Source organism: Roseinatronobacter domitianus, from assembly GCF_023336755.1.
Taxonomy (GTDB): domain Bacteria; phylum Pseudomonadota; class Alphaproteobacteria; order Rhodobacterales; family Rhodobacteraceae; genus Roseinatronobacter; species Roseinatronobacter domitianus.
Genome location: NZ_JALZWP010000001.1, coordinates 352,858 through 410,528, shown reverse-complemented (window position 1 = coordinate 410,528; position 57,671 = coordinate 352,858). Strand labels below are relative to the sequence as shown.

General features: G+C 60.9%; 52 protein-coding genes and 1 riboswitch (2 of these 53 only partly in view). Of the genes, 7 read left to right on the top strand and 45 right to left on the bottom strand.

What is annotated here, in order from left to right; all coding sequences use genetic code 11:
- The 6 genes from M3N55_RS02050 to M3N55_RS02025 all read right to left on the bottom strand — a co-directional run.
- Positions 1-142, bottom strand: partial view of an aminotransferase family protein gene (locus M3N55_RS02050; RefSeq protein ID WP_428982578.1) — the 5' portion only. It extends 1,193 nt beyond the left edge of the window; only the first 142 of its 1,335 coding nucleotides appear in the window; it begins with the start codon at positions 140-142; its stop codon lies beyond the left edge, outside the window.
- Positions 139-852, bottom strand: a complete 714-nt coding sequence (locus M3N55_RS02045; RefSeq protein WP_249055872.1) for a branched-chain amino acid ABC transporter ATP-binding protein — start codon at positions 850-852, stop codon at positions 139-141. Before M3N55_RS02045 ends, M3N55_RS02050 begins: the two co-directional genes overlap by 4 nt.
- On the bottom strand, positions 849-1,583 hold the full coding sequence (locus M3N55_RS02040) for an ABC transporter ATP-binding protein (protein ID WP_249055871.1): 735 nt from the start codon (positions 1,581-1,583) through the stop codon (positions 849-851). The genes M3N55_RS02045 and M3N55_RS02040 overlap by 4 nt, the downstream gene beginning before the upstream one ends.
- Positions 1,580-2,779, bottom strand: a complete 1,200-nt coding sequence (locus M3N55_RS02035) for a branched-chain amino acid ABC transporter permease (protein WP_249055869.1) — start codon at positions 2,777-2,779, stop codon at positions 1,580-1,582. The genes M3N55_RS02040 and M3N55_RS02035 overlap by 4 nt, the downstream gene beginning before the upstream one ends.
- A 1-nt stretch (position 2,780) precedes the next feature.
- Complete coding sequence (locus M3N55_RS02030; RefSeq protein ID WP_249055868.1) at positions 2,781-4,052, bottom strand: branched-chain amino acid ABC transporter permease; 1,272 nt, start codon at positions 4,050-4,052, stop codon at positions 2,781-2,783.
- A 91-nt stretch (positions 4,053-4,143) separates the two neighbouring features.
- Positions 4,144-5,388, bottom strand: coding sequence for an ABC transporter substrate-binding protein (locus M3N55_RS02025; RefSeq protein ID WP_249055866.1), 1,245 nt, complete (start codon positions 5,386-5,388; stop codon positions 4,144-4,146).
- 178 nt (positions 5,389-5,566) lie between these two features.
- On the opposite strand from M3N55_RS02025, the gene M3N55_RS02020 reads away from it, so the two are divergent.
- Complete coding sequence (locus M3N55_RS02020) at positions 5,567-6,598, top strand: GlxA family transcriptional regulator (RefSeq protein ID WP_249055864.1); 1,032 nt, start codon at positions 5,567-5,569, stop codon at positions 6,596-6,598.
- Here M3N55_RS02020 and M3N55_RS02015 read toward each other — a convergent pair.
- From M3N55_RS02015 to M3N55_RS01920, 20 genes are all read right to left on the bottom strand, one after another.
- Positions 6,595-8,040: a cobyric acid synthase gene (locus M3N55_RS02015; protein ID WP_249055916.1), complete on the bottom strand. Its 1,446-nt coding sequence runs from the start codon at positions 8,038-8,040 to the stop codon at positions 6,595-6,597. The genes M3N55_RS02020 and M3N55_RS02015 overlap by 4 nt on opposite strands.
- 275 nt (positions 8,041-8,315) lie before the next feature.
- On the bottom strand, positions 8,316-8,924 hold the full coding sequence (cobO, locus tag M3N55_RS02010) for a cob(I)yrinic acid a,c-diamide adenosyltransferase (RefSeq protein ID WP_249055861.1): 609 nt from the start codon (positions 8,922-8,924) through the stop codon (positions 8,316-8,318).
- Between the two features lie 61 nt (positions 8,925-8,985).
- Positions 8,986-11,709: a methionine synthase gene (gene metH, locus M3N55_RS02005; protein WP_249055860.1), complete on the bottom strand. Its 2,724-nt coding sequence runs from the start codon at positions 11,707-11,709 to the stop codon at positions 8,986-8,988.
- Positions 11,706-12,752, bottom strand: coding sequence for a homocysteine S-methyltransferase family protein (locus M3N55_RS02000; protein ID WP_249055858.1), 1,047 nt, complete (start codon positions 12,750-12,752; stop codon positions 11,706-11,708). Before M3N55_RS02000 ends, metH begins: the two co-directional genes overlap by 4 nt.
- A gap of 114 nt (positions 12,753-12,866) precedes the next feature.
- Complete coding sequence (locus M3N55_RS01995) at positions 12,867-13,169, bottom strand: hypothetical protein (RefSeq protein WP_249055856.1); 303 nt, start codon at positions 13,167-13,169, stop codon at positions 12,867-12,869.
- 107 nt (positions 13,170-13,276) lie between these two features.
- Positions 13,277-13,476, bottom strand: a riboswitch (cobalamin riboswitch).
- Positions 13,477-13,494: 18 nt separating this feature from the next.
- Complete coding sequence (locus M3N55_RS01990; protein ID WP_249055855.1) at positions 13,495-13,905, bottom strand: RidA family protein; 411 nt, start codon at positions 13,903-13,905, stop codon at positions 13,495-13,497.
- Complete coding sequence (locus M3N55_RS01985) at positions 13,902-14,303, bottom strand: acyl-CoA thioesterase (protein WP_249055852.1); 402 nt, start codon at positions 14,301-14,303, stop codon at positions 13,902-13,904. The genes M3N55_RS01990 and M3N55_RS01985 overlap by 4 nt, the downstream gene beginning before the upstream one ends.
- Positions 14,304-14,305: 2 nt before the next feature.
- Positions 14,306-14,992, bottom strand: coding sequence for an ABC transporter ATP-binding protein (locus M3N55_RS01980; protein ID WP_249055850.1), 687 nt, complete (start codon positions 14,990-14,992; stop codon positions 14,306-14,308).
- Entirely contained in the window at positions 14,989-15,738 is a 750-nt protein-coding gene (locus M3N55_RS01975) for an ABC transporter ATP-binding protein (protein ID WP_249055849.1), read from the bottom strand. Before M3N55_RS01975 ends, M3N55_RS01980 begins: the two co-directional genes overlap by 4 nt.
- Positions 15,735-16,715, bottom strand: a complete 981-nt coding sequence (locus tag M3N55_RS01970) for a branched-chain amino acid ABC transporter permease (protein WP_249055848.1) — start codon at positions 16,713-16,715, stop codon at positions 15,735-15,737. Before M3N55_RS01970 ends, M3N55_RS01975 begins: the two co-directional genes overlap by 4 nt.
- Entirely contained in the window at positions 16,712-17,632 is a 921-nt protein-coding gene (locus tag M3N55_RS01965) for a branched-chain amino acid ABC transporter permease (protein ID WP_249055847.1), read from the bottom strand. The genes M3N55_RS01970 and M3N55_RS01965 overlap by 4 nt, the downstream gene beginning before the upstream one ends.
- Positions 17,633-17,710: 78 nt before the next feature.
- Positions 17,711-18,841 carry an ABC transporter substrate-binding protein gene (locus tag M3N55_RS01960; RefSeq protein ID WP_249055845.1) on the bottom strand — a complete coding sequence of 377 codons (1,131 nt, stop codon included), beginning with the start codon at positions 18,839-18,841 and terminating at the stop codon, positions 17,711-17,713.
- Between the two features lie 54 nt (positions 18,842-18,895).
- On the bottom strand, positions 18,896-20,539 hold the full coding sequence (locus M3N55_RS01955) for an AMP-binding protein (protein WP_249055843.1): 1,644 nt from the start codon (positions 20,537-20,539) through the stop codon (positions 18,896-18,898).
- The gene (locus tag M3N55_RS01950; RefSeq protein ID WP_249055842.1) at positions 20,536-21,369 is read right to left on the bottom strand and encodes a tryptophan 2,3-dioxygenase; all 834 of its coding nucleotides are present in this window, start codon (positions 21,367-21,369) and stop codon (positions 20,536-20,538) included. Before M3N55_RS01950 ends, M3N55_RS01955 begins: the two co-directional genes overlap by 4 nt.
- Entirely contained in the window at positions 21,362-22,513 is a 1,152-nt protein-coding gene (locus M3N55_RS01945; protein WP_249055840.1) for an acyl-CoA dehydrogenase family protein, read from the bottom strand. Before M3N55_RS01945 ends, M3N55_RS01950 begins: the two co-directional genes overlap by 8 nt.
- On the bottom strand, positions 22,513-23,307 hold the full coding sequence (locus tag M3N55_RS01940) for an enoyl-CoA hydratase family protein (protein WP_249055838.1): 795 nt from the start codon (positions 23,305-23,307) through the stop codon (positions 22,513-22,515). Before M3N55_RS01940 ends, M3N55_RS01945 begins: the two co-directional genes overlap by 1 nt.
- Positions 23,304-23,774 carry a MarR family winged helix-turn-helix transcriptional regulator gene (locus M3N55_RS01935; RefSeq protein WP_249055837.1) on the bottom strand — a complete coding sequence of 157 codons (471 nt, stop codon included), beginning with the start codon at positions 23,772-23,774 and terminating at the stop codon, positions 23,304-23,306. Before M3N55_RS01935 ends, M3N55_RS01940 begins: the two co-directional genes overlap by 4 nt.
- Positions 23,771-24,529, bottom strand: a complete 759-nt coding sequence (locus tag M3N55_RS01930; RefSeq protein WP_249055835.1) for an SDR family NAD(P)-dependent oxidoreductase — start codon at positions 24,527-24,529, stop codon at positions 23,771-23,773. Before M3N55_RS01930 ends, M3N55_RS01935 begins: the two co-directional genes overlap by 4 nt.
- Positions 24,526-26,820: a bifunctional salicylyl-CoA 5-hydroxylase/oxidoreductase gene (locus tag M3N55_RS01925; RefSeq protein WP_249055833.1), complete on the bottom strand. Its 2,295-nt coding sequence runs from the start codon at positions 26,818-26,820 to the stop codon at positions 24,526-24,528. The genes M3N55_RS01930 and M3N55_RS01925 overlap by 4 nt, the downstream gene beginning before the upstream one ends.
- An 88-nt stretch (positions 26,821-26,908) precedes the next feature.
- A complete protein-coding gene (locus M3N55_RS01920) occupies positions 26,909-27,997 on the bottom strand; it encodes an anhydro-N-acetylmuramic acid kinase (RefSeq protein WP_249055831.1) in 1,089 nt (362 codons plus the stop codon).
- Between the two features lie 65 nt (positions 27,998-28,062).
- Between M3N55_RS01920 and tyrS the strand changes: the two genes are divergently transcribed.
- Entirely contained in the window at positions 28,063-29,313 is a 1,251-nt protein-coding gene (gene tyrS / locus M3N55_RS01915) for a tyrosine--tRNA ligase (RefSeq protein WP_249055829.1), read from the top strand.
- Positions 29,314-29,561: 248 nt separating this feature from the next.
- Here tyrS and M3N55_RS01910 read toward each other — a convergent pair whose 3' ends face one another.
- From M3N55_RS01910 to M3N55_RS01885, 6 genes are all read right to left on the bottom strand, one after another.
- A complete protein-coding gene (locus tag M3N55_RS01910; protein ID WP_249055828.1) occupies positions 29,562-29,957 on the bottom strand; it encodes a F0F1 ATP synthase subunit epsilon in 396 nt (131 codons plus the stop codon).
- Between the two features lie 60 nt (positions 29,958-30,017).
- Entirely contained in the window at positions 30,018-31,436 is a 1,419-nt protein-coding gene (gene atpD, locus M3N55_RS01905; protein ID WP_249055826.1) for a F0F1 ATP synthase subunit beta, read from the bottom strand.
- A gap of 20 nt (positions 31,437-31,456) precedes the next feature.
- Positions 31,457-32,326 carry a F0F1 ATP synthase subunit gamma gene (locus M3N55_RS01900; protein WP_249055824.1) on the bottom strand — a complete coding sequence of 290 codons (870 nt, stop codon included), beginning with the start codon at positions 32,324-32,326 and terminating at the stop codon, positions 31,457-31,459.
- Between the two features lie 21 nt (positions 32,327-32,347).
- On the bottom strand, positions 32,348-33,886 hold the full coding sequence (gene atpA, locus M3N55_RS01895) for a F0F1 ATP synthase subunit alpha (protein ID WP_249055822.1): 1,539 nt from the start codon (positions 33,884-33,886) through the stop codon (positions 32,348-32,350).
- On the bottom strand, positions 33,887-34,447 hold the full coding sequence (locus M3N55_RS01890) for a F0F1 ATP synthase subunit delta (protein ID WP_249055821.1): 561 nt from the start codon (positions 34,445-34,447) through the stop codon (positions 33,887-33,889). It lies immediately after the preceding gene.
- A gap of 255 nt (positions 34,448-34,702) precedes the next feature.
- Positions 34,703-35,488 (bottom strand): methyltransferase domain-containing protein, encoded by a 786-nt coding sequence (locus M3N55_RS01885; protein WP_249055820.1) that lies wholly within the window; start codon positions 35,486-35,488, stop codon positions 34,703-34,705.
- Positions 35,489-35,562: 74 nt separating this feature from the next.
- Here M3N55_RS01885 and gloB point away from each other — a divergent pair, with 74 nt between their 5' ends.
- From gloB to M3N55_RS01870, 3 genes are all read left to right on the top strand, one after another.
- Positions 35,563-36,330, top strand: a complete 768-nt coding sequence (gene gloB, locus M3N55_RS01880; protein WP_249055817.1) for a hydroxyacylglutathione hydrolase — start codon at positions 35,563-35,565, stop codon at positions 36,328-36,330.
- A 148-nt stretch (positions 36,331-36,478) separates the two neighbouring features.
- Positions 36,479-38,797, top strand: coding sequence for an ATP-dependent Clp protease ATP-binding subunit ClpA (gene clpA / locus M3N55_RS01875; RefSeq protein WP_249055816.1), 2,319 nt, complete (start codon positions 36,479-36,481; stop codon positions 38,795-38,797).
- Between the two features lie 67 nt (positions 38,798-38,864).
- Positions 38,865-39,626: a rhomboid family intramembrane serine protease gene (locus tag M3N55_RS01870; protein WP_249055914.1), complete on the top strand. Its 762-nt coding sequence runs from the start codon at positions 38,865-38,867 to the stop codon at positions 39,624-39,626.
- 3 nt (positions 39,627-39,629) lie between these two features.
- On the opposite strand, the gene M3N55_RS01865 is transcribed toward M3N55_RS01870, so the two are convergent.
- The 9 genes from M3N55_RS01865 to M3N55_RS01825 all read right to left on the bottom strand — a co-directional run bounded on the left by M3N55_RS01865 (position 39,630) and on the right by M3N55_RS01825 (position 52,006).
- Positions 39,630-42,113 (bottom strand): DUF3772 domain-containing protein, encoded by a 2,484-nt coding sequence (locus tag M3N55_RS01865; RefSeq protein ID WP_249055814.1) that lies wholly within the window; start codon positions 42,111-42,113, stop codon positions 39,630-39,632.
- A 3-nt stretch (positions 42,114-42,116) separates the two neighbouring features.
- Positions 42,117-43,151, bottom strand: a complete 1,035-nt coding sequence (locus tag M3N55_RS01860; RefSeq protein WP_249055810.1) for a cysteine synthase A — start codon at positions 43,149-43,151, stop codon at positions 42,117-42,119.
- 78 nt (positions 43,152-43,229) lie between these two features.
- Positions 43,230-43,670 (bottom strand): hypothetical protein, encoded by a 441-nt coding sequence (locus tag M3N55_RS01855; protein ID WP_249055805.1) that lies wholly within the window; start codon positions 43,668-43,670, stop codon positions 43,230-43,232.
- Positions 43,671-43,845: 175 nt separating this feature from the next.
- The gene (locus M3N55_RS01850; protein WP_249055802.1) at positions 43,846-44,925 is read right to left on the bottom strand and encodes a Hint domain-containing protein; all 1,080 of its coding nucleotides are present in this window, start codon (positions 44,923-44,925) and stop codon (positions 43,846-43,848) included.
- Between the two features lie 254 nt (positions 44,926-45,179).
- Positions 45,180-45,956, bottom strand: coding sequence for a DUF2189 domain-containing protein (locus tag M3N55_RS01845; RefSeq protein WP_249055800.1), 777 nt, complete (start codon positions 45,954-45,956; stop codon positions 45,180-45,182).
- Positions 45,957-46,045: 89 nt separating this feature from the next.
- Entirely contained in the window at positions 46,046-46,816 is a 771-nt protein-coding gene (locus tag M3N55_RS01840) for a DUF2189 domain-containing protein (RefSeq protein WP_249055798.1), read from the bottom strand.
- Between the two features lie 51 nt (positions 46,817-46,867).
- Complete coding sequence (gene prfB / locus M3N55_RS01835) at positions 46,868-47,995, bottom strand: peptide chain release factor 2 (protein ID WP_249055797.1); 1,128 nt, start codon at positions 47,993-47,995, stop codon at positions 46,868-46,870.
- 87 nt (positions 47,996-48,082) lie between these two features.
- Positions 48,083-50,602, bottom strand: a complete 2,520-nt coding sequence (locus tag M3N55_RS01830; protein WP_249055794.1) for a penicillin-binding protein 1A — start codon at positions 50,600-50,602, stop codon at positions 48,083-48,085.
- Positions 50,603-50,782: 180 nt separating this feature from the next.
- Positions 50,783-52,006, bottom strand: a complete 1,224-nt coding sequence (locus M3N55_RS01825) for an N-acetylmuramoyl-L-alanine amidase (protein ID WP_249055793.1) — start codon at positions 52,004-52,006, stop codon at positions 50,783-50,785.
- A 209-nt stretch (positions 52,007-52,215) separates the two neighbouring features.
- Here M3N55_RS01825 and M3N55_RS01820 point away from each other — a divergent pair, with 209 nt between their 5' ends.
- Positions 52,216-53,076, top strand: a complete 861-nt coding sequence (locus tag M3N55_RS01820) for a DsbA family protein (protein ID WP_249055791.1) — start codon at positions 52,216-52,218, stop codon at positions 53,074-53,076.
- 62 nt (positions 53,077-53,138) lie between these two features.
- On the opposite strand, the gene M3N55_RS01815 is transcribed toward M3N55_RS01820, so the two are convergent.
- The 4 genes from M3N55_RS01815 to M3N55_RS01800 form a co-directional block, all read right to left on the bottom strand.
- Complete coding sequence (locus M3N55_RS01815) at positions 53,139-53,561, bottom strand: GlcG/HbpS family heme-binding protein (protein WP_249055789.1); 423 nt, start codon at positions 53,559-53,561, stop codon at positions 53,139-53,141.
- A gap of 43 nt (positions 53,562-53,604) precedes the next feature.
- Positions 53,605-54,762, bottom strand: coding sequence for a thiolase family protein (locus tag M3N55_RS01810; RefSeq protein ID WP_249055787.1), 1,158 nt, complete (start codon positions 54,760-54,762; stop codon positions 53,605-53,607).
- An 89-nt stretch (positions 54,763-54,851) separates the two neighbouring features.
- Positions 54,852-55,901 (bottom strand): patatin-like phospholipase family protein, encoded by a 1,050-nt coding sequence (locus M3N55_RS01805; RefSeq protein ID WP_249055785.1) that lies wholly within the window; start codon positions 55,899-55,901, stop codon positions 54,852-54,854.
- Positions 55,902-55,964: 63 nt separating this feature from the next.
- The gene (locus tag M3N55_RS01800; protein ID WP_249055784.1) at positions 55,965-56,738 is read right to left on the bottom strand and encodes a 3-hydroxybutyrate dehydrogenase; all 774 of its coding nucleotides are present in this window, start codon (positions 56,736-56,738) and stop codon (positions 55,965-55,967) included.
- Positions 56,739-57,003: 265 nt separating this feature from the next.
- Between M3N55_RS01800 and M3N55_RS01795 the strand changes: the two genes are divergently transcribed.
- On the top strand, positions 57,004-57,671 hold the 5' portion of the coding sequence (locus M3N55_RS01795; RefSeq protein WP_249055782.1) for an extracellular solute-binding protein. The gene runs 1,150 nt beyond the window's last position; the window shows 668 of its 1,818 coding nt (coding positions 1-668); the start codon lies at positions 57,004-57,006; its stop codon lies off the right edge, out of view.

The following is a 57,671-nucleotide window of genomic DNA, read 5'->3' as shown; positions in this document are numbered from 1 at the left end:
CGATATTGCAGACCATTGCGCCCGATGAGCCGTCCAGCCAGCGCCGCCCGTCCACGTCCCAGATATAAGCCCCTTCGGCACGGGCCAGTTTCGGCCTGCGCCGCCGCGTGCCGTAGAACAGTCGCGTTTGCCCGTCCATCATGCCACCCAGAAGGCTTTTTCCAAATCGGTAAACTCGCTGGCCGGGCCTTCAAACTTGTTGCGTCCCAGTTCCAGAACATAGACGTAATCAGCAATTTTCAGCGCTTGACGAATTTCCTGATCGACCAACAGAATGGTCAGCCCTTCGTCGCGCAAGCCGGTCAGCATGTCATACACTTCCTGCGCCAATATCTTGGACAGGCCCGCCGTGGGTTCATCGACCAGCAACATTTGCGGCTCTGCCATCAGGGTGCGGCCAATTTCGACCATGCGCTGTTGCCCGCCCGACAATTCGCCCGTGGCCTGCTTGCGCTTTTCGCGCAGGATGGGAAAACGCTGGTAATTGGCTTCTATCTTGCGTTTGATCTGGGCCGTATCACGCCGGAAGGTCCATGCGCCAAGTTCAAGGTTTTCCTCGACTGTCATGTCCTTGAAGACGCCCGGTTGTTGCGGGATATAGGCCAGCCCTTCATTGATACGTTTGAACGTGGGAATGTCGATAATGCTTTTGCCGCCCAGCACCACATCGCCCTGAAACGGTCGCAAGAACCCGAAGGCCGCTTTCAGCGCGGTGGATTTGCCCACACCATTTGCGCCCAGAATGGTGGTAATCTGCCCGCGCCGCGCGATCAGGTTCAGGTCGGACAGAATGTTGAGATCGCGGTAATAGCCCACCGACATGTCACGCAATTCCAGAACAGTGTCGGTCATGCTGCATCCTCTTCGTCTTTGCCCAGATAGGCTTCGATCACGGCGGGATCGTTCTTGACCGCATCCGGCGCGCCATCGGCAATGAGCACGCCGAAATTCAGCACGATAAGCCGTTCCGACAGCGCGAAAATCGCATCCATCTGGTGCGAAATCAGGATGATCGCCTTCCCCTCGGCCTTCATGCGGCGGATATACGCATAGATCACTTCCATCAGCTTGGGGTGAACACCTGCAAAGGGTTCATCCAGAATGATGACATCGGGGTTCAGCATTAACAGCCGCCCCAGTTCCAGCAGCTTTTGTTGTCCGCCAGACAGCGCCCGCGCGTATTCGTTGCGTAAATGGTCAATGGTCAGAAACTCCAGCACCTCCATCGCTTTTTCCGTCAGGGCGCGGCCCTGGTTCATATGGCCCATCGCAAGCGCCGGCACATACAGGTTTTCCAGAACCGTCATCCGCCGGAAACTGCGCGTGACCTGAAATGTGCGCCCAAGACCTGCGCGCGCAACTTCATAGGGCGCAAGCTGGTCAATGCGCTGGCCATTCAGATACACCGTGCCGGATGTAGGTTTGATTGCGCCGTCCAGAATATTGGTCAAGGTGGTTTTGCCCGCGCCATTCGGGCCAAGCACGCCAATCAGTTCCGGGCCGTTTACGTCAAGGTTCACCCCTTTCAACACATGATTGCCGCCGAAGCGTTTTTCCAGATTGGTCACTTTCAACTGGATCATGACTGCGCCTCCTGTCGGGCTTTACGTTTGGCGATGGTTTCTTCGGCCACGCCAATGCGCGCGAACCGGTCTATCAACGGCGCAAGCAAACCGTTGCGCGCAAAGCGTAGCACCAGCATGAGCAAGACCCCGAAGAACACCAGCCGCCAGACGGTCATGTCCACCTCTATGCCGCCAATGCTGAACGAGGTGCGCAACAGTTCCAGCATGATCTGCAAAAAGATCGCGCCCAATGCCGCGGCGACGAAGTTTTCGACCCCGCCAATGACCGCCATCGCCACAACAAGCGACATTTGCAGCAAGAACAACATGTTGGGCGTTACAATCTGGACGTAATGCGCCTGCACCGCGCCCGCCGCCGCCGCCATGGCGGTGGTAATGGTGAACACGATCACCTTATAGCGCGTGGTATTCACGCCCAAGGCAGCGGCTGCATCCGCATCCTCGCGCAGGGCGCGCACGAACAGCCCGAAACGTGAGCGCGACAGCCATGTCAGAATGGCAAGGCAGGCCAGCAGCAGCGCGAACATGGTGTAATAGGGTGGTATTTTGTCGGTTTGGCCGAATTGCAATCCGAACAGGTTCAGCCCCTCACCGTATAACGGGGGCAGCACCAAACCCGCCTGCCCGCGCGTGATGTCGATTTCGGCAGAGATGATCGCCTTGATGATCTCCGAAAACCCAAGCGTGAACAGGGCCAGATAGGCCGCGCGCAGGCGCAGCACCAGCAACCCAACCAGCAGCCCGGCAAGCCCGCCTGCCAATGTGCCAAGGATAATCCCCAACAACACCGGCATGCGCCAGACGCGCACCGTGTCGCCCCAGCCGTCAATCGCCTGTTGCAAACAATCCTGCGTCAGGGTGGTAGAGGTGACGCCGATCGCGTTTTTGATGACCAGCCAGTTGCCGAAGAACCCGAATTCCGTGCAGATGCCGGTCGGCGCTTCGGTGATGTAGAAGTAATGACAAAACAACGCCGTGCCATACGCCCCGATCCCCATGAAAGCCATATGACCGAAGCTGAATTGCCCGGCATAGCCCGCCAGCATGGACCAGCTTGAGGCCAGGATCGCATAGAAGAAGCCTGTTATCAGCACATGCATGACATAGTCGTAATTCGCGCCGGTATAGACCAACGGAAAGGCCAGGAAGAACGCGATCAGAAGCAGCCCTGCGATATGTGGAATTCGTGCCATATCAGCCCCCCTGCCCATGCGCGCCAGAGGCGAAGCGCCGCCCGAACAGCCCCGTGGGCCGCAGCAGCAGCGTCAGTGTCAGAACGATCATTCCATAAGCCGGAATGTAGCTGGCGGCCTTTTGCGCGTCGGGTATGCAGCCTGTGCCCGCCGCTTCGACCAGCCCGACCAGTATGCCGCCGATGAACGCGCCGGGTAGTGACCCAAGCCCGCCCAGAACCACGATCACGAAAGACCGCATGGCCGGGATCGCGCCGACCTGCGGCAACCATGAAAACGCCTGCACCAGCAACGCACCCGCCAGCGCCGCGATCATGCCGCCAAGCGCAAAAGCCAGCATATTCATGCGGTTGGGGTCAATGCCTGCAATCGCCGCCGCCTCTCGGTCCTGGCTGACAGCGCGCAGCGCCTTGCCGGTCCAGGTGCGGTGCAGCAGATACAGCAGCGCCAGCAACACAAGAATACAGGTCACGGCCGCAATAAAACGCGGGTTGGAAATAGAGACCGTGTCGAACAGCGTCAGGTTGCCGCGCCGCGTCTCGATGAGCGGCGATTCTGCGCCTGCCGGAAACTCCCAGCGCGGGAAATCAATGTAACGCTGAACCTTGACCGGGCTTGCGCCATGCAGCGCCTGCACGAAATACTGTAACGTGAAGGCCAGTCCGAAGGTGGCGAGAATGCCGTATTCCACAGGCCGGTCGATCTTGCCGGTATACATGGGTGTCAGCATGGCGCGCTCGAACAGCGCTCCGATGCAAAAGGCAAGGCAACACGCCCCCATCACCCCAAGAAGCGGGTTAACACCCGGAAACCAGACCACGGTGATGTAATAAACCAGCATTCCGCCGATCATGTAAAACTCGCCATGGGCAAAACTGACCACGCCAAGGATGGAAAAGATCAGCGTCAGGCCCAGCGCCATGAAGCCGTAGATAATGCCAATAATCAGCCCGTTGGTGAACTGACTGGCCCGAAACGCGCCATTGGCCACGCAGTTGTTTTCCGGGTCTGCAAAGGAAAATGCCGCCGCGATCAGCACCACCGCTGTCAGGCCCAGAAAGGTTGTGATCCGCCCCGACAGTTTCGGCGTGCGCGCCCAAAGCACAGCCACCCCAATCGGGCCAAGGGCTGCGCCAGCCATGGCGCCCGCGAAATTCACGTTCGACGTGTCCAGATCGCGCGAGAAGTAGCGCCGCCGCAGCAACACACTGCCAAGCACGCCCCAGACTGTCATCCAAAGGATGACGCCCCAGAAAATTTCAGGTGTCTGCACGGATGGTCCCCCGTTGCGCTTCGGGTGCATGGCCCGAAGCCTGTGCCGTCAAGCAGGGCGCGGGGAAAACAGCCCGCGCCCTGTCTGGTTGTTACTGGTTTACCCAGATCGGTTCGGCGGTCTTGTAGGCTTCAGGATAGACGATGGCCGCCTCGCTCGAAGCCTGGCCTTCTTCCTGAAACTGGATGATGGTGATCGCCGGGTCGGGCCACTGGTGCCACCATTCATCGCCCTTGCCATCCTCGGACGGGTCGCGCTTCAGGCCGTAATCGAAATAGATCCGGCCCAAAGTGCCCTCATGGCTGATGTTTTCCAGAGCGGTCACGATGGAACTGCCATCGGTGGTGCCCGCTTCGTTGATGGCCTGCGCCAGAACAGCAATCGAATCATACGCTTCCATCGCGTAGCTCTCGACATCGGATTTGCCGGTCTTTTCCTTATAGACCGCCGCAAAAGCGCGGCCCTTCTCGGTGAACTGGCTTTCCGGCACGCCAATACGCTGCACAAACGCATATTGCCCATCCGGCACGTTGGTCCAGTAAGTGCCCGATTCCAGCGCGTCCTGCCCTGTCTGGAACGGCAGGTCCATCGGGCCAATGCCTGCATCGGCGGCCTGCTGGGTAAAGTTGAACGCGGCTTCCCCCGTGACCAGCGTGATAATCATGTCGGGGTCTTCAGCCTTGATCCGTTCGACAATGCCCGCGTAATCCTGCGTGCCGATATCGACCGAGAAAATCGTGCTGGCCACGCCACCAGATTCCAGACCCTTCGCGGTTTCCTGACTGGCGGGAATGCCGTAATCGGTGTTCTCGGTCAGGATCACGACCTTTTCGATCCCCGGCAAGGTCAGCGCAAATTGCCAGTTGACGTTAGAGGTCCAGGACGAGAGCGGCGCGATACGGAAAATATGTTTCTGCTTGTCGCCGGTAATGGTGTCGTTCCACGTCTCGGCAAACACCACCGGGATACCGCGCGCATCGGCCACGTCCTTGGACGCAACACCCACCGAACTGTGATACCCGCCGCCCACCGCAACGACACCGTCTTGTGTAATCAGGCGTTCCATGACCGCAATTGCCCGCTCGGGCAAGCCTTCGGTATCGGCGATCACCACCTCTATGTCGCAGCCCAGAACCCCACCTGCGGCGTTGATGTCGGCTTCCGCGATCATCATCGCGTCGCGCATGGCTTCGCCGCCGACCACGGTGCCGGGGGCTGATAGTGGTGCAAGGCCACCAATCTTTATGGGGCAGTCCTGCGCATTGGCCGCACCTGCCCCAAGGGCAAATGCCGCCGCCGACAACATGAGATGGCGGCGCAAGGTCGAAGTTTTCATAATGAACGCTCCCTGACATTGTGGGGCCAAATCGGCCCCTTTGTTGAATGCTCCCGGTCAGACGCCGGGTTGCCGACCCATCGCAGGCCGATGCAAAATCGTGCGGCAGTTGCCAAAGGGCTGTCTTTCGTGTATCCGCCATATTCATCTGAATTCAGACATTTCTGTAAAGCGCAGCATGAAATCGGGCAGATTAGACCCACTGACGACCAAGAAGCAGGCAGAAAACCCTGCACAGCCGGTCGATGCGCTAAGGGTCGGCATCCTGCTTTGGCCCAGTTTTCCGCTAATGTCTTTTGCGGGGCTGGTGGAAAGCCTGCGTCACGCTGGCGATCACGGCGACGATTCCAACCCGCGCTATGCACGCTGGGATGTGATCGGGCCTGTGAACGTCGCGATGCGCTCCAGTTGCGGGGTGGCTATCTCGCCCAGCTCGGATTATGTCGCACCCAGCAGATTTGACCATCTCTTCGTCATTGGCGGGCTATTGCGCGATCTTGACACCGCACCAAGCCAGCATTCCGCGTTTATCCGTGCCGCGCACCGCGCGGGCGTGCCGGTCCATGGGGTCTGCACCGGCAGTTTCGTTCTGGCGGGGCTTGGCCTGCTCGACGGAAAATCGGTTTGCATTCATCCCTACCACAGAGAGCATTTCGAACTGGCCTATCCCGGCTTCCGCTTCGTGCCCAACCGCGATTTTCACCGCGCCGGGGGGGTATCGACTGTGCTGGGGGGCGTGTCGATCCTGTCGCTGATGCGTCAGGTGATCGCGCAACATCTTGGGCCAGACAAAAGTGCCAAGGTTCATCACCAGATGACCCTTCCCGCCGGCGATGGATCGCCCGACGCCGTTACCCCGACCGACCATTCCGGCATTGATGATCCGCGCATCCAGCGCGCTCTGGTCATTCTGGATGCGCAATCCGGCCAGACGCCCGAAATTGCGGCACTGGCCCGTATGTTAGGGCTGAGCGAACGGCATTTCCTGCGCCTGTTTCGCGCCCATGTCGGCTGTTCGCCAAAGGCTTATGTCATCGAAACAAAGCTGCGCGCAGCGGTCTGGATGCTGCGCAATACGCGGCGCTCGATCACGTCTATCGCCTATGCGACCGGGTTTTCCAGCGGGGCCAATCTGGCCGATCTGTGCCGCCGCAAGCTTTCTGCCACGCCCGGTGACATTCGGCGATGGGCACAGGCGGAAAAAGGTTAACGCGCGGCGGCCAGCAAGCCATCCACGTCCAGCGATGCCTCCAGATGGTCGGCCAGCGCGTCGAGCGTCGCGTCGACCGTTTTGCCAAAACTGGCATCCGAGGCGACCCCACCCAAGCTGGCCAACCATGCCGCGCGAAACGCATCGCCCGCGAACATGCCATGCAGATAGGTTCCGGCAACACGCCCATCCGCGCTGACCGCTCCTTCGGCCACGCCGTCAACCAAGGCAAAAGGCCGGGCCAAATCCGCACCGTGACTGCGCCCCAGATGAATTTCATAGCCGTCCAGCGGCTGCCCGGACGCGACATGCGCGCCTTGCACACGGGTCAGGCGCTTGTCGCCGGTCATGACGGTGTCAATCTCCAACAAACCAAGGCCGGGCGTAAGGCCCGGCGCGCCCTCCAGCCCCTGTGGGTCGGCCACGGACCGCCCCAGCATCTGGTAGCCGCCGCAAATGCCAAGCACATGCCCGCCGCGCCGATAATGCGCCATCAGATCGACATCCCACCCCTGCGCCCGCAAGAAGGCAAGATCAGCACGGGTGGATTTGGTCCCCGGCACGATCACCAAATCCGCATCGCCGGGAATGGCACGACCGGGACCAAGCAAGGTCAGCCGCACGCCCGGTTCCTGCGCCAAAGGGTCCAGATCGTCGAAATTAGCGATTCGGGACAGGGCCAGACACACGATATGCAGTCCCGACGGGCGCGCCGGGGCAAACAGGTCCAGCGCATCCTCGGCCGGCAGTTTCCAGGCATCGGCGAACCACGGACAAACACCGTAACCGCGCCACCCCGTCCGCTCCGCTATCTGGACATAACCATCGTCGAACAGGCGAGGATCGCCGCGAAACCGGTTGATAAGAAAGCCAACGATCTGCGCGGCATCGCCTTGGTCCAGCACCGCCTGCGTGCCCACAATCTGCGCGATCACGCCGCCACGATCAATGTCGCCCGCCAACACCACCGGAACATCGGCGGCGCGCGCAAAGCCCATATTGGCAATGTCATTTGCGCGCAGATTAACCTCTGCGGGGCTGCCCGCGCCTTCAACCAGAACCAGATCATGGGCTTCGCGCAAGCGATTGAAACTATCCATGACATAGCCCAAAAGGCGCGGTCTTAGCGCGGCATAGTCGCCCGCTTGCGTGCTGGTCAGACGGTGTCCCTGCACAATCACTTGTGCGCCAGTCTCGCTTTCCGGCTTCAGCAGCACCGGATTCATATCAACCACAGGCTCCAACCCCGCAGCGCGCGCCTGAAGCGCCTGCGCGCGACCGATCTCCCCCCCATCGGCGGTAACGGCGGCATTGTTCGACATGTTCTGCGGCTTGAAAGGGACCACCGACAGCCCGCGCCGCCGCGCCGCGCGGCACAGTCCCGCCACCAACAAGGATTTGCCCACATTGCTGCCGGTGCCTTGAATCATCAACGCGGTCATCGTCCCAAGCCACCACTTGCGCGGAATGGCTGACATGCGCCTCCGGCGGGGATATTTAAGCAAGGATGAAGAGGGCCGGGGCGGCGGCACCGCGCCCTAAGCTGAAAACCCAAGCCGGACGCGGTGCTTTCACCCTTGGCGGTCATCGGGATCCCTCCCTGTGCCGCAACTCCACCCTGACCCAAAAAAGTAAACAAAGCCTTTTCATCCTTGCAAAAATATCCTGGGGGAGGCGCGCGGCACGCGCGGCGGGGGCAAAGCCCCCATGCGACCTGTCAGAACTCGATACCCTTCTGGGCTTTCACACCATCCTTGAACGGGTGTTTCAAGAGCGTCATTTCGGTCACAAGATCAGCGGCTTCCAACAATTCCGGCTTTGCATTGCGCCCGGTCAGGCAGACATGGGTCATGACCGGCTTGCGGGTTTGCAGAAACCCGACCACTTCATCGATATCCAGATAGTCATAGCGCAGCGCGATATTGATCTCGTCCAACAACACGAACCCTATTGCGGGGTCGAGGATTTGTTCTTGTGCGATCCTCCAGCCGTTTTGGGCCGCCGCCACGTCGCGGTCGCGGTCCTGCGTTTCCCATGTGAAGCCTTCGCCCGATACGAAGAACCGGCACTCGTCGGGGAACCGCTCGCGCAGGAACATCTTTTCGCCGGTCTGCCAACCGCCCTTGATGAACTGCACCACAGAACACGGAATACCGTGCGCGATGCAGCGCATGATCATCCCGAACCCGGACGAGGATTTGCCCTTGCCATTGCCGGTATGGATCATAATCAGACCGCGTTCTTCGGTCTTTGTTTCCATAATCTTGTCGCGCGCTTCCTTGATGCGCTTCATCTTTTCGTTGTGGCGGCGGGCGGTGTCGTCCATGGCGTGTCCTTGCGCTGATTTGCCCCATGGTTAGCAGGGCGTTGCCCCGCGCGCGAGGGGCTTATTCCGCCGCAACTGCCTGCTTTGCCGCCGGATCGTAATTCAGCACCGGAGCCAGCCAGCGCTCTGCCTCTGCCAGGTCCATCCCCTTGCGCGCGGCATAATCGGCCACTTGATCGCGCTCCACCTTGGCCACGCCGAAATAATAGCTGTCGGGGTGCCCCAGATAGAGGCCCGATACCGACGACCCCGGCCACATGGCCATGCTTTCGGTCAGGGTGACACCGGTTGCCGCTTCGGCATCCAGCAATTTGAAGAGCGTGCGTTTTTCGGTGTGGTCGGGCTGGGCGGGGTAGCCCGGTGCGGGACGGATGCCGCCGTAAGGTTCCTTGACAAGCTCTTGCGGGGTAAAGGTTTCCTGTGGCGCATAGCCCCAATAGTCGCGGCGCACGCGGGCATGCAGGGCTTCTGCCATCGCTTCGGCAATGCGGTCGGCCAGCGCCTTGACCATGATCGCGCTGTAATTGTCATTCTCGCGGTCGAAGCGGCCCGAAATCTCAACCTCTTCCGGTCCGGCGGTCACGACAAACCCGCCGATATGGTCGGGCATGCCAATGGGCGCCACGAAATCTGACAAGGCCAGATTGGGCCGCCCTGCCCGCTTGCTGTGTTGCTGGCGCAGCGTGTGGAACGTGGCGAGTTCCGTTTCGCGCCCGCCATCGGTGAACAGGCGAATATCATCACCCACCGTGTTGGCAGGCCAGAATCCGACCACGGCACGGGGCGTGAACCACTTCTCGGCAATGATCCGTTTCAGCATATCCTGCGCGTCTTGGAACAACGCGCGCGCGGCCTCGCCCTGTTTCGGGTCGTCAAGGATCTTGGGGTAGACGCCTTTCAGCTCCCATGTCTGGAAAAACGGCGTCCAGTCGATATATTCCGCCAGATCGGCCAGGTCCCAGTCGTCGATCACGCGCGGCCCGGTGAATTTCGGCGCGGTCGGGCTGTAGCTGTCCCAATCCAGCCGCAACGGGTTGGCGCGCGCCTTGGCCAGCGGCAGGCGGTCCTTCGCAGCTTCGGCGCGTTCGTGGCGCGCGGTCACTTCGGCATATTCGGTGCGAATGCCGTCCACGAATCCCGCTTTGTTGGTGGGGGATAGCAGGTTACTGACCACGCCCACCGCGCGGCTGGCATCGAGCACATAGACCGCAGGCCCGGAATAGCGCGGCGCGATTTTGACCGCCGTGTGCACCTTCGATGTGGTCGCCCCCCCGATCAGCAGCGGCAGGTTCAGCCCCTCGCGCTCCATCTCTGACGCCAGATGCACCATTTCGTCCAAGGATGGCGTAATCAGCCCCGACAGGCCGATGATATCCACGTTTTCGTCACGTGCGACCTGCAAAATCTTTTGCGGCGGGACCATCACGCCCAAGTCGATCACATCGTAATTGTTGCAGGCCAGCACGACGCCGACAATGTTCTTGCCAATGTCATGCACATCGCCTTTGACCGTGGCCATCAAAACCTTGCCTGCCGATTGCCGCCCCGTGCCGCCATTCAGGCGCTTTTCTTCTTCCATATAGGGCAGCAACACGGCCACGGCCTGTTTCATGACGCGGGCGGATTTCACCACTTGCGGCAGGAACATCTTGCCCGCGCCGAACAGGTCGCCAACCACGTTCATGCCTGCCATCAACGGCCCTTCGATCACATCAAGGGGTTTTTCGGCGGCTTGGCGCGCCTCTTCGGTATCGGCGTCGATGAATTCGGTAATGCCATTGACCAGCGCGTGCTCCAACCGCTTGTCAATCGCCCAGTCACGCCATGCCAGATCGCGCACACGCTCTTCGCGTTTTCCGCCCTTGAAGCGGTCGGCAAGGTCCAGCAGGTTTTCGGTCGCGGTGCCGCCCGCCTTGGGCTTGCGGTTCAGAACCACATCTTCGCAAGCCTCGCGCAGCGCCGGGTCGATCTGGTCATAGACCACCAATTGGCCCGCGTTCACAATGCCCATATCCATGCCTGCCTTGATGGCATGATACAGGAACACCGCGTGCATCGCCTCGCGCACCGTGTCGTTGCCGCGGAACGAAAAGGACAGGTTGGACACCCCGCCAGAAACATGCGCATGGGGCAGGTTCTGGCGTATCCAAGCCGTCGCTTCGATGAAATCGACACCGTAATTGTCGTGTTCCTCGATCCCGGTGGCGACGGCAAAGATGTTCGGGTCAAAGATGATGTCTTCGGGCGGGAAGCCCACTTCCTCGGTCAAAATGCGGTAGGCGCGCGCGCAGATCTCTGTCTTGCGCGCAAACGTGTCGGCTTGGCCCTGCTCATCAAAGGCCATGACCACGACCGCCGCACCGTAAGCCAGACACAAGCGCGCCTGTTCGCGGAACTGGTCTTCGCCTTCCTTCATCGAAATCGAATTGACGACCGATTTGCCCTGAACGCATTGCAGGCCCGCCTCGATCACCTCCCATTTAGAACTGTCGATCATGATCGGCACGCGGGCGATATCGGGTTCTGCCGCGACAAGGTTCAGGAACTCGACCATCGCCTTTTGCGAATCGATCAGCCCTTCATCCATGTTCACATCGATGATCTGCGCGCCGTTCTCGACCTGCTCGCGCGCGACATCCAAAGCCGTGGCATAATCGCGATTCACGATCAATTTGCGGAACTTGGCCGATCCCGTAACATTGGTGCGCTCGCCCACATTCACAAACGGAATATCGGGCGTCAGCACGAAGGGTTCCAGACCGGACAGACGAAGATAACGGGTCATGCGGGAACCTTTCGCGGGGCATAGGGGGCAACGGCGTCGGCAATGGCGCGGATGTGGTCGGGCGTGGTGCCGCAGCAGCCGCCCACCACATTGACCAAGCCGTCGCGGGCAAAGCCGCCCACAAGGGCTGCGGTTTGCTCTGGCGTCTCATCATAGCCGCCGAACGCGTTGGGCAGGCCCGCATTGGGGTAGGCGCAGATCAACGTGTCAGCCACGCCCGCCAGTTCGGCCAGATGCGGGCGCATCAGGTCCGCGCCAAGTGCGCAATTCAAGCCCACGGTGAAGGGGCGCGCATGGGCGACCGAATGCCAGAAGGCGGTCGGCGTCTGGCCCGACAGCGTGCGCCCAGAGGCATCGGTGATCGTGCCCGATATCATCAGCGGCAGGCGCTGGCCGATTTTCTGGAACACTTCAAAGGCGGCAAAAATTGCGGCCTTGGCGTTGAGTGTGTCGAAGATGGTTTCAATCAGGATAAGATCGGCACCACCTTCGATCAGCCCTTCCATCTGCTGGCCATAGGCGCGGCGCAGCTCGTCAAAACTGACCGCGCGAAAGCCGGGATCATTCACATCGGGGCTGATGCTGGCGGTGCGGTTGGTCGGCCCAACGGCACCGGCCACAAAACGGCGCTTGCCGTCAGTGGCCTGCGCCCGGTCGGCGGCACGGCGGGCCACTTGCGCGCCCGCCACGCTCAGATCATGGATAGCCCCTTCCAGCCCATAATCGGCCTGCGCGATGGTGGTGCCGGAAAACGTGTTGGTTTCCAGAATATCCGCGCCCGCCATCGCGAATTGATAATGGATCTCCTCGATCGCATCGGGCTTGGTCAGGACCAACAGATCGTTATTGCCCTTTTGCGGGTGGTCGGTGTGATGACGGCAACCGGGGCCGTGGATATGCCCATGCGCCGAATAATCCTCTTCCGACAGACCCAGCGTCTGGATCATTGTCCCCATCGCACCATCAAGGATCAGGATGCGCTCGGCGGCCAGCGCGCGCAACTCGTCCAACACGGGCGCGTCGTGCAAAGCAAAGTCTTTCATCGGATCGGTTCTTCCATGCAAGCAGGTTTGCGCAGGATATAGCCCTGCGCAAACCAAGAAGAAACCGAATGATTTTCACCCTGAACATGAATTCAATTCATATTCAGGGCTGTGTCACATCACGGTGCGCCGCCCTTTCGCCCCACCTCGCCGCTGTTTGGGCGGCAAGATCAGCGTCAGCGGGCGCAAGGGCGTGCGGGTGCTTTCCACCAAAAGCCCGCAAAACACCGCCAGCGCGGGGGCTTGGCGCAGATAGGGTGCAGCGCGGGTATAGGCGCGCATCGCTTCGGCAGGATAACTTGCAAAGCCGGGTAAGCTGCCCAGCCATTGCAGATAACCCAGATGGCCCAATTCGCGCGCCCGCTCTGGCGACAGCCCCGGCGTTCGCAGTTGTAAAATCGTATGGTCCAGCAGCATAGCGCCCTCCGCGCATGTGGACGATTTGCCAAGGGGTCGGGCGCGCGCGCCGGTGTCTGACCCCCGAGGCACCCCGCCCGGTTCCAACAAACGCCCGTGTCGCGGCATGCAACAGGGCGGTGATGGCAGGTCTCCTGACTTGCGGATCAACGCCCCCCCGACCCTTCCCGGCGCAAGGCCAGTGGTCATCTCGGGGGTGCTAACCGCTTACAGTTGCGGGGGCAGTCATGGACTTGGGCAGGCCCGCACCATGTTCCCTTTTCAGCCAACCCCAAAGGGGCTGAACACCATCGGAGGTTAGCTTGACGGTGAGAGCGGCGTTTGTCTAGCCTGTTTCTGCGGGTGGGATATGGGCGGTTGCCTCTATCTCGACCAGGGCCGCATCCTCTATCAACCCGGCCACGACGACCATCGACATGGCGGGAAAATGCTTGCCCATAACATCACGATAGGCGCGGCCCACTTCGGCTTGACGCGCGATATACGCGCGTTTGTCGGTCACGAACCATGTCAGCCGCGTGATGTCTTGCACCTGCCCGCCTGCCGTTTCGACAATCGCCACGATATTGGCCAAAGCCTGCCGCATCTGGCCCACGAAATCATCCGCCACGAAACGCTGATCGCCATCCCAGCCAATCTGCCCCCCGATGTGAAGCACACCGTCGCGGGTCAGCATGCCGTTGGCGTAACCTTTGGCGGGCAGCCAGCTTTCGGGGTGAATGGTCTTATGAGTCATGTCGGGTCTTTCACTTGCTCTAGCGTTGCCGCAACGCGCGGCGGCCATGCGCAGGGGCGGCCATTCGTGGTCACGTTTACCAGTGTCGCGCTATGGGTGAACCTTGTCTGATCGCCACAGCGCGCGATTATGGTGTAACCGCAAGACGTTCGGCCAAGCGCCGCGATCCGCAATTCCAGCACCAGCGCATCGCCATGGCGCGAGGGCGCAAGGAATTCGGTTTCGATTGCGCGGGTGGGCACGGCTCCTGCCCCGTGCATCGCCTCGAAGGGCCAGTCCAGCACATCGGCAAAGAAGGCCTCGACGCAATCATTCACCATCTCATAATAGCGCGGGAAAAAGACGATCCCCGCCGGGTCGCAATGCTTGAACAGAACCTTCTGGTGAAATTCATACATGCCTACACCCCCACATATTGCTCTGTCACATCGGCGCTCAGATCATCCATCGCGCCCGACCAGACGGTCTGCCCCCGCGCAATGATCGCGGCGCTGTCGGCCACCTGCGCCAGTTCCGAGAGCGTCTTGTCGATGACAAGGATCGACATGGCGCTGTCACGTTTCAGCGCGGCAATCGTGGCCCATATCTCTGCGCGGATCAGCGGGGCCAGCCCTTCGGTGGCCTCATCCAGGATCAACAGGCGTGGATTGGTCATCAGCGCACGACCAATGGCCAGCATCTGTTGCTCCCCGCCCGAAAGCGATGCCGCGCGCTGCCCCAGACGCTCACCCAGACGCGGGAAGAATTCGGTCACGCGCGCAATGCTCCAATGGCCGGGGCGCGCGGCGGCGATCAGGTTTTCGGCCACGGTCAGACCAGCGAAACAGCGCCGCCCTTCGGGCACCAGCCCCAGCCCCAACCGTGCGGCGCGAAAACTGGGCAGGCGGTGCAGGTCATGCCCGGCAAAGTCCAGCCTGCCCGCCGATGGGATCATCCGGCAGATGGCCTTGACGGTCGTGGTCTTGCCCATGCCGTTGCGCCCCATCAGGGCCAGAACCTCGCCCTCTGCCAATGTGAAATTCACCCCGAACAAAGCCTGAGAGGCACCGTAACTGGCGGTCAGGTTCTCGACATGCAACAGGCTCATGCCGGGTCTCCCAGATAGGCTTCGCGCACGGCCGGGTCGCGGCGAATTTCATCCACCGTTCCCGTGGCGATAATGCGCCCGTAAACCAGCACGCTGATGCGGTCGGCAAGTGCGAAAACCGCGTCCATGTCATGTTCCACCAGCAGGATCGGGGCTTGGTCGCGCAGCCCGTCCAGAAAGCCGGTCAAGGTCTTGGACCCTTCGGCGCCAAGCCCGGCCATGGGTTCGTCCATGACGAAAGCGCGCGGGTCGAGCGTCAGCGCGACGGCCACTTCCAACTGGCGTCTTTGCCCATGACTAAGTGCTGCGGTGCGGCTGTGCAGGGCGTCTTGCAGGCCAACGCGCTCCAACGCGGCGGTGGCCCGGTCGCGCAAGGTCCGGTCGCCCATAACCGGCACGAAGAACCGCCATGGCCGCCCGCTGGCCCCCAGCGCCCCAAGCATGACGTTTTCCAAAACGCTGTCTTCCATTGCCAGCGCGGAAATCTGGAAGGTGCGCCCCAAGCCTTTGCGCGCGCGGGCCGCCGTTGGCAGCGCGGTCACGTCTTGCCCTTGCAGCAGCACCTGCCCCGCATCGGGCCGCAGCCCGCCGCAGATTTGATGGATAAGCGTCGATTTACCCGCGCCATTGGGGCCGATCACAGCATGAATTTCGCCCGCTTGCAGGTCTATGGAGATGCCGTCGCTGGCACATAAGCTGCCAAAGGATTTGGTAATTCCGCGGGTCTCCAGAACGGTATCGGTCATGATTGCCCCTTCGGTCCACATAGCAGCCCGATCACGCCGCCGCGCGCGAACAACACCACCCCCAGCAGGATCGCCCCCAGCGCGATATGCCAATGGGTCGTCAGGCCGCCCAGAAAATGCTCCAGCGCGACGAACAGGACTGCGCCCAAAACCGGGCCCATCAAGCGGCCCACACCGCCCAAGATAATCAGCACGATCAACTCGCCCGACAGGTGCCACGAAAACATTGACGGGCTGACAAAACGGTTAAGGTCCGCAAAAAGCGCCCCCGCAAGCCCGGTGATTGCGCCGGATATGACGAAAGCCACCAGCTTCAGGCGCGTCGGGTCCAGCCCCACGGTTTGAACCCGCACCGGCACTTGCCGCGCAGCGTTCAGCGCCAGCCCGAAAGGCGACGCGACCAGCCGCGCGTTCAGCCACAGCGCCAGCACAAGTGCCGCAAAACAGATGCCGAAGAACTGGATGGGCACAAGCGTATTCAGGCCCGGAAAATCGTTGCGGATATAAATAGATATCCCGTCCTCGCCGCCATAGCGCGACCATGAGATTGCGAAATAGTAAAACATCTGCGCGAAAGCGAGCGTGATCATGATGAAATACACCCCGCTTGTGCGCAGGCTGAGCAGCCCGATCAAGAACGCCGCAAGGGCCGAGGTTATGATCGCCACCAGCCAGATGACCGGCATGGATTTGGTGCCGTCAAACACCATGAAGCCCAGGTCAAGCGGCATGAAATTCTGCGCATGAAAGGCCAGAATGCCCATGCTGTAGCCGCCGATCCCGAAAAATGCAGCATGGCCGAAGCTGACCAACCCACCCCAGCCAAGCGCGATGTTCAGCCCCACGGCGGCAAGCGCCAGAATGACCGCGCGGGTGGCAAGCGTGATGGTAAACGGCTCGTCCACCAGCAGCGCGTAGAGCGGCACCGCCAATAGCCCGGCCAGAAGCGCCGCGTTAACGTAGCGTTCACGGATCATGCGCGCGCTCCCATCAGGCCGGTGGGACGGAAGATCAGCACAAGGCTCATCAGGATATAGACCGCCATATTGGCCAGCGACGCGCCCAGCGACATGGCCGTGGCCGGGTCCAAAAACAGCCGGAACAGCACGGGCAGGAACACGCTGCCCAGCGTTTGGGTCAGTCCCACCAATATAGCGCCCACAAACGCCCCCTTGATCGACCCGATACCGCCGATCACGATGGTCACGAAAGCGAGGATCAACACCGGCTCTCCCATGCCCACCTGCACCGACTGGATCGCGCCGACCAGCGCGCCCGCCAGTCCGGCCAGAGCCGCACCAAGCGCGAAAACCAGCGTGTATAGCTTTGATATATCGACACCAAGGGCGGCGATCATCTCTCGGTCATTTTCGCCCGCGCGGATCTGGATGCCGATGCGCGTGCGTTCAATCAGCGCCCAAAGCAACATCGCCACCACAAGCCCGACCCCAATCAGCGCCAAACGGTAAAGCGGGTATTGAATGCCGCCGGGCAAGGTGACAGGGCCGGACAGCCAGCTTGGAATGTCCAGATACAGCGGGAAAGACCCGAAAATCAGCCGTGTGCCTTCCGAAAAGATCAGGATCAGCGCGAATGTCGCAAGAACCTGGTCCAGATGATCTGCGGCATAAAGCCTGCGGATCACCAGCGTTTCGACCAGAACACCCGCCGCCGCCGCCGCGGCAAGCGCGGCCAGCACGGCCAGCAGGAACGACCCTGTCACGCCCGCGACCGCTGCTGCTGCAAAGGCGCCCACCATGTAAAGCGAACCATGCGCGAGGTTGATAAGCCCCATCACGCCAAAGATCAGCGTCAGCCCGGCCGCCATAAGAAACAGCATGACCCCCGATTGCAGGCCATTGAGAACCTGCTCGATGATGAGAATAGTGGACATGACGGCACCCCCGTCCCGGACCTGATCCGGGACCTCTTGGACCACGAGGCCCCGGGTCAAGCCCGGGGCGCGCGCAGCTTACGGCATCTGGCACTCTGCCGCATAGGCGTCGGCATGGTCTTCAAGGGCCACGCCAATGATGCGGTTGGTGAACACATCGCCCTCTTGCACGACTTCGCGGGCATAGATGGTCTGGATCGGGTGCTGATTATTCCCAAACCGGAATTCCCCGCGCGTGCTGTCGAAATCAGCCTCGCGGAGTGCAGCGCGGAAGGCGTCATTATCCGACGGATCGGCCTTTTCCAGCGCCGAGATCAGCAGGTTCGCGGTGTCGAACCCCTGGCTGGCATAGAGCGATGGCAAGCGGCCAAACTCGGCCTGAAAGCTCTCGACAAAAGCCTGGTTGACCGGAATGTCGATATCCTTGGACCATTGCGCGGTATTGACCACGCCAAGGGCTGCCGCACCCACCGCCTGCAAGATGCCCTGATCGAAGCTGAACGCGGGGCCAACCACCGGAATATCCACGCCGCTATCGGCATATTGTTTCAGGAACGAAATCCCCATGCCGCCGGGCAGGAAGAAGAACACGCTATCGGCACCGCTAGCGCGGATCTGCGCGATTTCGGCAGCGTAGTCGGTCTGGCCAAGCTGGGTGTAAATCTCGCCCGCCAATTCGCCTTCATACATGCGCTTGTAGCCGGTCAGGGCGTCCTGACCTGCCGGGTAGTTCGGCGCAAGGATAAAGCTGTTGCTATAGCCTGCCGTATTGGCATAAGCCCCCGCGGCTTCGTGCAGGTTGTCATTCTGCCACGCGACGTTGAAGTAATTCGGATGGCAGCCCCGCCCGGCCAGTTGCGACGGGCCTGCATTGGGCGACAAGTAAACGACACCCTGATTGACCGCCGACGGGATCACCGCCATCGCAAGGTTGGAAAAGATGATGCCGGTCATCACATCGACACGCTCGGACTGGATCATCTTGTCGGCGACCTGAACCGCGATATCGGGCTTTTGCTGGTCATCCTCGACCACCAGTTCGATATCATCGCGGCCCGATTGCGCCAAAGCCAGCAGGAACCCATCGCGCACATCAAGGCCCAGACCCGCGCCCCCGCCGGATAGCGTGGTAATCATGCCGACCTTGACTTCGGCCTGTGCGCCTGTGGCGAGGGCCGCGAGCGCGGTTGTCAGAAGCAGCTTTTTCATTTTTTCGTCTCCCTGTTATGATTGGTGCAGATTGCGGCTTATGCCGCGCGGTGGTCAATCCTTGATCGTCGCGCCATGCACAGGCGCAATGCGAAAGCGTTGAATCTTGCCCGTTGGCGTTTTGGGCAGGCTATCGGCAAACACCACGCTGCGCGGGTATTTGAAGGGCGCGATCGTGGCTTTGACATGCTCTTGCAGCGCGCGGGCCATGTCGGGGCCGGGGCTGTGGCCCTCGGCCAGCACGACATGCGCTTCAACCACCGCGCCGCGCTCCGGGTCCGGCGCGCTGATAACGGCGCATTCGGCCACGGCGGCATGGGCCAGCAGCGCGGCCTCGACCTCTGGCCCGGCAATGTTATAGCCTGCCGACAGGATGATATCGTCATTGCGCGCGGCGAAGTGGAAATAGCCGTCCTCATCCATCACGAATGTATCGCCGGTAATGTTCCAGCCATCCTGCACATAGTTGCCCTGCCGCGCATCATTCAGGTAGCGGCATCCGGTCGGGCCGCGCACCGCCAGCCGCCCCATCGTGCCGGGGGGCGCGGGCGCGCCCGTGTCATCCACCACGCGGGCCTCATACCCGTCCACGGGCTTGCCAGTGCAGGCCGGGCGGTGGTCGTCCAGCCGGTTCGACAGGAAAATATGCAGCATTTCCGTGGCGCCGATCCCGTCCAGCATGGGTTTGCCGGTCGCGCGCAACCAGTCGTCATAGACCGGCGCAGGCAGGGTTTCGCCTGCCGACACCGCAATGCGCAAGCTGGACAGGTCCGCCCCGTCGGCCATCGCCCGCAGCATGACGCGGTAGGCGGTGGGCGCGGTAAAGCAGATCGTGGCGCGGTAACGGGTGATGATCTCTATCAGGTTCGGGGGCGACGCGTTTTCCAACAGCACCGCAGATGCCCCGAACCGCAGCGGAAATACCGCCAAGCCGCCCAGCCCGAAGGTAAACGCCAAAGGGGGCGATCCGACGAACACATCCGCTGGCGTGACCTGCAACACCTCTTGCGCATAGGCATCCGCGATTATCAGAATATCGCGGTGAAAATGCATCGTGGCCTTGGGCTCTCCGGTAGAGCCAGAGGTAAACCCCAACAGCGCCACATCATCCTGCGCCGTATCAACAGCGGCAAAGCGCACCGGCTTTTCCAAGGCCATGCGGTCAAGTTCGGCATCGTGGTTCGAGGTGCCGTCAAACCCGACCACCGTTTTCAAAAACCGGCTTTGCGCAGCGCAGGTGGTCATCTCATCCATCAATCGCGTGTCGCACAGCGCGAATTCAATCTCGGCCTTGTCGACATATTTGGCCAATTCGCCCGCGCGCAACATGGGCATGGTGTTGACGACCACAGCGCCTGCCTTGGTCGCGGCCAGCCAGCAGGCGACCATCGCGGGGTTGTTGGCCGAGCGGATCAGCACACGGCTGCCGGGTTTCACGCCCAGATCCTCGACCAGCACATGCGCAAGGCGGTTGGTCCAGTCGGTCAATTCCTTGTAGGTGCGATGGCGTCCGTTGCCCACCAGCGCGGTATGATCGCCAAAACCGCGCGCGACCATGGCATCGGTCAGCTCGACAGCGGCATTCAGCCGGTCGGGGTAGTCGAACCCGTCCAGCACCAGGTCGGGCCATTGGTCGCACGGTGGCAAGGCATCGCGCGCAAAGCTGTCCAGATGGGCAGAGGGACGCAGATCGCTCATAGCTCTGTCCTCACGTTCCACAATTCGGGAAACAGCACCACCTCAAGCATCCGGCGCAGGTAGCTTGTCCCGCCGGTCCCGCCGGTGCCCGTTTTCAGCCCGATGACACGTTCAACCGTGGTGACATGGTTGAACCGCCAGCGGCGGAAGTAATCTTCCAGATCGACCAGTTTCTCAGCCAATTCGTAAAGCGCCCAATGCGCGGCAGGATCGCGGTAGACTTGCGCCCAAAGCGCCTGCACTTCCGGAATGGACGGCGCGGGTGTCTGGCGCGGCGCAAGGGCCGCATCGGGCAGCGCGTGGCCCATCCGCACGGCTACCCCCAACACGGTCTGGTATAGGCACGGCTGCGCAAGCTCCGCTTGCAACGCCGCATGCACGGCGGGGACATGGGCATGCGGGCGCATCATCGCCGGGTTACGGTTGCCCAGCCGGTATTCGATCATCCGGTATTGCCAAGACTGAAAGCCGCTCGATTGCCCCAGTTTTTCCCGGAACGTGGTGTAGTCCGAGGGCGTCATGGTGCGCAGAACATCCCATGCGGAATTAAGCTGCTCCATGATCCGTGCCACCCGCGCCAACAGCTTCAACGCCGGGGCCAGTCGGTCGGCGGCCAAGTCCTTGCGGGCAGCGTCCAACTCGGCCAGCATCAGCTTCATCCACAATTCCGATGTCTGGTGCTGGATGATGAACAACATCTCGTCATGCGCGTCAGAGATGGGGGCTTGCGCCGACAGAACCTTGTCCAGCCCAAGATAATCAGCATAGGACATGCGCCCGTCGAATGCCATTTGCGCCCCTTCGCGGGCGGGATTGTAAGCGTCAGCCATGATGCCCCTCCACCGCTTGGCGGGCAATAATCACACGCTGCACGTCGCTTGCGCCCTCATAGATGCGCAGCGCCCGGATTTCGCGGTATAGCCGCTCGACCATCTGCCCGCTGCGCACCCCATCGCCGCCATGCAGTTGCACGGCGCGGTCGATGATCTTTTGCGCGGCCTCGGTTGCGTATAGCTTGGCCATCGCCGCCTCGCGCGTGACACGCGGCGCGCCCATGTCCTTGGTCCATGCCGCGCGGTAGGTCAGAAGCGCGCTTGCGTCCGCCTCCAGCGCCATATCGGCAATGTGACCTTGCACCATTTGCCGCTCGATCAAGGGCGCGCCTTGCACATGGCGGGTGGTCACGCGGCTCAATGCCTCATCCAGCGCGCGGCGGGCAAAGCCAAGCGCGGCAGCGGCAACCGTGGTGCGGAACACGTCCAGCACCGACATGGCTATCTTGAACCCCTGCCCCGGCGCGCCGATCATGGCGCCGGCAGGCACGCGGCAATCGCTGAACCGCAGGGTCGCCAATGGGTGTGGGGCGATGGTGTCAATCCGCCCAAGCACTGCAAATCCGGGCATGTCGGGCGTCACGATAAAGGCCGAGAGGCCACGCGCGCCCGGTGCTTCCCCCGTCCGCGCAAACAGCGTGTAGAGATCGGCAATCCCGCCATTCGAGATCCATGTCTTCTCGCCATTCAGGATATAGTCGTCCCCGTCGCGCATGGCCGAAAGCGTGCCATTGGCAACGTCAGACCCCGACCCCGGTTCGGTCAGCGCGAAAGCCGCAATCGCCGCACCCGCGCGGGTGCGCGGTAGCCATTCGGATTTCTGCGCATCGGTCCCGAAAAGCGTGATCGCCCCGGTGCCAAGCCCCTGCATGGCAAAGGCGAAATCGGCCAAGCCATCATGGCGCGCCAGTATCTCGCGCGTCAGGCACAGAGCGCGCAGGTCCAGCGTGCCATCCTCTGACGCGCTGTGCTGCAACCAACCGTCCCGCCCCAGCGCAGTGACCAAGGCGCGGCACGCGGCGTCGGTATCGGCGTGGTCGATACCCGCCAGCGCGCCCTTGGCCCAAGCCTCCAACCGCGCGGCGAATTCGCGGTGATGCGGGTCGAAAAACGGCCAGTCAAGGAAGGTTTGATCCGCCATCAATCCCCCTCGAACACGGGTTTGCGCTTGGCGGCGAAGGCCTCATAGGCGCGGGTGAAATCATTGCCCTGCATACAGATCGCCTGCGCCTGCGCTTCCGACTCAATCGCTTGCTCCAAAGACATCGACCATTCCTGGGCCAGCATCGTCTTGGTCATGGCATTGGCAAAGGTGGGACCGCTGGCAATGCGCGCGGCCCAATCGATGCAATCGGCTTCAAGATCGTCGCTCAACCTGTTGAAAAAGCCCCAATTCAGCCCTTCTTCGGCAGACATTGACCGCCCCAGATACAGCAATTCGGCGGCGCGCCCCTGCCCGATCAGGCGCGGCAGCATGGCACACGCGCCCATATCGCAGCCCGCCAGCCCCACGCGGTTGAACAGGAACGCCACTTTGGCGGCAGGCGTGCCGATGCGCAGATCGCTTGCCATGGCCATGATCGCGCCCGCGCCGGCGCAAACGCCATCGACCCCGGCAATGATGGGTTTTTGACAGGCCAGCATGGCCTTGACCAGATCACCGGTCATGCGGGTGAAGGCCAAAAGGTCTTTCATCCCCATGCGGGTGAGCGGGCCTATAATGTCATGCACATCACCGCCGGAACTGAAATTCCCGCCATTGGGCAGGATCACCACAGCATGCACATCATCGCGGTAGGGCAAATTGCGGAACCAATCGCGCAATTCGGCGTAGCTTTCAAAGGTTAGCGGGTTCTTGCGGTCGGGGCGGTTCAGGCGCAGCCGGGCAATGCCGTCCTTTACCTCGCATAGGAAATGGTCGGGCGTGTCGGTCATGGGCGCTCCGTCTCGCGGGGTTCTATCCGGGTGAGCAGGTCGAACGCCTGCTCGATCATCGGCGCGTCAAGCGTGCCTAAAAGGTCATTCACCCAAGCCTCATGCGCGGCGGCAAGCTCTGCAAAAACCGCCTCGCCCGCAGGCGTCAGCCGCGCCAGTTGCGCCCGCCGGTCACCTTCGACGGCGACGCGCAATGCCAGCCCTTCTTCGGTCAGACGGTCGACAATACCCGTGACATTCCCGTTCGAGACGCGCAGGAAATCGGACAGGTCACTCATCCGCAGACCTTTGGGGTGGCGCGCGAGGGCGGCCATAACATCAAAACGCGGTAAGGTGGTCGCGTGATCGGCGCGCAAGCGGCGGCGCAATTCGCCTTCGACATGCCCGGTCACTTTCAGCAGCCGCAGCCACAGGCGCAGGCGATCCTTCGAGAGCGACTCAACGGCATGCGGGCGGGTCTGGCTCATATCTCTCCCCCAGACAGGGCCAGAGCATGCCCGTTGACCGACGCCGCCGCGTCAGAGCACAGCCACAGCGCCGCCCCGGCCACTTCATCGGGCTGGATAAAGCGCTTTTGCGGGTTGGCAGCGACCAGGCTGGCGCGGGCGTTGGTTTCGCTCATCCCAGTCTTGGCGGTGATGGTTTCTATCGACCGCTCCAGCATTGGGGTTTCAATAAAACCGGGGCAGATTGCATTCGCCGTTAAGCCGCTTTGCCCCAGTTCCAGCGCGAGCGATCGGGTCAGACCCACCACGGCGTGTTTCGCCGCTGCATAGGCGCTGGCATAGGCATAGCCTTTCAACCCCGCAGTCGAGGCAATGGCGATGCAGCGCCCCCAGCCGTCGGATTTCATGCCGTCAAGCGCGGCTTGCCATGTGTTGACCACGCCCCCCAGATTGACCGCCAGCATGGCTTGCAGATGGTCGGGTGTAACACGCGAAAACGGCAGGCTGTCGGCCGCGCCCGCATTGGCCACAGCGACCGTGACCGCACCATTCAGGCCGCGCGCCTGAGTGAATGCCGCGCTTACCGAAGCGCTGTCGGTCACATCACATAGCGCGTAGCCAATCTCGCGGTGTTGGCGGGCGACCTCGCGCAGGGGCGCTTCACGCCGGCCCATGATGGTCACGCGGGCACCCGCATGGGCAAACCCCAACGCCAAAGCGCGGCCCACCCCGGTGCCGCCGCCGGTGACAACGACATGACGACCCGCCACACTCATGCGCGCACCGTCTCTGTCTCGCGGTCGGCCAGCCGCCACATCTGGTCGCGCCCTGCCAGATAGGGCAAAGGCCAGTCAGGGGCCGCGCGGTCGCCAATGCGGGCGGCCTCATGCAAGGTCCAGGCCGGGTTGGCCAGATGCGGGCGGCCCACCGCCACCAGATCGGCGCGGCCAGCAAGCAGAATGGAATTGGCGTGGTCGGCCTCATAGATATTGCCAACAGCCATGGTCGCCATACCGCCCTCGTTGCGGATACGGTCGGAAAACGGCGTCTGGAACATGCGACCATAGACAGGCTTCGCCTTTGGCGTGGTTTGCCCGGCAGAGACGTCGATCAGGTCCGCCCCGGCAGCGTGAAAGGCTTGAGCGATCGCCACGGCCTCGTCCGGGGTCACACCCTCGTCGCCCATCCAATCAGTGGCCGATATCCGCACCGACAGTGGCTTTTCTGCGGGCCAGACCGCGCGCACAGCCACCAGCACTTCCAGCGGATAGCGCAGACGATTGGTCAGACAGCCGCCATAGGCATCGGTTCGGATATTCGATACCGGAGACAGAAAACTGGACAGAAGGTAGCCATGCGCGGCGTGCAGCTCCAGCATGTCAAAGCCCGCGCGCGCAGCCATTTTGGCGGAGGCCACGAATTGATCGCGCACCCTGTCCATATCGGCGCGGGACATCTCGCGCGGGGTCTGATTGGCCTTGGCCCACGGGATGGGCGACGCGCTCATCACCGGCCAGTTGCCTGTCGCCAAGGGCGCGTCCATCTGGTCCCAGCCCAACTGGGTAGACCCTTTGCGCCCCGAATGGCCAATCTGGGCGCAGATCTTGGCATCGCTTTCAGCATGCACGAAATCGACAATCCGGCGCCACGCCGCTTCATGCGCGGGGTCATAAAGCCCGGTGCAGCCCGGCGTGATCCGCCCTTCGGGCGAGATGCAGGTCATTTCCGTATAGACCAACCCTGCGCCACCGATGGCGCGCGCGCCGTAATGGACCATGTGCCAATCGGTCGGGTTGCCGTGGACGGCCTTGTATTGCGCCATGGGCGACACCGCGATGCGATTCTTGAGCGTCATCTCCCGCAGCTTGAAAGGTGCGAACATCGGCGCGCGCAACGGGGCATCTGCCGGCACGCCTGCACGTGTCTGGAACCAGCGTTCCGCACGTTCCAGCCAGCCCCGGTCCCGCGCGCGCAGGTTTTCATGGCTGATCCTCTGGCTGCGCGTCAGCAGCGAATAGTTCAGTTGCACCGGGTCCATATGCAGGTAGCGTTCGACCTGTTCGAACCATTCCAGAGAATTGCGCGCGGCCGATTGCAGGCGCAGCACTTGCAAGCGCCGCTCGGATTCGTATTTGGCAAAAGCCGATTGCAGGTCAGGCTGCGTGTGAACAAGTTCAGCCAGTGCAATCGCAGATTCCAGCGCCAGTTTTGTCCCCGACCCGATGGAGAAATGCGCCGTTGCCGCCGCGTCGCCCAACAGCACGATATTGTCTTTGCTCCAGCGTTCGCACAGCACGCGGGGAAAGCGTATCCAGGCAGAGCCGCGCACATGGCCCGCATTGCTCATCAGGCTATGCCCGCCCAGATGGTCGCGGAAAATGAGTTCGCAGGTGGCGATGCTGTCTTCCTTGGTCATGTGTTCAAAACCAAAGGCGTCATAGGTCGCTTGCGCACATTCCACGATGAAGGTCGCGGTGCTGTCATCGAATTGATAGGCGTGGGCCCAGACCCAACCGTGTTCGGTTTGCTCGAATATGAAGGTGAAAGCGTCCGAAAAGGTCTGATGCGTGCCAAGCCACACGAAGGGGCATTCGCGCAGGTCGATATCTGGCTGGAAATGATCGGCAAATTGCGTGCGGGTGCGCGAATTCAGCCCGTCACAGGCGACGACCAGATCATGCGTGGCAGCCAGATCCTCTGCACTGGCGACCTCTGTCTGAAACACCAGCTTTACGCCCAAATCGCGCGCGCGGTGCTGCAACAAAAGCAGCAATTGCTTGCGCCCGATCCCGCAAAACCCGTGGCCAGAGGACACCACCCGCCTGCCCGACTTGACCAGCGCAATGTCGTCCCAATAGGCGAAATGGGCACGGATCGCTTCTGCGCTTACCGGGTCATTTGCGGCAAGGTTGCCCAGGGTTTCGTCGGATAAAACCACGCCCCAGCCAAAGGTGTCATCGGCGCGGTTGCGCTCATATACGGTGATTTCATGCGCCGGGTTGCGCAGCTTCATCGAGATCGCGAAATACAGCCCTCCCGGTCCGCCGCCCAGACATGCAATCCGCATGATCCCCCCTTGCTTGCATGATACCCAATCGTGATGCTGCGTCAGGTTGATATTTATTTCAAGCCTAAAGTTTTAAGTTTGAAATAAATCAGGGATGGCTGATCTGACCGCCACCCACGGCGGCAGCAACCCCGGTCGTGCCGGGGCAGGACGTCGGCAGACCGCGCGCGACGCGCACGGCCAAATGGGCAAACGCCTGCGCTTCCAGCATATCGCCATTCAGGCCGACATCCTCGACCGGCAGCACGTCAGACGGCACAAGCCCGGCAATGCGCCGCATAAGCTCTGGATTGTGGCGCCCGCCACCGCAGACCAGCAGACGCGCGGGGGGCTCTGGCAGGTGTTCAAAACCCGCGGCCACCGCCCCCGCCGCACAGGCCGCCAACGTGGCCAAAGCATCGGACGTGTCCAGATGGGCAACACGGTCGACCAAGTTGGTCGCGCGATCCAACGACTTTGGCGGGACGCGCCGGAAATAGCTTTCGGCCAGGTATCCCGCGACCAGCGCGTCATCGGCGGTGCCCTTGGCGGCCAATATGCCGCCCGTATCGCGCGGCTGACCCAGCCGCATCTGGCACAGGTCATCCATCGGCGCATTGGCAGGGCCAGTGTCAAAGGCCAGCAACGCGCCAGAGCTTTCGGGGCGGTCATGGCTTGGGTTCACATAGGTCAGGTTGCCGACGCCGCCCAAATTCAGAAATGCCAACGGTTCCTTGGCCTTCAGATATTTGGCCAATGCGAAATGGTAGAACGGGGCCAAGGGCGCGCCCTGCCCGCCCAATTGAATGTCGGAGCTGCGAAAATCCCAGACCACCGGCAAACCCGCGACCATTGCCAGCACCGCGCCAGAGCCTGCTTGATGCGTGCGCCGCCCGGCCGGGTCATGCGCCAGGGTCTGACCATGAAAGCCAACAAGCTCGACCCCGGAAAACCGCGCCATCACTGCGGCATGGGCGGTCTCGATCAACTCGGCCACCGGCTCCACGCCCGGATCGTTTTGCCACAGCCCTTGGGCGGCAAACAACGCGGCGCGTTCTTCGGGTGTATAGGGCCGAAAGGCGTGCGGCCCGAAGCCGATAATTGTCTCGCCATCGGTGTCGAGCATGGCCGCATCAACCCCATCCAGCGATGTGCCCGACATCAGCCCCAAAGCCCGTGTGACCTGTTGTTTCAACATGGGCTTTCCCTTGTCCCGCTGCGCGCGTATAGAAACGCGCAATCTGTTGTCCGGGACAAGCAAAAATGACCTACACGCCGAAATCGGATTTCCTGATCACCCTAGTCGAGCGCGGCTTTCTGGCCGATTGCACCGACCTGCAAGGGCTGGATGAGGCTTTGCTCAAGGGCGTCGTCCCGGCCTATATCGGCTATGACGCCACAGCGAAATCGCTGCATGTGGGGCATTTGCTGAACATCATGCTGCTGCGATGGTTGCAGAAAACCGGCCATAAGCCGATCACGCTGATGGGCGGCGGCACGACCAAGGTGGGCGATCCGTCATTTCGGTCGGACGAGCGCCCCTTGCTGGATGCCGCCGCGATTGACAGCAATATCAACGGGATGCAGGCTGTTTTTGCCAAATACCTGCGCTATGATGACAGCGCGGATGGCGCGATCATGCTGAACAATGCCGAATGGCTGGACGGGTTGAACTACCTGGAATTTCTGCGCGATGTGGGGCGGCATTTCTCGGTCAACCGAATGCTGAGTTTCGAGAGCGTGAAATCCCGGCTGGACCGCGAACAATCGCTGAGCTTCCTTGAATTCAACTACATGATCTTGCAAGCCTATGATTTCGTGGAGATCAACCGCCGTCACGGTTGCCTGTTGCAGATGGGCGGGTCGGACCAATGGGGCAATATCGTCAACGGCATCGACCTTGCACGCCGCATGGCCGATGCGCAGATTTTCGGGCTGACGACCCCGCTTCTGACCACGTCGGACGGGCGCAAGATGGGCAAATCCCAAGGCGGCGCGATCTGGTTGAATGCCGATATGCTGTCGCCCTATGAGTTCTGGCAATTCTGGCGCAACACAACCGATGCCGATGTGGGGCGGTTCCTGAAACTTTACACCGAATTGCCGGTCGCGGAATGTGAGCGCCTTGGCGCTCTGGAAGGGTCCGAGATCAACGCGGGCAAGATTATTCTGGCCAATGAGGTGACGAGTTTGTGCCACGGCGCCGAGGCAGCCGCCGCAGCAGAAGCCACGGCGCGCGAGGTGTTCGAGAAAGGCGGCGCAGGAGATGATTTGCCGACGCTGACGCTCTCCCGCGATGAGTTGCAAGAGGGCATCTCAATCGTGCGCATGTTCGTCCTCGCCTCGCTCGCAAAGTCAGGCAAAGATGTGAAGCGTCTGATCTCTGAAAATGCGGCAAGAGCAAACGATGCGCTCGTCACAGATGCCGCCCAGATCGTTCACGCAAACGACCTGCAAGAGCCAATGAAATTGAGTGTGGGCAAGAAAAAACACGCGCTCGTTGTTTTGAAATGATCTGCGGTATTGGGGCGCGGAACAAGGGCTATAGCCCGCCGCGCCAAGCGTCGTCGCGCCCCAGAGCGGCGGCGCTGTGGTTGCAGTTCGCACAATCGGTCGAGTAATCTACTGATTTGGCTACCATAAACTGCACAGAACCACCGTTGCAGCGCCACCGCGCGCGACGTCACTTGGCGCTCTCTAGCCCATAAAAAAACCCCGCTCCTCTCGGACCGGGGTTCATATTTGCAAAGTATTCCAGAGGCTTACAGCCCCTCGATCGCCTTTGCCAGATCATCGGCGGTCTTGTCGAACGCATCTTTATCCGCACCCGATGCCGCGTTAGCCTTGGCGCGCACATCTTCCAGGATGGCCTGCAATGCAGCGCGGGCTTCTTCGCCGGCCGCAGGGTAAGCACGTTCGGCCAGAACTGTCGTCGCCTCTGGGCTGATTTCTGCAAAACCGCCTGTCACGACGAAACGCTCTTCGCCGGATGCCCCTTCAACCACCAACACGCCGGGGCGCAGGGTGGTGATGGTGGGCGCGTGGTCGGGCATGGCGGTCAAGTCGCCATCAGCACCGGGGATCTGCACAGCCCGCGCCTGACCAGAGGCCAGTTTGCGCTCTGGGCTGACCAGATCGAATTGGAACATATCAGCCATACGGCCCTCCATTTGGCAGGTCCGGGGCGGCATGTGCCGCCCCCGAACGCCGAACCACGTTTAGGCCGCAGCCGCCATCTTTTCTGCCTTGGCGATCACATCGTCGATATCACCGACCATGTAGAACGCACCTTCCGGCAGGTGGTCGTATTCACCGGCAACCACAGCCTTGAAAGAGGCAATGGTTTTTTCCAGCGGCACCTGAATGCCGTCAGACCCGGTAAAGACCTTGGCCACGTCGAAGGGCTGCGACAGGAAGCGCTGGATTTTCCGGGCGCGAGCCACCGTCAGTTTGTCTTCTTCCGACAGTTCGTCCATGCCAAGGATTGCGATAATGTCCTGAAGCGACTTGTAACGCTGCAAGACACCCTGCACATCGCGGGCCACATTGTAATGCTCTTCGCCGATATAGGTCGGGTCCATCAGGCGCGAGTTACTATCAAGTGGGTCCACAGCCGGATAGATGCCCAGTTCCGAAATCGCGCGCGACAACACCGTAGTGGCGTCAAGGTGGGCGAATGACGTTGCAGGCGCAGGGTCGGTTAAGTCATCCGCAGGCACGTAGATAGCCTGCACAGAGGTGATGGACCCCGACTTGGTCGAGGTGATGCGCTCCTGCAACTGACCCATGTCGGTCGCCAGCGTTGGCTGATAGCCCACAGCGGACGGGATACGACCCAGAAGTGCGGACACTTCGGACCCGGCCTGCGTGAAGCGGAAGATGTTGTCCACGAAGAACAACACATCGGTGCCGGACTGGTCGCGGAACTGCTCTGCCAGCGTCAGACCGGTCAGGGCCACACGCGCACGCGCACCGGGAGGCTCGTTCATCTGGCCGTAGACCAGTGCCACTTTCGACTCCGACAGGTTGTCGATGTTGATAACACCCGATTCCATCATCTCGTGATAAAGGTCGTTCCCTTCACGGGTGCGCTCCCCCACACCGGCGAACACGGAATAGCCCGAGTGCACCTTGGCGATGTTGTTGATAAGTTCCATAATCAGAACCGTCTTGCCCACACCGGCACCGCCGAACAGGCCAATCTTGCCGCCCTTGGAATAGGGTGCCAGCAGGTCGATGACCTTGATGCCGGTGACAAGAATTTCCGATTCCGTCGACTGTGCCGCGAAGCCGGGGGCTGGCTGGTGGATCGCACGGCGCTCGGCCTTCTCCAGCGGCGCGCCTTCATCCACGGGCTCGCCAACCACGTTCAGAATGCGACCCAGGGTTGCGTCGCCCACGGGCACCATGATCGGCTCGCCCGTGTCGGTCACGGCCTGACCGCGCACCAGACCTTCGGTTGCGTCCATGGCGATGGTGCGCACGGTGCTTTCGCCCAAATGCTGCGCCACTTCCAGAACCAGTCGCTTGCCGTTATTGTCGGTTTCCAGCGCGTTCAGAATGGGGGGCAATTCGCCGTCGAACTGCACGTCGACGACAGCGCCGATGACCTGCACTATTTTGCCGTTTGAAGCCATTGTCTATTTCTCCGGGTTCGTCAGAGCGCCTCAGCGCCCGAAATGATCTCGATAAGCTCTTTCGTGATCGAGGCCTGACGCGAGCGGTTATACTCGGTCGTCAGACGGTCGATCATGTCGCCAGCGTTGCGGGTCGCGTTGTCCATTGCGGACATCCGCGCGCCCTGTTCAGAGGCGCCGTTTTCCAGAAGAGCGGTGAAGATCTGCGTGGTCACTGCGCGCGGCAGCAGGTCGGCAAGGATCGCTTCTTCCGATGGCTCGTAATCGTAAAGCGTGTTGGCATCGGCACCTTCCGGGATCACGGCAGGAATAACCTGCGTGGCGGTCGGAACCTGGCTGATGACGCTTTCGAACCGATTGAAGAAGATCGTCGCCACGTCGAACTCGTCCGCGTCAAACATGTCGAACACTTTGTTCGCCACATCAGCTGCGTTTTCGTAGCCGACGCGCTTGACCTCGCTCAGGTCGACATGGGCGACCAGATGGGCCCCCAGATCGCGCTTGAGCTGTTCGCGGCCCTTCTTGCCGACGGTCAGGATTTTGACGGTCTTGCCCTCGGCCACCAGCTTGTTGGCGTGTATCCGCGCCAATTTCACGATGGATGAGTTGAAACCACCGCACAGCCCCCGCTCTGCGGTCATGACGACCAGCAGATGGGTTTTGTCGCTGCCGGTTCCCGCCAGCAATTTTGGCGCCATGTCCGATCCTGCAACCGAGGCTGCAAGACCGTTCACGACATCCGCCATCTTGTCGGCATAGGGCCGCGCGGCTTCTGCGGCTTCCTGGGCGCGGCGAAGTTTCGCCGCCGCGACCATCTGCATGGCTTTGGTGATCTTCCGCGTCGACTTGACGCTGGCGATCCTGTTTTTCAGGTCCTTGAGGCTAGGCATACGCTTGTCCTCTCAACGCCCTCAGGCGAAATCTTTCGCGAATTCGTCAAGTGCTGCGCGGATTTTCTCTTCCAACTCGCCCTTCACCTTGCGGTCATTGACGGTCATATCTTCCAGAAGCTCTTTATGGTTCCCACGCAGATGCGCGAGCAGCCCAGCTTCGAAAGCGCCGACTTTCTTGACATCAATCTTGTCCAGATAGCCATGCGTGCCCGCATAGATGACACAGACGATTTCGGCGTTGGTCATGGGCGAATACTGATCCTGCTTCATAAGCTCGGTCAGGCGCGCGCCACGGTTCAGCAGTTTCTGGGTAGATGCATCAAGGTCGGACCCAAACTGCGCGAACGCTGCCATTTCGCGGTATTGTGCCAGTTCCAGCTTGACCGGGCCAGCGACGGATTTCATCGCGTTGGTCTGGGCGGATGACCCCACACGGCTAACACTCAGACCGGTGTTCACAGCCGGGCGGATACCCTGGTAGAACAGTTCGGTTTCGAGGAAGATCTGACCGTCGGTGATCGAGATCACGTTGGTCGGAATAAAGGCCGACACGTCACCGCCCTGCGTCTCGATGATCGGCAGCGCGGTCAGCGACCCTGCACCGTGATCTTCATTCAGCTTGGCCGAACGCTCCAGCAAGCGGGAGTGCAGATAGAACACGTCGCCGGGGTATGCTTCGCGGCCCGGCGGGCGGCGCAGCAAGAGCGACATCTGACGGTAAGCAACAGCCTGCTTGGACAAATCATCATAGATGATGAGCGCATGACGGCCATTGTCGCGGAAATGCTCTGCCATAGCGGTTGCAGCATAGGGTGCAAGGAACTGCATCGGTGCCGGGTCGGACGCGGTTGCGGCCACAACGATCGTGTATTCGATCGCGCCGGTTTCTTCCAGCTTCTTCACAAGCTGCGCAACGGTCGACCGCTTCTGACCGATAGCAACGTAAACGCAGTAGAGCTTCTTGCTCTCATCGTCGCCCGCAGCTTCGTTGTAGGATTTCTGGTTCAGGATCGTATCAAGCGCCACGGCGGTTTTACCCGTCTGACGGTCGCCAATGATAAGTTCGCGCTGGCCACGGCCAACCGGGATCATGGCGTCCACGGATTTCAGGCCGGTTGCCATCGGTTCATGCACCGATTTACGCGGGATGATGCCAGGTGCCTTGACGTCAGCGACCGAACGCTTCGAGGTCTTGATCTCGCCCTTGCCATCGATCGGGTTACCCAGACCATCGACAACGCGGCCCAGCAATTCGTCGCCAACCGGCACGTCCACGATGGACTTGGTGCGCTTGACGGTGTCGCCTTCCTTGATGCCACGGTCATCGCCGAAAATAACGATACCGACATTGTCAGCTTCAAGGTTGAGCGCCATGCCGCGCACACCACCGGGGAATTCGACCATTTCGCCAGCCTGAACATTGTCCAGACCATGCACACGGGCAATACCGTCGCCCACAGAGAGCACGCGGCCCACTTCGGCGACTTCGACATCCTGACCGAAGTTCTTGATCTGCTCTTTCAGGATCGCAGAAATCTCAGCAGCTTGGATACCCATTTATCCGACCTCTTTCATGCTGTTCTTGAGGGCCGCGAGCTGCGCGCGGATCGACGTGTCGATCATTTGCGAGCCCACCTTGATGACAAGACCGCCGATGAGGGACTCATCGACGGATGTTTCGAGTTTGATTTCCTTGCCCACGCGCGCTTTCAGCGTAGACATAAGTTCGGTTTGCTGCGCCTTGGACAAGGGCTTGGCCGACACCACTTCCGCGGTGACTTCGCCTTTTTCATCCGCAATCATGGCGCGCAATGCGACCAGAACCTGCGGCAGCGCAAACATGCGCCGCTTTGTTGCCATCAGCCCAAGACCGCCGGCAACCGGCTGCGACAGCCCCATCTTGGCCGCGATGGCACCGATAGCGGCGGCAACGTCTTCACGACTGTAGACAGGGGAAGAGATCAGGTTGCGCAACTCTGCGCTGTCTGCCAGCGCGTCTTTCAACGCGTCAACATCTTTTTCCAGCGCTTTCAGCGCCTTGGATTCCTTCGACAGCTCGAAAATGGCTGTAGCATAGCGCGCGGCAATGCCGGAGGAGATCGAAGCTGGTTCGGACACGTCCACCCTTCCATCTGGTTGTACCGCGTCCAGCGCCTTGGCATGGTGCCAGGAGGAAACGCTGTCGCGGCATGTGAAATCGGCGCGGGTTTAGCAGAGCCCTTGTGATGCTGCAACCGCCAAGGCCACCTGTTCTGGGCAAACCGGGACGAATTCTGCCCCCATGATGCGACAATGTGCCACGCGCTTGCGCTATCATCCGTCTTGCGCTCGGAAAACGGTCGTTTTCGCGCCCTGACAAGACGATTCCACCGCCTATTCCCTGGACCTGCGGTTCGGGCTGCCGCCGTCACGCCACGCAGGACGCGTGCCCGCGGGTTGCGTGACCCCGTCAAGAATGCGCAGCGGGCGGCGCGCCTTGATTGTCAGCCCATTGCCGGGGCTATCTTCTGTCCGGCGCGCGCGGACCACCAACACGCCCCCTGCCCGCAAGCGCACCATGCGTTGCCCCAGGCTTTCCAGCCACATCGCCCACCGCAGCCACCGCCGGTTGTCGCGCGGCGGGAAGAACAAGGCACCGCCATTATCAAGAACCTGGAACCCATGGTCGCGCAGCAATGCCACGATCTGACCAGAGGAATAGGGCCGCCCCTGCGCGAAAGGCGTGCCATCCAGCCGGGCCCACAACCCCGTGCGGTTGGGCAGGATAAACAGCGCTTCGCCGCCCATGCGCAGCACGCGCGCGGCCTCTTCCAGCAGGGCCGCAGGCCGGTCGCAGGCTTCCAGCCCATGGAGCATGACCAGCCGGTCAATGCTGTCTGTGGCCAGTGGCCAATTGGTTTCCTCTGTCAACACGGAATGGTTCGCGGCCTCTGCGGGCCAATGCATGACCCCCTGCTGCGCCGGCATTAATGCAATGACCCGTCGAGCGGGCGCCAGCCAAGGCCGCAACAGCGGCACAGCAAAGCCGAAACCGGCCACGTCCTTGCCCGTCATATCCGGCCAGCAGGCTTGGCAATGGTCGCGCAACGCCTTTTGCGCCGCACGTCCCAGCGACGTCGTGTAATAAAAATCGCGCAGGGCGATCACGTCATGGTGCATTCCGACCTCGTTGCGCAGGGCGGCGCTGTCGCGCTAACCTGACACCAACCATACTCCAAGCAAAGGAAAACGCCATGCCCCTTACGCTGCTTGCTGTGCCTTGCTTAGCCGATAACTATGCCTATCTGCTGCACGACCCCACCAGCGGCCGCACCGGCGTTGTTGACGTGCCAGAGACCACGCCCATCGTCGATGCCATGACCGCGAACGGCTGGGCGCTGTCGGATATCTTCATCACGCATCACCATCACGACCATATTGGTGGGGTGGCCGAATTGCGCGATGCCACCGGCGCCACGGTCTGGGGGGCTGCGGCAGACGCGCATCGGCTGCCGCCGCTGGACCACGCGCTGGCCGAAGGCGATACAATCGAATTTGGCCGCGAAACCGCCCGCGTGATCGACGTGCCGGGCCACACCATCGGCCATATCGCGTTCCACTTTCCTGACAGCGCCTTGGCGTTTACCGCCGACAGCCTGATGGCGCTGGGATGTGGACGACTGTTCGAGGGCACGCCCGCGCAGATGTGGGACAGCCTGTGCAAACTTGCCGCCCTGCCCGATGCCACGCGCATCTGTTCCGGGCATGACTACCTGTCGGGCAACGCGGCCTTCGCGCAAAGCGTGGATGCCGACACCCCGGCACTTGCCGAACGGATCGCCCGCCTTGACCAAATGCGCCGCGATAATGCCCCGATGGCGATTGCCACCCTTGCAGAAGAACTGGCCACCAACCCGTTTCTGCGCGCGGCTGACCCGGCACTGAAAGCCGCACTCGGCATGGCTGGCGCAAGCGACGTCGAAACCTTCGCGGAATTGCGCGCCCGTAAAGACAGTTTCTGATTATTTTTACCCCGGAACCAGGGCCACATCGACGATTGTCTAAAAAAACACTTGAAGGATGGTGAATAAAACCGAAGTTTAACACTATGAGGCGAACATGGCGAAACGGGTCCAACCCGCAGCCATCCAGGAAACAGGAGCGTCTGACGTGCCATCATTCTCAACTACTCTGGAGCAATCCATCCACGGTGCCTTGGCCTTGGCCAATGCCCGGCGGCACGAATTCGCAACGCTGGAACATCTGCTCTTGTCACTCATTGACGAGCCGGATGCAAAGCGCGTGATGCAGGCTTGCAACGTCGATCTTGACAGCTTGCGCGGCACCTTGCTCGAATTCATCGAGGAAGAGCTTGCGTCGCTTGTGACCGATGTCGAAGGGTCCGAAGCGGTTCCGACCGCGGCCTTCCAGCGCGTCATCCAGCGCGCCGCGATCCATGTGCAAAGCTCTGGCCGCAACGAAGTAACGGGCGCAAACGTGCTGGTTGCCATCTTTGCCGAACGCGAATCCAACGCGGCATATTTCCTGCAAGAGCAGGACATGACGCGCTATGACGCGGTGAATTTCATTGCTCACGGCGTTGCCAAAAATAGCCAGTTCAGCGAAGAGCGGCCCGTGTCGGGCGCCGAAGAAGAGCAGGCCGAACAAGCCAAAAGCGAAGAAAAGACCAAGGAAACCGCGCTTGGCAAATATTGCGTGGACCTGAACAAGAAAGCCCGCGCGGGCGATGTCGACCCGCTGATCGGGCGCGCATCCGAAGTGGAACGCTGCATTCAGGTGCTGTGCCGCCGCCGCAAGAACAACCCGCTTCTGGTGGGCGATCCGGGCGTGGGCAAAACCGCAATTGCCGAAGGTCTTGCCAAGAAGATCGTCGAAGGTGAAACACCGGACGTGCTCTCTGGCTCGACCATTTTCTCGCTCGACATGGGGTCTTTGTTGGCCGGCACCCGTTACCGGGGCGATTTCGAGGAACGGCTGAAAGCCGTTGTGCAAGAGCTGGAAGACCACCCCGACGCGGTGCTGTTCATCGACGAAATCCACACCGTCATCGGTGCGGGTGCCACATCGGGTGGTGCGATGGATGCGTCCAACCTGCTGAAACCTGCGTTGCAGGGCGGCAAACTACGCTGCATGGGCTCCACCACTTACAAGGAATTCCGGCAGCACTTCGAAAAGGACCGCGCACTCTCGCGGCGCTTCCAGAAGATTGACGTGAACGAGCCGACGGTTGAAGACACCATCAAGATCCTGATGGGACTGAAGCCGCATTTCGAATCGCATCATGATATTCGCTACACCAATGACGCGATCAAGACGGCGGTGGAACTGTCGGCGCGCTATATCAATGACCGCAAACTGCCCGACAAGGCGATCGACGTCATCGACGAGGCCGGTGCCGCCCAGCATCTGCTGGCCGAATCCAAACGGCGCAAGACAATCTCTCCAAAAGAGATTGAAGCCGTGGTCGCCAAGATCGCCCGCATCCCACCAAAAAGCGTCTCCAAGGACGATGCAGAGGTGCTGCGCGATCTGGAACGCTCACTCAAGCGGGTGGTGTTCGGCCAAGACCCGGCCATCGACGCGCTGTCCTCGGCTATCAAGCTGTCGCGGGCGGGGCTTCGGGAACCGGAAAAACCCATCGGCAACTACCTGTTCGCGGGGCCGACCGGCGTTGGCAAAACAGAGGTCGCCAAGCAATTGGCAGATATTCTGGGCGTAGAATTGCTGCGCTTCGACATGTCGGAATACATGGAGAAACACGCCGTTTCCCGCCTGATCGGCGCACCTCCGGGGTATGTCGGTTTCGATCAGGGCGGCCTGCTGACCGACGGGGTCGACCAACATCCGCATTGCGTGCTGCTGCTGGATGAGATGGAGAAAGCTCATCCGGATGTCTACAACATCCTGCTTCAGGTCATGGATCATGGGCAGTTGACCGACCATAACGGTCGCACCGTCAATTTCCGCAACGTGATCCTTATCATGACCTCGAACGCGGGTGCTGCGGAACAGGCCAAGGCGGCCATCGGTTTTGGGCGCGACCGGCGCGAGGGCGAGGATACCGCCGCGATCGAGCGGACATTCACGCCCGAATTCCGCAACCGTCTGGATGCGGTTATCAGCTTTGCGCCGCTGGGGCGCAGCATCATCATGCAGGTTGTCGAAAAATTCGTGCTGCAACTGGAAGCACAACTTCTGGACCGCAATGTCACGATTGACCTGTCGGAAGAGGCCGCGCATTGGCTGGGCGAACAGGGGTATGACGACAAGATGGGCGCGCGCCCGCTGGGTCGCGTTATCCAGGAGCATATCAAAAAGCCGCTGGCCGAAGAGTTGTTGTTTGGCAAGCTGTCGAAGGGTGGTGTGGTTCATGTTCGCCTGCGCGATGGCAAGCTGGTGCTTGATATCGGCGGCCCGGATGCCAAGCGTATCACCGGAAACAAGCCGCCCCTTCTGACGGCGGACTGACCTTGTCCCGGCCTGCGTGCAATGCCCGCGCGGGCCGGGGTGTTCTTCACAGACCGGGGTTGCCATGCTGATTCCGGTGCGTGACCATAACCCAAGTGGCAAACGTGCCTATGTTACATACGCCCTGCTTGCCACAAATATCCTGATCTTCATCAGCTATTACGGCCTGTTCGCCAATGAGGCGGCGCTCATGCGCCTGTTCATGGGGTGGGGTATGGTGCCTGCCGTCCTGAGTTCCGGCACGGGTTACGACACGCTGCTGACCCACCAATTTCTGCATGGCGGGATCATGCATCTTGCATTCAACATGCTGTTCCTGTGGATCTACGGCGACAACATGGAAGAAGAATGGGGGCATCTTCCCTTTCTGGCCTTCTACTTGGCTTGCGGCGTTGCGGCTGGGCTGACCCAATACATGTTCGAACCGAATTCCTTTGTCCCCATGGTCGGCGCCTCGGGGGCGATTGCCGGTGTTCTGGGCGGATACTTGTTGTTCTATCCGCGCGCGCGGATCGACATGTTCCTGTTTCTGCTGATTTATTTCCGCATTATTCCAATCCCCGCCTGGCTGGTTCTGGGCGGCTGGTTCGGGATGCAGGTTTTTGCCGGGCTTGGTCCCACCGCGTCCGATGACGGGGTTGCTTACTGGGCGCATATCGGCGGTTTCGTCGCGGGGGTCATTTTTGCGCTACCGTTATGGCTGCGGCGCGGCGGACGGAATTTGTGGGCGCAAAATCACGGCCACCCGCCGCACCCAGAGGCGCAGTATACCCTGATAAAAACCGATATTCCGGCAGCGGGTCGCCGCCGGAATCCGTGGTTGCGCTAGCGCCTAGCGCCCGTCGCCATCCGCCGCCCCGTCATGATCGTCGGTGATAGGCTCGTCGCGCCGCAACATGGCAACCTTCTCGGCACCATCCTCTCGTTGCTTTTCGGGCAAGTCGGGGCGATGATCGGGCCTCAGAACTTCAGGATTGCGCAACCAGATATCGCGCTGTGCAAAAGGTATCTCGATTCCTTCTTGCGCGAAACGCTCGGCAATCTGGTGTCGGATCTCGGTGCGGACAGATAGACCAAGGTTGACATCGCTGAGCACCATGCGCAGTTCGAACATCAGCGCATCTGCCCCGAAATCCGTGAACACCACGCTTGGCGCAGGGTCCAGCAGGGCCAAAGGTTGCGCATCGCCGATCTCTTGCAGAATACGCTCCACCCGCCGCGTGTCGGTGCCGTAAGCCACGCCCACAGGCACGATTATGCGCCCGGTCATGTTGTAGCGTGTCCAGTTCGTGACCGATCCCGCAATCAGGTCGGTGTTGGGCACGATAACATCGGTTCGGTCGAAGGTTTCGATGGTCGTTGAACGGACCGAGATAGAGCGCACCGTGCCCATGGTTGGCCCGACCTCGATCCAGTCGCCCTCTGCAATGGGCCGCTCTATCAGCAAGATCAGCCCAGAGATGAAGTTCGACACGATGGTCTGCAACCCAAAGCCGATACCGACCGACAACGCACCTGCGACAATGGCCAGACCAGAAAGGTCAATCCCGGCGGTCGACACCGCCACCAGCGCGGCCACAAAGATACCAACATAACCGGTGCCCGATATGATCGCCTTTTGCCCGCCCTTGTCGATGCGGGTTTTCGGCAACACCGTTGCGCCAAGCGCCCCTTGCAACAGCCGGGTGATGTAATACCCGATGGCGAAGACCACCAGCAGCACCAAAAGCGCACTGGGCGCGATCCGGGTTTCCCCGATCTGGAAGCCTTGCAACAACAAGCCGAAGAACTCGGTAATCTCGGTGCCGCGCACGCCCCATATCAGCGCAAACAGCGGCAAAGAAGCAATGGTCAAAACAAAGCCCAGAAGTGCCGGCACGAGCGGTTCGGGCGCGTCATCGCGGCGCTTTGTGGCCAGGTCGTAGATATCTTCAATCAGGCGCAGCAGAAGCAGCAACACCGCAAACAGCGCCACCGACTCTATGGTCGGACCAATCAGCGCTTCTGCCGCGTTGCGGTATCCAAGCGCAGCCAGCACAGGGGCGGCCACGGAAATTAGCAAGGTGGCACGCCCAACAAGGCCGATCGCGCGGTCTTTGAACGCGGTATCCTGCTCCGAGGCCGCGTTGGCCTTGGCATGTCGGATGAACAATTGCCCAAGCCGAAACAGCGCAATCGCCGTCAGCACAGTAAGCGGGAACGCAATGACAGAGACCGCCGCCGCAGGCGCGCGGTCGCCCCCGATGGCCGCCAGGGCCACACCATACAGCCCGACAAGCAGCCCCAGAAGGTTAACCAGAACGCGGCCCTGCGTGCGCTGCCCATCGCTTAGAAGAAGCGGCGAATACAGGTTGTCCGAAGACGGGAACAGCCACAGCCCGATCCAACGCGCAACAAAATAGACGATGCCCAGCCGCGCGATGGCCTCTGCCAGCGCCCCGCCGCGTTCGCCCAGCAGCGTGGTGGTTTCGGCGGCAATATACAGCGCCATAACCGCAAGGCTGGGAACGATGACTTGGCTAAAGGACAGAACAAGGCCAAAAAGCCGCTGTCCCTTGGGCGAATTTACCAGCGCCCGTGTGCCGATGACACCGTTACGCATGGCCAGAACAAGCCGTTCGATCCAAGCGCGCCCACGCAACAGGATGAACACACCGAACACCAACAGCCCGATAATCACCGGTAGGTTCTCGCGCAGTTGTCGCATACGCAACTGGCTGTTCACCGTGTTGCTGAACTCTTGCACCAAAATGCTCGAGGCATCGATCACACTCGTTGCCGCCAGTATCCAGTTGGACGGGTTCCAAGGGTAAGGTTCGACCGCAAGCAAAACATCGGCCTGACGTGCGCGCAAAAGCGCGTCAACGCGCCGCACAAGCGCATCCGCCCGGCTGAAGGCTTCTTGCGCCGCTGCGCGCGGAGCTTGCAACGTGGCCATTTCAGCCGCCAGTGCTGCGCGCCGCTCTGCGATTTCCGGTGCCTCGTTAGACGGGTCTTCGGGTGGGGCGCCAAGCGCTTCCATCTGGGCACGCAAGCTATCGATGCGGGGAGCGTTGACATTACGCGCCTCTTGGAAGCGGGTGCGATACGCCACCAACTCGCTGCGCAGGGACTCAATCCGCTCAACAGTCAGATCGGACTGCTCCAGTTCCGCCTCTATTGCATTGGCGCGCGTGTTCCACGCGCTATAATCCGGCGGCCCGATTTCCGTGCTGCCAAGGGACGGAGCTGCGGGCGCCTCGACGGTCTGAGCGGTCGCCCCGAAAGGCAACAGCGCCAGAAGCAGGATGGTCAAAAGGGTTTGCACACAGCGCATGAGTTAGCTGGTTTCCTTCGATGAAACATCGGGCAGAGCGGGCGCAGGCCGGTCAAGCCAGCCTGGCACCGGAAGCTCTTTGGCGCGCAAAAACTCTGGGTTATAGAGCTTCGACTGGTAGCGCGTGCCGTAATCGCACAGGATGGTCACGATGGTGTGACCCGGCCCCATATGGCGGGCCATGCGAACGGCCCCGGCGATATTTACCCCGGAAGACCCACCAAGGCACAGGCCTTCTTCCGCCAGCAGGTCAAACACATATGGCAGGGCTTCGCTATCGGGAACGCGGACGCTGAAATCGGGTGTGAACCCTTCCAGATTGGCGGTGATGCGGCCTTGTCCGATTCCTTCGGTAATCGAATCGCCCGGATTATCCTGCCCGGTATACAGTTTGAACAGCCCCGCGCCTTCCGGATCGGCAAGCCCGACCTTGACCCCCTTGGGCTGAAGCGCGGCGCCAACACCGGCCAGCGTGCCGCCAGACCCAACCGCGCAAATGAACCCATCTGCCGCGCCGCCGGTTTGCTCCCAGACTTCGGGGCCAGTGGTTTCGATATGTGCCTGTCGGTTGGCGATATTGTCGAACTGGTTGGCCCAGATCGCGCCATTGGCTTCGGTCTTGGCAAGCTCTGCCGCCAAACGCCCGGAATATTTTACATAATTGTTCGGGTTTTTGTAGGGAACGGCCGGAACCTCTACCAGTTGTGCGCCCGCCAAGCGCAGCATGTCTTTCTTTTCCTGACTTTGGGTTTCAGGAATGACGATAACGGTGCGAAACCCCATCGACGCGCCAACAAGCGCAAGGCCGATCCCGGTATTGCCCGCCGTCCCTTCAACAATTGTGCCGCCCGGTTTCAGTGCTCCGCGCGCAACCGCATCGCGGATGATGTAAAGGGCCGCGCGGTCCTTTACCGACTGGCCGGGGTTCAGAAATTCTGCCTTGCCCAGAATGGTGCAGCCGGTTGCATCGCTGACCTTGTTGAGCCGGATCAGGGGGGTGTTGCCGATAGCGTCGGCGAGGTTGGACCGGATTGACATCGCTTGCTCCAGTTTGAACACGGACTGCGCCGGGATCTTCGACCCCGGCGTGATTTCAATGGCAGATAAGACGCAGGGTCAGAGGGTGCCAACTTGCTTTGACAGGCGCGCATAAAGCCAGCAGCCAAAGGCCACCGCAACTTGCGCGCCGGTAAACTGCACCACATCGACACCGCCCAGCGTGCCCATTCCGTCTGACAACGCCATCACGCCCCAAACCAGGGACACCAGCGCGGCCAGAAAGGCGACCGCCAGCACAATCACCGCAGCGCGGTCGCGCAACAACAGCAAGACCGACCCAAGCAACCCAATCCAGACTGTCGCGCCAATTGCCCCGGACGCCCATGCGGGGACCATTGCCAGCAATGCGGCAAGACCGTAACCCTCTGGCATGGAAAAGATCGCTGACAAAGGTGCGTAGCGGGCGGCGACATATTCGATCGCATGCAACCCGAACCACAGACAGCCAACCACCGCGAACAGCGTTATCAGGGCGCCACGCTGGGTTTGTGCAGGCATGATGGAATCCTTCGACTATTTTAGCCAGATTGCCTTGCCTACCCGGAAGTGTCCACCCCTCAGACAGGTAGATATGGACCAGACTTCTGGCGGTCAGAGTGTCAGAAAGCAGAAAACCCCGCCTATGCAGCGAGGTTTACTGGGTCGAAGCCGGGTCAGGCTTTGCAGCCAAAGATCAGGCAGCGAGCAACGCGCGCGCCTCATGCTCTTTCAACGACAAACGGGCGGAGACATAATTCTCCTGACCGGATTGATCTGCAAGTTCCGGGAAAAGCGTGAGCAATTCATCGAGCTGTGCAGCCCCGATCCCTGCCAATGTCTTGGCCCCCGGCTGGAAACTTTCGCTCCAGGCACCATCGGCGCGGATGATCTGGTGGTCGTCAAACATGAGATGAATATAGGTCTGTGGCGCGGTTTCGCGGATGATGCCCGGCTGACCAACTAGGTGGACTGCGGGCACGAGCACTTCATACTCGCCAAACATAAGTTCGGCGCGCTGGCCACAGATCAACAGGCGGTGCCATGGCGACACCCGCATGTCGCGTTCGGGCAGATCACCGCCCAAGGCGCCCTTGCCGACCAGAACGGCGGCCAAATCGGGCCGTGCCGCAAAAGAAGCTGGGGTCTGGGCATGGTTCCCAACCCATTTTACGGTCTGATACCCATTGTCGCGCGTCAGAACCAGATCGCCAACCGCGATCTGTTCCACAGGCTTTGGCCCTTGGTCGGTGTCGACCAACGACCCGGCCACAAAACAGGCAAATTCGATGTCGTCATCGGTTGCCAATTTGTTGCCGTCGTCATCTTCACCAATCACATCCGTTGGGAACGGGTCCGATGCGATGCGGATTTCGGTAATCAGACCGGGCGTCCATTGGGCTGGATCGGCCGTGAAACTGTCACTGGGCGAGATGATATTCAGCTCATTCCCCGAGGTATCCCGCAGCGTAAACGCCGTGGTCTGGCCACCATCGGTGAACGTGTCGCCGGTGGCCGGGTCAACCTTGGTGAATTCACCCCAGAAACTATAGGCTTCGACCATTTCATATTCGATGCCGTCGATGGTCAATGTCGAACCGAGCACGATCAAATCGGGCGCCGTGCCGTCGGGAGTCGTGAACGTCACGTCGTCCAGGATTTCAGTCAGCTCGGTTACGGCCGGATCAACATCGTGTGTATAGGTGTCACCAAAACTGGCGGCATCCACCCCAGCCCCGGACAATACAATCAGATCGTTCGTAATTACTTCAGGCATATTCCCACCTCACAATCGGCTGCGCGACCTTGCGTGCGCTTTGAAACCGGTGCGATGACCCGCTTCAACACGCACGGGCCGCTCACCCCCACACACGTTCCAAGCCATAACACATCAGGTTTTCACGCTGCCAATAAAAAAAGGCAGAAATATGACGACAGGCAGTTTTTCGCGCCCAGACGGCATGGATCGTTTCAAAATTGGAACCTATCGGCCAGAATTGGCCGAATCGTTTCAATGTCGGCCAAGCCCTGTCAGGGCAAAACGCGCCGATAGAGGTGCCATGTCGCGTGGCCAAGCACCGGCAGGGCCAAAAACAGCCCCAAGAAAGCAGGCAGCATCGCGACGAACAGCAGCGCTGCGATGATCGCAGCCCAAATCGCCATCGGCACGATATTGGTCATGACCACGCGCACCGAAGTTATCATCGCGGTGATAAAATCAACCTCACGGTCCAGCAACAAAGGCAGGCTGACCACCGTCAGCGCGAACATGATCGCCGCCATGCCGCCGCCGACAACCCCGCCCACCGCAAGCATGGTCAGACCGGTGCTGCTGAACAGCATATCGGCGGTCGAACTGGTGATGGGTTGCAAACCGAAAAACAGCGCGAAGGTCGTATGCGCCACAAAAACCCAGAACATGAACGCCAGCATGATGACCATGGCCATCGACGGCACCTGCCGATCCTTCTGCGCAAAAACACAGCCAAGGATGCCGGACCAGTCAAGCGGCGCGCCACTTTCCAACCTGCGGCTGACCTCGTAAAGGCCGGTGGCCGCAAAAGGTGCCAAAAGCGGAAACCCAACCGCAACCGGGATGAACCACCAGCTTTGACCAGAGGCCATGAACACGGCATACAGCACAAGGCCACCAAGCACATATACGCTGGAAAACACCAAACCGAACATGGGCGCGCGTCTGAAATCGGTCAGGCCAGCGCGCAACACTTCTGCGATGTCGCGTGTGGAGATGCTCCGCGGTTCCGGAATTTCGGATGGCGGCACGACGGCGGTAATGTTGTCTGGCATGGTTGGTCCTCCTTCGGGAAGGATAGGGCTGCGACAAACTGTCATGCAAGACAAATAAAGGGCAGGCCCGCTGACCTGCCCGATCTTTTTCACGCAATGCTGCGCCGATACAGGTGCCATGTTGCATGGCCCAGCACCGGCAACACCACGAACAGGCCAAGGAAAGCCGGGATCATCGCCGCAAACAGCAGCGCCGCGATAATGCCCGCCCATGTCAGCATAATGCGCGGGTTTTGGCGGACGGTTTCGACCGATGTAATCATGGCGGTTACAAAATCGACCTCGCGGTCCAGAAGCATTGGCAAAGCGATCACCGTGACCGAGAACAGTGCAAGCGCAACCGTCGCCCCTATGGCGCTGCCAATCAGTAACATGGCGATACCCTCGGCGCTGGCCAACAGGCTCAAACTGCCAAAACCAATGCCGCTTTGGGCCATGAAGATTGCGAAAATGCCCCGCGCAAGAATAATCCAGAAGCCGAAGACAAGCAGCACACCCACGGCCATAAGCGCCAATTGTCCATCGCCGCGCCCGCGCAGCGCAGCAAGAACCGGGGGCCATGACAGCGGCTCGTCGCGTTCCAGCCTGCGGCTGACCTCATAGAGGCCGATGGCCGCGAAAGGCGCGAGCAACGGAAAACCAGCGGCAATGGGCACAAACCAGACAGGCTGCCCCATGGCCCCCAGCCCGAACCATAAAGCAAGTCCGCCCGCGACATAGACCAGGGCAAAGAACAGACCAAAAGCAGGGGCGCGTTTGAAATCGACCCAGCCAGCTTGCAGCGCGGCGCGCAGGTCGTCGGGGCCAAGCTTGGCCACCTGGGCCGGTTGGGGCGTGTCGGAAAACTCTGTCGTCGTCATGGCACTCTCCCTTAAATGAAAGGTGCCATGATAGCTGCGACATTCTGTCCGTCAATCGGTCGCGTTCGCCTCTGCGCGCGATTTGCCCGACACATCCATCGCCAGGGTCGCGCCCATGAACCCGTCAAGCGCGCCGTCGAGCACGCCTTGACTGTCCGAGGTTTCATGCCCGGTGCGCAGGTCTTTCACCATCTGGTAAGGGTGCAGAACATACGACCGGATCTGATTGCCCCAGCCCGCATCGCCCTTGGCATCATGCGCGGCCTCAATGGCTTCGGTGCGCTTGCGCAATTCCATTTCATACAAGCGCGACTTTAGCGCGTTCATGGCAATGTCGCGGTTCTGATGCTGCGATTTCTGGCTGGAGGTGGTGACAATGCCGGTCGGAATATGGGTGATCCGCACCGCAGAATCGGTTGTGTTCACGTGCTGACCACCGGCGCCAGAGGACCGGTAGGTGTCGATCCGGATGTCGGAGGGGTTGATCTCGATCTCGATATTGTCGTCGACCACCGGATAGACCCAGACAGAGCTGAAGGACGTGTGACGCCGCGCAGAGCTGTCATAAGGTGAAATCCGCACCAGACGGTGAACGCCCGATTCCGATTTCAGCCAACCGTAGGCATTATGCCCGCTGATCTTGTAGGCGACAGAGCGGATGCCCGCTTCCTCGCCCGCGCTTTCAGACATCATCTCGACCGTGTAGCCCTTCTTTTCGGCCCAACGCACATACATGCGCGCCAGCATCGACGCCCAGTCGCAGCTTTCCGTGCCGCCCGCGCCGGCATTGATTTCAAGGAACGTGTCATTGGCGTCAGCTTCGCCATTCAACAGCGCCTCGAGTTCCTTTTCGCCTGCCGATTTTGCCAGCTTGCGCAATTCTTCCTCGGCTTCGGCCACAACATCGGAATCGCCTTCGGCCTCGCCCAGTTCGATCAGCCCGGTCTGATCTTCCAGTTCCTGCGAAATAGAGCGGTAGGTTTCCAACGCATCCGACAACATGCGACGGTCGCGCATCAGGGCTTGCGCGCGCGCGGGATCGTTCCACAGGTCCGGGTTTTCGGTCATGGCGTCGAATTCTTCCAGCCGGTGCGGGGCTGTTTCAATATCCATGCGCTGTCCCAGCAGGGTCAGGGATTTGCGGATCTGCTCGATCAGGCCAAGCGTTTCAGAGCGCATTGCGACGGTCCATTTTCCAAAGACGTTTATTGACCCCGGTGCATAGCTTGCCGGTCCGGGCGGGGCAAGGGCGAGGGACCGGTGGCGTTAATACAGCCCGCCGGTGGTGACGGTCCCAAAGCTGGCGGGTGGCGGTGTGCCGCGCCCGGCATCCTCACGCTCCAATGCCTCATATTGCTCGCCCGGTGCGAACATGGGTAGATCACCGCCCATCGCGAAGCCACCGTCAATGATCGCCGCCAGACCGAAGATCGGCTCTTCGCCTTCACGGAAGAACTCTGCCACAACATTCGCCCCACTGGCATCATCAGGCAGACGCGCGCCGGTAACGCGGTCGATTTTCAGGAAATACCCGTTATCCGGAACACGGAACCGCCCGCCGCCATATTTTTCGACAGCGTGCTGCATGAATTCGTTGAAAACCGGGCCGCACATACTGCCGCCCCCTGCCCCGCGCCCCAGCGGTTTGGGCTGATCGTAACCAAGGTAGCACCCCGCCACGATATTAGAGGTGTACCCCACGAACCAGACATCGCGCGCGTCATTGGTGGTGCCGGTCTTGCCGGCGGTTGGCACGGAAAGATTGACAGTGCTGGCCGCGGTGCCGCGCTGCACAACGCCCTGCATCATAGACGTAAGCTGGTAGGCCGTCACCTCATCCATCACCCGCGCACGGGTCGAACTGATCCAGGGTTTGCGCCCTTCCACCAGCCCTGCCTCATTGCAATCGACACAATTTCGCTGGTCGTGGCGGTAGATGGTGCGTCCGTAGCGGTCCTGAACGCGGTCCACCAGCGTAGGTTCCACACGTTCGCCCCCGTTGGCGAACATCGCATAGGCTGCAACCATCTGAAACAGCGTGGTTTCCTGACTGCCCAGCGCATTGGCAAGATAGGTCTGCGCCTGGTCATAAACACCGAACCGCTCGGCATAGCCGCCGACCACATCCATACCCACCTCTTGCGCAAGGCGAACGGTCATCAGATTGCGCGAGCGCTCGATCCCGGTGCGCACCGGCGTCGGGCCGTAAAACTGGTTGCTGGCATTGGTCGGCCGCCACACGCCCTGCGGTGTGTCGATTTCTATCGGCGCATCAATGACGATGGTCGCGGGCGTGAAGCCACTATCAAGCGCGGCGGCATAAACGAAGGGTTTGAACGCAGAGCCGGGCTGGCGCTGCGCCTGTGTCGCGCGGTTGAACACCGACGCCTCATAGGAAAACCCGCCCTGCATGGCGATCACGCGTCCATTATTCACGTCCATGGCCATGAACCCGCCTTGAATTTCGGGGATCTGGCGCAAGGACCAACGCTGAAAACTGCCATCGTTTTCAGAGGTCACGGCGCGCACATAGACCACATCGCCAACATTCAGGTTGTCCGACAGCGACCCGCGCGCCCAGTCAATGTCGGGACGGTCCACGACATGCGGCGCATTCCGGTCGCTTGGCACGGCTTCGATGCCCAGCCGAGCGCGGTCCGGGCTGACCTCCAGCACCACAGCGGGATACCAGCGATTGCCAAGCGTGATGTCACGCGCAAGCGTCAGCTCCGCCAGGGCCGCGCGCCAATCTTCTTCGCGGCCCAGCAAGTCCGGCGCGATGGTTTCGCCGGTAGTGCGCAATTCGCCCAGCCCGCGATCATAGCTTTCAAGCGCGCGTTGCAGCGCATGCGCGGCCTTGTCCTGCATCTCTGGGTCAACTGTGGCGCGGATGCTTAACCCGCCCCCGAAAAATTCATCCTCGCCAAACGTGCCCGACAACTGGCGGCGCACTTCGTCGGTAAAGTAATCCCGCGGTGGCATGGCATCACGCGAGCTTGGAAAATCGCCCGACTGAACCGTCAGCAGCGGCAGAGCCTTGGCCCGGTCATGCTGGCCCCGGTCGATATAGCCATTGCGCAGCATTTCCCCCAACACATAATCCCGCCGCGCCACGACGCGGTCGTAATTGCGGACCGGATGGTAGTTGGACGGTGCCTGCGGCAAAGCCGCCAGAAAAGCGGCCTCTTCAATCGTCAGGTCATCGAGGGTCTTGTTGAAATAGGTCTGGGCCGCAGCGGTCACACCATAGCTGTTCTGACCAAGGAAAATCTCGTTCAGATACAGCTCCAGAATATCGTCCTTCGTCAGCGTCCCTTCGACCCGGCTGGCAAGGATCAATTCCTTGATTTTACGTTCACCGGTGCGGTCGCCCGACAACAGAAAGTTTTTCATGACCTGCTGGGTGATGGTCGACGCGCCGCGCACATTCCGCCCGCGCGATTCAATCGCCTGATACGCCGCAGCCCCGATCGCACGCAGATCGAACCCGCCATGGACGTAGAAATTCCTGTCCTCGGCAGAGATGAAGGCGGCTTTGACCCGTTCGGGAATATCCTCGATCGGAGTAAACAGGCGGCGTTCCTGCGCGAATTCGTCAATCAATCGCCCCTCGCCGGAATAAATGCGGCTGATCGAGGGCGGGGCATAATTGGCAAGCTGCTCATGGCTGGGCAGGTCCTGGGCGTAATACCAGAACACCCCGGCAATCAGAAGCGCCGCCGCCAGCATCCCCGTTATCAGGAAACTGAAAATCCCGCCGAAAAATGAAAAAGTCGCGCGCAGCACCGAAACCACCTTGTTACCCGATGCGGCCTTATACAAGCGCTATGGGGCAAGGTCAAAAGCCGATGGGTCACATCTGCGCGCTTTCGCTTTGGTGCCGTGTCGTGCCAAAACTTTACCACTCTTTCAGACCTCTCATGCGTCACGGACACACCGCCGCTAGAGCATAAGTTGGCAGAGCAGTCAGCGTTGTAAAAGCGCACGACGGGCGCTGTCACGCACCCGCCATGATGCCAGCGCGTCGGCCACGGCGCGCGCCATCATGCTGCGCCATTCCGGATCTTGTAGTCGTGCCAGGTCGCGCGGGCTGGACATAAAGCCCAGCTCCAGCAGCACTGACGGCATATCGGGTGCGCGCAAGACGGAAAACGCCCCCGATTGCACCGGGCGCGAATGCAGGCGCAAACCGGCGGCGCCAATCCCTTCGACCAGCGCATCGGCCAGCGCGGCGTTGCGTAGCCGCGTGTCCTGCCAGGCCACCGACATCAGCACAGAGGCAATTTCGTCCGTATTGCGCGACAGGTCCACGCCTGCCAGCAGATCGCCCCGGTCATGTCGCGCGGCAAGGATTTCGGCGGTCTGGTCGCTGGCATCTTCCGACAGGGTATAAACCACGGCGCCAGTTGCCAGACCTTCGGGCAACGCATCGGCATGGAGCGACAAAAACAGATCGGCCTGCACATCGCGCGCCGCGCGCAGGCGCCCATCCAGTGACACGAACAGGTCGGCATCGCGCGTCATGTGCACTTCGAACCCGCCTTGGCGTAAAAGTTCCTCGCGCAGCACCCGCGCGAAGCCCAGCACGATCGCAGCTTCCGACTGCCCGTCGCGCACGGCACCGGGGTCCAGCCCGCCATGGCCGGGGTCCAGCATGATCCGCAAGGGGCGGGATACATCAACCGAAGCAGAGGTTTGGGCCACAGGGTGCAACAAATGGTCTGAATAGAGCGCGACGAATTCCGCCTCATCCGCTGCGCGCGTTTCAAACGCTTCCAGCGTGGCACGGCGCAGATCGACCGTGACCTCTGCGCGCCCATTTTCCGGATCGACATTTTGCGCAACAACTTCCGGCAGCATCGGAAAGCCAAGGTCCAGCACCATCCGGGCCCAACCATCGCCCCGGTGGCCTGCCCGAAAGCCGCGCAGCCCATCGACCGCAGGCCAGTCCAGCCCCTGCCAATCCAATGTGTTGAATTCCATCACCAAACGCGGCGGGTTGGGCAACAGGCGCAGCCGGTAAGGCACAGGCTGGCTAAGCGACAGGCGCAGTGTCATGCCAGTGTCGGTCGCGGTCAGCATACTGGCCGCCGGGTCGACCCGCGCCTGCACACCGCCCTGCGCCAGCACGCCACCCGCGCCCAGCAGCAGAAAAAACCCGCTCAGAATGACGCCGCGCAGTCGTGCCATGATTAACCCTGTTGCAATTCCGCCCCATCCTAAAGCCAGATGGGCAGCGCAGCAAAGGGGGAGGCCTGCCTCACACAGGAAATTGTGCAAGTTGATGCAATCGGGCCGAAAAAGTCGCAGGCCTCAGGGTTGATTCCCTTGCCATGGCAAGATTTAACTGGTGCAAAGACGCGCACCCGCGCGACACGGTTTGAAGACAGGAGCCCGACATGACCCTACCCCTGAGCGATTCCGCCCTGATCGGCACTTGCCTTGCGGCAACTGCACTGGGCCTGATCGTGATGACCAGCGGGGGTGGCGGCGCGGCCCCTACCCCGGACACCGCAGCCCAGACTGAAACCGCCGCATCTGAAACGGCTGCCGCGCCCGAACCCTCTCTGCCATTCGGTGCGGTTCCGGCCGCACCCGACGCGGTGGACCCGGAATTTGGCGCACAGGTGCGCGCTTATCTGCTGCAAAACCCCGAAGTGATTTTCGAAGCCGTGGCAGAATTTGAGCGCCGCACTGCGCAAAGCCAGGGCGACATGGATGCAGCTTTGGTGCAGGCTAATGCGGATGCGCTGTTCAATGATCCAAGGTCATGGGTTGGCGGCAATCCCGATGGCGATGTGACGCTGGTCGAATTCCTCGACTATAAATGCGGCTTTTGCAAACGTGCGCTGCCAGAGGTCAAGGCATTGATGGAACAGGACCCGAATATTCGGGTGATTATCAAGGAACTGCCCATCCTTGGACCAGAATCGGAACTGGCCGCGCGGTTCGCGATCTCGGTGCTGGAGCTTGCCGGGCCAGATGCCTATGACAGCGTGCATGTTGAACTTATGGAATATGAAGGCGCGATCACGCCGGATTATCTGGAAGACGTGGCGTCCGATCTGGACCTAGCGCTGGCAGATATCGTGGACCTTATGGAAAGCGACGCCGTCAGCACTGTGATCGAAGACAACCGGGCCTTGGCACAGCGCTTGCAGATTTCCGGCACGCCGACTTTCGTGATGGGCGAGCAGATGATCCGCGGCTTCGTGCCAGTGGACAATATGCTACAAGCCGCAGCAATAGCGCGGCAGTAAGTGCCGCAAAAATACCATTGAAAAGGGTCGCTTCGGCGGCCCTTTTGCATGACAGGCGGTTCTTATTCTTCGCCCATGAACCCAGCGGCCGCGATCCCGCTCAAGGCCGCTTCCGCGTCATGGTCGGACGTGTCACCGGTCACGCCCACGGCACCAATGACCGTGCCAGCGTCGCGGATCAGAACGCCGCCCGGAACCGGCACCACCTGCCCGCCATAGACACCATTCACGGCGGCCATGAAATAGCCCTGCGCCTCGGCCCGTGCCATCTGTGCGCGCCCGGCCATGCCCAGCATGACAGCACCGTAAGCCTTGCCATGAGCAATCGCGAATCGTCCCGGCGCGGCGCCATCTTCACGCTCGAATGCCAGCACATGACCGCCCGCATCCAACACCACAACCGATAGCGGTTTCAGTTCCATCTCGCGGCCCTTGGCACGGGTGGCAGAAATGATGGTGCGGGCATCGTCAAGTGTAAGAGTCATTCTGCGGCCTTTCTGAAGCGATACCAACAGTAAGCCTGCAATCTCAGGCCGCTTCAAGAGCCAGTGCAATTCCCTGCCCGCCGCCCACGCACATTGCAACCAGAGCGCGGCCTCGGCCCGCGCGGGCCAAGCCATGCGCGGCCTTGACCGTCAATATCGCGCCCGTTGCGCCAACGGGATGGCCATGCGCAATCGCACCGCCATCCAGGTTGGCGCGGGTATGGTCGAAGCCCAATTCCTGCGCCACGACAAGGGCTTGTGCGGCAAAAGCCTCGTTCGATTCGATCAGGTCGAAATCATCAATCGTCAAACCGGTCCGGGCCAGTAGCTTGCGCACCGCCAACACCGGGCCGTAACCCATGCGCGCCGGGTCCACCCCGCTTTGTGCCATTGCGACAATCCGGGCCAGTGGCCTATGGCCCTGCGGCACCTCGCGCGTCAGCACCAGCGCCGCTGCCGCGTCGCCCAGCCCGCCAGAATTACCAGCCGTCACCGTTCCGTTCGGCACGAAAGCCGCGGGCAACCGACCCAACAGCTTGGCAGTGGTCGCGCGCGGTCCCTCATCGCTGGCAAGCACCCGCCCGCAAGGCAAGTCCACCGGGACAATCTGCTGGGCCAAGCGCCCGCCCGCCTGCGCGGCGCGGGCGCGCGCATGGCTTTCCAATGCGCAAGTATCCTGGGCGGCGCGGCTGATCTGGAACTCATGCGCCAGCGTTTCCGCTGTCACCCCCAGCTTGACACCACCAAAGGGACAGGTCAGCGCGGCATCCAGCAAATCCACCACAGGCGCATCGCCCATCCGCGTTCCGAAGCGTGCGGATTGAAGCAAATGCGTGGTGCGGCTGATGGTTTCAACCCCGCCGACAAGGGCCACATCGGCGCCACCCATCGCCAGCGCCTGAACCCCCTGCACCACCGCTTGCAGGCCAGAGCCGCAAAGCATGTTCACATTGACGCCACTGACCGTGTCGGACGCACCCGCGCCCATCGCCACGATCCGCGCCAGATACAGATCATTGGGCTCGGTCAGGCTGACCATGCCGAATGCGCTGTGATCGACCTGCGCGGGCGCGATCCCGGCCCGTGCGACGGCGGCCTGTGCGATATGGATGCCAAGCTGCAACGCAGAGACCCCCGACAGCGCTCCGCCAAACATCCCGATGGGTGTCCGGCACGCCGAAAGGATGAAAATATGTTCCATGTGAAATGCCTGCGTGACTCAATTCCACACATTTGAACGTTGGGGCGTGCAGCATTCAACCCAAGATTTACAAAAACGGAAACAGCAACCTAAGATTGTTGCCCTTCTTCGAACATTGCACCCAGATCAAGCGTATCGCGCATGTTCAGGTCATCCTTATGCTGCGCCAGAAAGCTGTCGCAGGCAGCGCGCCCGGCCTCTTTCAATGTGTGCAGCAGGTAAGGTGTCGGCGTGAGTTTGCTCGTGACCGACAGACTGTTCATCAGCACGTCATCCGCGATCATGTGCAACAACACGCCCTTCATGGCGCCACGCGTAACGCGATCTTCCTCGATCAACCGCTTCACAAAGCGGATCGCGCGCAATTCGCGCAGCAGCGACGAATTGAAACTGATCTCGTTGACGCGGTTCTGAATCTCTTGCGGGGTGGTCGGCACATCGGCGCGGTAAAGCGGGTTGATGCTGACAACAAGAATATCATCGGGCAAATCGGCGGCAAATAGCGGGAACAGCGCCGGATTGCCGGTATACCCGCCATCCCAATAGGCATGGGTTTCGCCCGTGGCGGGGTCGGCAATCTCGACCGCCTGGAACAGCGTTGGCAATGCGGCGCTGGCAAGAATAGCCTCTGGCCCGATATCGATGCCAGAGAACACCTTGATCTTGCCACTGCGCACGTTGGTCGCGGCAATATGCAGCGCCGGTCCCTCGCCTGCGCAAACGCGATCAAAGGCCAGCCCTTCGACAATCTTTTGCAACGGGTTGCGGTAGAACGGCCCCAAAGCATAGGGGCTGGCCACCAAAGACGCGGCATCTGCGGCAGACACGGGCATGAAGCGCTCAGCCCATGTGTTCAGCACACCCACGGGCGGCAGCGCCTGCGCGATCCAGCCGGTCAGGCGCAGATCATGCACCGCGCCGACTTTGTGCCACAGCGTATCCAGCGCCGCGCGCCCGCCCGTGCGCCCGCCTTGCACCATCCCCGCCTTTAAGGCCGCCGCATTCAGCGCCCCCGCAGAGGTGCCCGAAATGGCAGCGATCTCGATGTCCTCGTCTTGCAAAAGGCGATCCAGCACACCCCATGTGAAAGCGCCATGCGCGCCGCCGCCCTGAAGTGCGAGATTAATCCGCTTCACCAAGTGTTCATCCAATTCATCTTGCCAAAAATACTCATGACGCAACCCGTGCCATGCGCGCTGCCGTCAAAGTGCCGTCCAGCCGCCATCCACGGAAATCGTCGTCCCGGTAATCTGCGCCGCCGCATCGGAACACAGGAACACCGCCGTGCCGCCCATCTGCTCGACCGTGGCGAATTCGCCAGAGGGTTGGCGCGACAGCATCACCTCTTTGATAACCGTGTCACGGTCCATGTTGTGGGTCTTCATCTGGTCGGGAATCTGCTTTTCCACGATCGGGGTCAGCACATAACCGGGGCAAATGGCGTTGCAGGTCACGCCCTTGCCCGCCGCTTCCAGCGCGGTCGTCTTGGTCAGCCCGACAACGCCATGCTTTGCCGCAACATAAGCCGATTTATAGGGGCTGGCGGTCAGACCATGGGCAGAGGCGATATTGACGATTCGTCCCCAGCCATTCGCATACATCTCCGGCAGCGCCGCTGCCGAGGTGTGAAACGCCGAGGACAGGTTGATCGCGATAATCGCGTCCCATTTTTCGCCCGGAAACTCTTCCAGCTTGGCGACATGCTGAATGCCCGCATTGTTCACCAAAATATCGCAGCCCCCGGCCTGTTCGATCAGCGCGCGGCATTGCGCGCCCTTCGACATATCGGCTTGAATATAGCGCACGGCCACGCCGGTCTGGGCCGCCATGTCCTTGGCCAGGGCATGGTCTTCGGCGTCATCGGTATAGGAATTGAGCACCACATCAGCCCCTGCGCGCGCCAGCTCCCAGGCAATCCCCAATCCAATCCCCGAATTTGAACCCGTGACGATGGCGCGTTTTCCGGCAAGCTGCATGATCTCTCTCCTGTTTCGCTGCCACGCAGCATAACGGCTTGTCATAAGGATGCCAGAGATGCCGGGCTGGAGGCCAAAAAAAAGCGCCCGCACAAGGCGGGCGCAAGTCATTGAGGCAGGTTTCATACAGGCAAGAAACCTATCGAGCAGTGATTTAGATATAACCGTTCAACACGAAGGTTCCAAGCTAAAAGTTTGAAAAGGCATGGAACGCACTGTAGCGTCGAGCGAAACGATGGCTTGAAATGACCTTGGAGTGACCGCCATGCAAACCCGCTACGGCCCTGTTCTTGCCGCGCTGTCAGTTGTGGCCCTGTGCAGCGCCTTGCCTGTCACCGCGCAGGCAGATCCCGTTCATGGCATAGCTATGTATGGCGCGCCTGCCTTGCCACCAGATTTTGCGCATCTGCCCCATGCCAACCCCGATGCCCCAAAGGGGGGCCGCATTGTTCAGGGAGAGGTTGGTAGCTTCGATTCGCTTAACCCGCACATCCTGAAAGGCAACACGCCCTGGCAGTTGCAATACCTCGCCTATGAGGGGTTGATGGGCCGCTCCTGGGATGAGCCCTTCACGCTCTATGGCCTTTTGGCCGAATCGATAGAGGTGGATGAGGCGCGCTCTTTCGTCGAATTCACTCTGCGGCCAGAGGCCCGATTCTCTGACGGCAGCCCGGTCACGGTTGAAGATGTGCTGTGGTCCTTTGAAACCCTGGGCACGGTTGGCCACCCGCGCTATCACGGCACCTGGAACCGCGTCGCGCGCGCCGAGGCCGTGGGTGAACGGGGCATCCGCTTTACATTTACCGAAGCAGACCGCGAATTGCCGCTGATTCTGGGCCTGCGCCCAGTGCTGAAAAAGGCCCAATGGGACGGCGTCGATTTCGCCGAATCGGGCACATCGGTTATTCCGATCGGAACCGCGCCCTATGTCAT

Bases quoted from the DNA above. Each gene is read 5' to 3' on its own strand.
- M3N55_RS01815 (WP_249055789.1), bottom strand. From the start codon at position 53,561: ATGACTCTTACACTTGACGATGCCCGCACCATCATTTCTGCCACCCGT.
- M3N55_RS02015 (WP_249055916.1), bottom strand. From the start codon at position 8,040: ATGACCGCGTTGATGATTCAAGGCACCGGCAGCAATGTGGGCAAATCC.
- M3N55_RS01920 (WP_249055831.1), bottom strand. From the start codon at position 27,997: ATGTTGAAACAACAGGTCACACGGGCTTTGGGGCTGATGTCGGGCACA.
- M3N55_RS02000 (WP_249055858.1), bottom strand. From the start codon at position 12,752: ATGAAAGACTTTGCTTTGCACGACGCGCCCGTGTTGGACGAGTTGCGC.
- atpA (WP_249055822.1), bottom strand. From the start codon at position 33,886: ATGGGTATCCAAGCTGCTGAGATTTCTGCGATCCTGAAAGAGCAGATC.
- M3N55_RS01800 (WP_249055784.1), bottom strand. From the start codon at position 56,738: ATGCAGCTTGCCGGAAAACGCGCCATCGTCACGGGTTCAAATTCGGGG.
- M3N55_RS01810 (WP_249055787.1), bottom strand. From the start codon at position 54,762: ATGGAACATATTTTCATCCTTTCGGCGTGCCGGACACCCATCGGGATG.
- M3N55_RS01980 (WP_249055850.1), bottom strand. From the start codon at position 14,992: ATGAGCCTGTTGCATGTCGAGAACCTGACCGCCAGTTACGGTGCCTCT.
- M3N55_RS01845 (WP_249055800.1), bottom strand. From the start codon at position 45,956: ATGCCAGACAACATTACCGCCGTCGTGCCGCCATCCGAAATTCCGGAA.
- cobO (WP_249055861.1), bottom strand. From the start codon at position 8,924: ATGGACGACACCGCCCGCCGCCACAACGAAAAGATGAAGCGCATCAAG.
- M3N55_RS02020 (WP_249055864.1), top strand. From the start codon at position 5,567: ATGAAATCGGGCAGATTAGACCCACTGACGACCAAGAAGCAGGCAGAA.
- M3N55_RS01900 (WP_249055824.1), bottom strand. From the start codon at position 32,326: ATGCCTAGCCTCAAGGACCTGAAAAACAGGATCGCCAGCGTCAAGTCG.
- M3N55_RS01985 (WP_249055852.1), bottom strand. From the start codon at position 14,303: ATGTATGAATTTCACCAGAAGGTTCTGTTCAAGCATTGCGACCCGGCG.
- M3N55_RS01865 (WP_249055814.1), bottom strand. From the start codon at position 42,113: ATGCGCTGTGTGCAAACCCTTTTGACCATCCTGCTTCTGGCGCTGTTG.
- M3N55_RS01935 (WP_249055837.1), bottom strand. From the start codon at position 23,774: ATGAGCCAGACCCGCCCGCATGCCGTTGAGTCGCTCTCGAAGGATCGC.
- M3N55_RS01960 (WP_249055845.1), bottom strand. From the start codon at position 18,841: ATGAAAAAGCTGCTTCTGACAACCGCGCTCGCGGCCCTCGCCACAGGC.
- M3N55_RS01950 (WP_249055842.1), bottom strand. From the start codon at position 21,369: ATGGCTGACGCTTACAATCCCGCCCGCGAAGGGGCGCAAATGGCATTC.
- M3N55_RS01925 (WP_249055833.1), bottom strand. From the start codon at position 26,820: ATGCGGATTGCATGTCTGGGCGGCGGACCGGGAGGGCTGTATTTCGCG.
- M3N55_RS02040 (WP_249055871.1), bottom strand. From the start codon at position 1,583: ATGATCCAGTTGAAAGTGACCAATCTGGAAAAACGCTTCGGCGGCAAT.
- M3N55_RS01910 (WP_249055828.1), bottom strand. From the start codon at position 29,957: ATGGCTGATATGTTCCAATTCGATCTGGTCAGCCCAGAGCGCAAACTG.
- M3N55_RS01955 (WP_249055843.1), bottom strand. From the start codon at position 20,539: ATGAGCGATCTGCGTCCCTCTGCCCATCTGGACAGCTTTGCGCGCGAT.
- M3N55_RS01995 (WP_249055856.1), bottom strand. From the start codon at position 13,169: ATGCTGCTGGACCATACGATTTTACAACTGCGAACGCCGGGGCTGTCG.
- M3N55_RS01990 (WP_249055855.1), bottom strand. From the start codon at position 13,905: ATGACTCATAAGACCATTCACCCCGAAAGCTGGCTGCCCGCCAAAGGT.
- M3N55_RS01820 (WP_249055791.1), top strand. From the start codon at position 52,216: ATGACCCTACCCCTGAGCGATTCCGCCCTGATCGGCACTTGCCTTGCG.
- M3N55_RS01855 (WP_249055805.1), bottom strand. From the start codon at position 43,670: ATGCCTGCACAAACCCAGCGTGGCGCCCTGATAACGCTGTTCGCGGTG.
- M3N55_RS02045 (WP_249055872.1), bottom strand. From the start codon at position 852: ATGACCGACACTGTTCTGGAATTGCGTGACATGTCGGTGGGCTATTAC.
- M3N55_RS02025 (WP_249055866.1), bottom strand. From the start codon at position 5,388: ATGAAAACTTCGACCTTGCGCCGCCATCTCATGTTGTCGGCGGCGGCA.
- M3N55_RS01825 (WP_249055793.1), bottom strand. From the start codon at position 52,006: ATGGCACGACTGCGCGGCGTCATTCTGAGCGGGTTTTTTCTGCTGCTG.
- gloB (WP_249055817.1), top strand. From the start codon at position 35,563: ATGCCCCTTACGCTGCTTGCTGTGCCTTGCTTAGCCGATAACTATGCC.
- M3N55_RS01885 (WP_249055820.1), bottom strand. From the start codon at position 35,488: ATGCACCATGACGTGATCGCCCTGCGCGATTTTTATTACACGACGTCG.
- tyrS (WP_249055829.1), top strand. From the start codon at position 28,063: ATGACCTACACGCCGAAATCGGATTTCCTGATCACCCTAGTCGAGCGC.
- atpD (WP_249055826.1), bottom strand. From the start codon at position 31,436: ATGGCTTCAAACGGCAAAATAGTGCAGGTCATCGGCGCTGTCGTCGAC.
- M3N55_RS01970 (WP_249055848.1), bottom strand. From the start codon at position 16,715: ATGATCCGTGAACGCTACGTTAACGCGGCGCTTCTGGCCGGGCTATTG.
- M3N55_RS01975 (WP_249055849.1), bottom strand. From the start codon at position 15,738: ATGACCGATACCGTTCTGGAGACCCGCGGAATTACCAAATCCTTTGGC.
- M3N55_RS01840 (WP_249055798.1), bottom strand. From the start codon at position 46,816: ATGACGACGACAGAGTTTTCCGACACGCCCCAACCGGCCCAGGTGGCC.
- prfB (WP_249055797.1), bottom strand. From the start codon at position 47,995: ATGCGCTCTGAAACGCTTGGCCTGATCGAGCAGATCCGCAAATCCCTG.
- M3N55_RS01945 (WP_249055840.1), bottom strand. From the start codon at position 22,513: ATGGCGGATCAAACCTTCCTTGACTGGCCGTTTTTCGACCCGCATCAC.
- M3N55_RS01965 (WP_249055847.1), bottom strand. From the start codon at position 17,632: ATGTCCACTATTCTCATCATCGAGCAGGTTCTCAATGGCCTGCAATCG.
- M3N55_RS01940 (WP_249055838.1), bottom strand. From the start codon at position 23,307: ATGACCGACACGCCCGACCATTTCCTATGCGAGGTAAAGGACGGCATT.
- M3N55_RS02035 (WP_249055869.1), bottom strand. From the start codon at position 2,779: ATGGCACGAATTCCACATATCGCAGGGCTGCTTCTGATCGCGTTCTTC.
- M3N55_RS01850 (WP_249055802.1), bottom strand. From the start codon at position 44,925: ATGCCTGAAGTAATTACGAACGATCTGATTGTATTGTCCGGGGCTGGG.
- M3N55_RS01930 (WP_249055835.1), bottom strand. From the start codon at position 24,529: ATGAGTGTGGCGGGTCGTCATGTCGTTGTCACCGGCGGCGGCACCGGG.
- M3N55_RS01860 (WP_249055810.1), bottom strand. From the start codon at position 43,151: ATGTCAATCCGGTCCAACCTCGCCGACGCTATCGGCAACACCCCCCTG.
- metH (WP_249055860.1), bottom strand. From the start codon at position 11,709: ATGACCCGTTATCTTCGTCTGTCCGGTCTGGAACCCTTCGTGCTGACG.